Source organism: Intrasporangium sp., assembly GCF_040414665.1.
GTDB lineage: Bacteria > Actinomycetota > Actinomycetes > Actinomycetales > Dermatophilaceae > Intrasporangium.
Genome location: NZ_JBEDUL010000167.1, coordinates 1 through 54,784 on the forward strand (window position 1 = coordinate 1; position 54,784 = coordinate 54,784).

A 54,784-nucleotide genomic window follows, 5' to 3' on the forward strand; every position below is an offset into this window, starting at 1 on the left:
CGGCTCATGAGGTCGGGTGACCGCCCCGAGGCAGCGACGACGAGCGCGGCCATGACGATGGCGGCACCTGCCACGACGCCCGCGACCCCTGTCGCCCCCCTGTGAGCCATGGCGTCCATCGTAGTGATGGCCACCGACGATCCCCAGCGCGGGCGAGCCCCGAGTTGGCCGCGAGGCAGTCGCGAGTCAGCCGGAGTGTGACGGCTTCTTGTCGGCCGGGATCAGCTCCGCCTCGCGGACCTCGATGCCGTCGCCCTCACCGTAGGACAGGTCGCCGATCCGACCGGTCGCCCGCAGGTCACCATCGGCCGCGCGGACGTGTGCGAGCTGCTCGGCGGGCCCGACCAACGTCATGGTCCGGACCTCGGCGCGCATCCCCAGCTTGGCCTCCGACTTGACCTTGCGCACGCCGGCCAGGGCCTCGCTCACGGCAGCGAGCACCGCCGGGTCACCCCCGTGCGGCAGCTCCTGCCTCGTCGGCCAGGCCTGGCGGTGGACCGAGCCGCTCTCGAACCACGACCACACCTCCTCCGTGGCGTACGGGATGAAGGGGGCAAAGAGGCGGAGCAGGGTCTCGAGGGCGATCCGCAACGCAGCCCGGGCGCTTGCCCCATCAGCCTCGCCGCGCCCGCCGTAGGCCCGGTCCTTGACGAGCTCGAGGTAGTCGTCGCAGAAGGTCCAGAAGAAGGACTCGGTGACCTCGAGGGAGCGCGTGTAGTCCCATGACTCGAAGCCGTGCGTCGCCTTCTCGACGACGTCACCGAGTGCGGCGAGCATCGACAGGTCGAGGGGATTCGTCACCGCGGCAGGCAGGTCCCCGGACACGTCCCCGAAGCCGAGGGCGAACTTCGAGGCGTTGAGCACCTTGATGGCGAGGCGGCGGCCGACCTTCATCTGGCCGGTGTCGTAGGCGGCGTCCGTCCCGAGCCGGCCGGAGGCCGCCCAGTACCGGACTGCGTCGGCCCCGTGCGCCTTGACGACGTCCTCCGGCGTCTCGGCGTTGCCCTTGGACTTGCTCATCTTCTTCCGGTCCGGGTCGAGGATCCAGCCGCTGATGGCGGCATTGCGCCATGGCACGGTGCCGTGCTCGAAGTGGGCCCGCGTCACCGTCGAGAACAACCAGGTGCGGATGATGTCGTGGGCCTGCGGGCGCATGTCCATCGGGAAGATCGCCTCGAACAGCTTGGCGTCCGACCCCAGCCCGTCGCCCCCGCGCACGGGCCACCCGGCCGCGATCTGCGGCGACAGCGACGACGTCGCCCACGTGTCCATGATGTCGGGGTCCGCGACGAAGCCACCGGGCTTGCCCCGCTGCGTCTCGTCGTAGCCGTCCGGCACGTCGATCTGGGGGTCGACCGGGAGCGCTGACTCCGGCGCGAGGATCGGGTGGTCGTGGTCGGTCTCGCCGTCGGCGGTCACCGGGTACCAGACCGGGAAGGGCACCCCGAAGAAGCGCTGCCGGGAGATGAGCCAGTCGCCGTTGAGGCCCTCGACCCAGTTCCGGTACCGCGCGCGCATGAACGAGGGATGGAAGTCGATCTCCTCGCCACGGGCCACGAGGGCCGCGCGCAGGTCCGCCTCCCGCCCGCCGTTGCGGATGTACCACTGGCGCGACGTGACGATCTCGAGCGGCTTGTCGCCCTTCTCGTAGAAGTTCGCCTTGCGCTGGGTCTTGACCGGCTCCCCGTCGAGGTCACCGGACTCGCGGAGCGCCTTGACCACGGCCTCACGCGCACTGAACGTGGTCTTGGTAGCCAGCTCAGCGGCATACAGCTGCTCTCCGGGGCCACCCGCGATCCACTCGGGCGTCTCCGCCTGGAGGCGGCCGTTGCGGGTGATGAGCGAGCGGATCGGCAGCCGGAGCTCACGCCACCACATGACGTCGGTGAGGTCACCGAACGTGCAGCACATGGCGATGCCGGCGCCCTTGTCCATCTCGGCGGCGTGGTGGGCGAGCACGGGCACCTCGACGCCGAAGAGGGGTGAGGCGACCGTCGTGCCGAAGAGCGGCTGGTACCGCTCGTCGTCAGGGTGGGCGATGAGCGCCACGACCGACGGGATGAGCTCCGGCCGCGTCGTCTCGATGTACACCGGGTCGGCACCATCGCGGTGGAAGGCGACCCGGTGGTACGCACCCGGGTAGTCCCGTGCCTCGAGCTCGGCCTGCGCGACCGCCGTCTGGAACGTCACGTCCCACAGACCGGGCGCCTCGCTCTGGTACGCCTCGCCACGCTCGAGGTTGCGCAGGAACGCCTGTTGCGCCACGGCTCGCGAGCGCTCGTCGATGGTGCGGTAGGAGATGTTCCAGTCGAGGGAGAAGCCGAGGCGCCGGAAGAGCGACTCGAAGGTCACCTCGTCCTTGACGGTGAGGATGTCGCACAGCTCGATGAAGTTCTTGCGGCTGATCGGCTGCTGGTCGGCCGGCTTGATCGCCTTGCCCTTGGCGTCGACGCCCTCGCTGAAGGGCGGCTCGTAGTCCTCGACGTAGGGAAGGGTCGCGTCACCGCGCACGCCGTAGTAGTTCTGCACCCTGCGCTCGGTCGGCAGGCCGTTGTCGTCCCACCCGATCGGGTAGAACACCTCGAGTCCCTGCATCCGCTTGTAGCGCGCCATGCAGTCGGTGTGCGTGTAGGAGAAGACGTGCCCGACGTGGAGTGACCCGGACGCCGTCGGTGGGGGAGTGTCGATCGCGAAGACCTGCTCACGGGGCAGCTCGAGTGCACGGGCCCGGTCGAACGCGTAGGTCTGCTCGTCCCTCCATACCTGCATCCACTTCTCCTCGAGGCCGTCGAGCGTGGGGCGCTCGGGGATCTGCGAGGTCGTGGGTGCAGGTGCGTCAGTCATGCGGCAATCCTTCCAGACCTGGCGGAGTGCCTCGAAACGCATTCCGTATGCCGCTGGGCTCCGTCCCGGTCGAGTGTGCAGTTCGCGCCGCTCAGCCGGGAGATCAGCTCGTCTCGGTGACCCCTTCGTAGAGGCCCATCTGGTTGCCCTCGCTGTCCTCGAAGGCGGCATACCAGCTCGTGTCGGAGATGGGCGTCTTGGCCATCACGACCCGGCCGCCGTTCTCCTCGACCTTCGACAGGGTGTCATCGATCGAGTCGACCTCGATGTAGCTGCGCGGATGCGTCAGGCCGTCCTCGCGGGCGGTCAGTCCGCCGCCGCTGACCTGGTTGGGGGCCCGCCACATCGGATAGCCCTCGTAGCCGGGTACCTCGTCGATGGTCCACCCGATGACGGTCTGGTAGAACCGCCTGGCCCGCTCCACGTCGTCGGCCGGGATGTCGATGTGCGTGATGTCTCCGTGTGCCATGGTTCACACTAGCGCCGCCGATCGAGGGCCTCCTGACGTCTTGCGGCCGCCGACACGGCAGAGTGTGCTCCATGGAACCGGTCTACTCGCCCGTCATCGCGTTTGCCCGGGGCGTCTTCGCCTTGCAGGGACTTCGGTTCACGATCGTGGGCGACGAGAACGTACCGACGTCCGGCGGCGCCGTCATGGTGATCAACCACATCGGCTACATGGACTTCACCTACGCCGGGCTCGCCGCACTGAAGTCAGGGCGGCTGGTCCGGTTCATGGCCAAGGACAGCGTCTTCAGGCACCCGGTCAGCGGTCCGCTCATGAGGGGAATGCACCACATCCCGGTCGACCGGACGGCCGGGGCCACCTCATACCGGGCCGCAGTCGACGCCCTGCGGGCCGGCGAGATCGTCGGAGTCTTCCCCGAGGCGACGATCAGCCGGTCCTTCGAGCTGAAGGCCTTCAAGTCTGGGGCCGCCCGCATGGCGAGGGACGCCCGAGTGCCGATCATCCCTGTCGTCATCTGGGGCTCGCAGCGGGTGTGGACCAAGGGTCACCCGAAGCGGCTGGGCCGCACCAACATCCCGATCTCGATCGCGGTCGGGGAGCCGATCGCGGTGCCGCTCGGCTCGGATCCCGAGCAGGTCACGGTCGAGTACAAGGCCGTGATGCAGCACCTGCTCGACGTGCTGCGGTCCACCTACGAACCACTGACGGGTGCGGACCTCAAGTTCCTCCCCGCCGCGATGGGCGGAACGGCGCCGACCCTGGCCGAGGCCACTCGCCTCGACGACGCCGAGTTCGCGGAGCGCCAACGCAAGGCCGACGCGCGGCGGGCCGACGAACGCACTGACCGCGACGACTGACTCACCGGCGAGCAAGCGCCGCCATGGCAGCGGACCCCGCGAGACCGACGGCGAAGGCTGTCGTCGCCCATCGTTCGCGGTGGCCGGGCCAGAGTGGTGATCCCCGCTCGATCAGGTAGCCGCCGACCATGGCCACGCCCAGTGCCCGCAGGGTCTTGCGGGCGGTTTCGTCCGGACCTCTGAGGAGTCGCCACGTCGCCCAGACCTGCGCGGCGACCATGACGATCGGTGCCGACTGGCCCGTCCCGAGGAGGGCGGAGCTGCGCACCAGGTGGGTGCGGGGGACGTGCAGGTGGACGCCCACCGGATCTGCCGGCAGCCGGCGTCGGTCGGCGATGACGAACCCAGCCACGTCGCTCGTCAGCTGCACGGCCGAGGTGACCGCGAGCCATCGTGAACGCTTCATGAGTCCCATGGTCCGCTCGATGCCGATTGCACGGGTCTGAATGCCCCACTTCGACGGCGTCGCGAGCTTCCACATGCAAACCCGCGGTTGGCCCCGGGATAGCCTGCGCGCATGGGCCGACCTCGTCAGCGCGTCCCCGAGGGCCCCGCTCCCGATCCGGCTGTCCAGAAGCTGCGCGTCCGGTACGCCAAGCGCGGCCGGCTGCGGTTCACGTCGAGTCGTGACTTCCAGCGGGCGCTCGAGCGGGCGTTGCGCCGGGCCGATGTGCCGATGGCCTTCTCGGCCGGCTTCCACCCGCACCCCAAGATCAGCTACGCCAACGCCGCGTCGACCGGCACGGCGAGCGAGGCGGAGTACTTCGAGCTGCAGGTGACCGAACGGGTCGACCCCGAGTCCGTCCGAACCGCCCTCGACGAGGCGCTGCCGGGAGGGATCGACATCATCCAGGTGGTCGAGGCGGGGCCGGGAGCGCTCGCCGACCGCTTGGAGGCGAGCGACTGGCTGGTGGAGGTGAGCGGGATCTCGGTCGAGGTGCTGCGTGCCGCCGTCGAGCGGCTGCTCGAGCGGGAGACGGTCGAGGTGACACGCGTCACGAAGTCGGGTCCGCGGACCTTCGACGTGCGCCGTGCACTCGTCTCGGCGGGGGTCCAGGGGGCCGACGAGGCGGCTCGCACGGCCGCGGCGAATCACGAGATCCGGCCCGACTGTGCGATACTGCGGATGGTCGTACGGCACACCACACCTGCCGTCCGCCCCGACGACATTCTGACCGCGCTGCGTGAGATTGCCGACTTGGCGCCGCCGCGTCCACCCTTGGTGACACGGCTGGCCCAGGGACCGCTCGACACCGCAACCGCGAGGGTGACCGACCCGTTGGACCCAGGCCCTGCCTGACCGGCGAAGCGGCTGCCGACAAGAGCGCCGACGGCATCAGAACATGGGGCCGCGCCCCCGCGCGAACCATTTTCCGGTGTAACAAGACGACTTCCGTCCGCCCCCGCGGCGTGACGACAAACGACAAACGAACCGTGCCCGTGCGGCGTGGCGGCTCCGGCCGAAGGTGTGGGTCACCCCGCACCCGACGGGAGGTTGCCTGATGGCACCCAACGAGACCACCCCCACCGAGTCAGCCGACGAAGCCACGCCGTATGCCGCTGAGCTCGCTCCCGACGCCGCTGCCCACCCAACGGGGCCGGCTCCGCGCAAGCGCGCCACGCGCCGCAGCACGAAGAAGGCGGGCCCGGTCGTCGATGCGCAGGTGAGCTCGGAGGTGCCGACCTCCGACTCGGCCGACCCGGCCAAAGCCGCCGACGCGGAGGACGAGACGGTTGCGCCGGTGCGCAAGCGCGCGCCGCGCAAGGCGGCAGCACCCCGCAAGCGGGCGACCAAGAAGGCCGCCGTGGAGCCGAGCGTCGAGGTCGTGACGGGGGACGAGGCCGCGACACGTGATGATGCCGCGACACGTGATGAGGTCGTGACGAGCGAGGCGCTCGAGTCGGTCGCCCGCACCGAGGCCAGCGCCGGTGACGAGGCGACCGCAACAATCGTGGCCGAGACCAGCGAGGACGAGGCCACCGAGGATGGGGTCACCGAGGCCGAGCGGCCGGTCGTTCCCAGCTTCAGCGTGCTGTTCCAGGCCCCGGACACCGAGGCCGCACTCTCCGCTCCCCGACGCCGTCGCCGTGCCGTGGCGCCAGCGGCCGCGGTGCCCCCACGGGCACCGGCGGCCCGGGATCTCGAGGAGCCCGAGGAGCCCGAGGACCAGGCAGACGAGGCCCGCTCCGAGGAGGAGGTGTCCGGCGAGGAGGATGCGACCCCACGCCGGTCGCGCCGTCGTCGCGGCGGCAAGGGTCGACGCGGCCGGGCAGCCTCTGAAGGCGACGATGCAGGGTCGGAGGACGAGGCCGAGGCCGCTGGGGAGGCGGGCCAGGCACCTTCCGACGACGAACGACCGGCCCGGAGTGCCGGCCAGGAGCCGGGCGGGGACGCCGAGGCGGAGGCCGAGGACGACGAGGACGGCGGTGACGAGGAGGGCGTCTCGACCCGCCGCCGCCGTCGTCGGCGCCGGGCTGGGGCCGCCACCGGTGACGCCGGTGAGGATGCCCCGAACGTCTCGACCCGGATCCGCCAGCCCCGTGGGCAGAGCGAGGAGCCGGTCGGGGTCAAGGGCTCCACGCGCCTCGAGGCCAAGAAGCAGCGCCGTCGCGAGGGCCGGGAGGCCGGGCGGCGCCGCACGATCATCACGGAGGCCGAGTTCCTCGCCCGACGCGAGGCGGTCGACCGCCTCATGGTCGTGCGGAACAAGGACGGCCGCACCCAGATGGGCGTCCTGGAGGACGGCGTCCTCGTCGAGCACTACATCGACCAGGCGACCACGGTCTCGATGGCCGGCAACATCTACCTGGGTCGGATCCAGAACGTCCTGCCCTCGATGGAGGCGGCCTTCGTCGACATCGGCAAGGGGCGCAACGCCGTGCTCTACGCAGGCGAGGTGAACTGGGATGCTGCCGGCCTCGACGCCAACGAGCCGAAGCGGATCGAGAACGCCCTGACCTCGGGCCAGACGGTGCTCGTCCAGGTGACGAAGGACCCCATCGGCCACAAGGGCGCACGCCTGACCTCGCAGATCTCGCTGCCGGGCCGCTACCTCGTCTACGTCCCCAACTCCTCGATGACCGGCATCAGCCGAAAGCTGCCCGACACCGAGCGTGCGCGGCTGAAGAAGATCCTGCGCGACGTCGTGCCCGACTCGGCAGGCGTCATCGTGCGCACTGCCGCTGAGGGCGCGAGCGAGGAGGAGCTGCGCGCCGACGTCGAGCGGCTGACCAAGACGTGGGAGGACATCCAGGCGCGTGCCGAGGCCGCGGCCGCTCCCAAGGGCAAGTCCAAGGGCCGGAAGAAGAACGGCGGAAGTGGGTCGAGCACCTCGGGCTCGGCGCCGCTGCTCCTGCACGGCGAGCCGGATCTGACCATCAGGGTGATCCGTGACGTCTTCAACGAGGACTTCAAGCAGCTCGTGGTCTCCGGTGAGCAGGCGTGGAACGAGATCCAGCCGTACATCACGTCCGTGGCACCGGACCTCGCCGACCGGGTCACGAAGTGGACGTCCGAGCAGGACCTCTTCACTCACCACCGGGTGGACGAGCAGCTCGCGAAGGCCATGGATCGCAAGGTGTGGCTGCCGTCCGGCGGGTCGCTCGTCATCGACCGCACCGAGGCGATGACCGTCGTCGACGTCAACACGGGCAAGTTCGTCGGCTCGGGGGGCAACCTCGAGGAGACGGTGACGAAGAACAACCTCGAGGCCGCGGAGGAGATCGTTCGCCAGCTGCGGCTGCGCGACATCGGCGGCATCATCGTCATCGACTTCATCGACATGGTCCTCGAGAGCAACCGCGAGCTCGTCGTGCGGCGACTCCTCGAGTGCCTCGGTCGTGACCGCACCAAGCACCAGGTCGCCGAGGTGACCTCACTCGGCCTCGTCCAGATGACGCGCAAGCGGGTCGGGTCCGGCCTCATCGAGGTTTTCTCGGAGACGTGCGAGCACTGCAACGGCCGCGGCTTCATCATCCACTCCGACCCGGTGGACAAGGGTGCAGCGAGCACCGAGCCCGATCAGGGCGGAGCCCGGTCGGGCCGGCGCGGCCGCCGTGGCACGTCCGCGGGCGGGAACGGCGGCAATGGCCAACCCCAGCCGGAGCAGACCCGGCCGATGGGGCCGACGGCCGCGCAGATCGCCGCCGCGGCCCACGCCGCTGCGCTGAAGAGTGCGGCAGGTGTCACGACCACGGCCGTCATGACGGCTGCCGACACCGAGCCAACCGACACCGAGCCAACCGGCACCGAGCCAACCGGCACCGAGCCAACCGACACCGAGTCAGTGGAATCACGCTCCCCGAGCGGCGCTTCCGAGCCGGCCCACCTGGACGGTGAGGTTGCGCCTCAGCCCCTGCCCGAGGACCCGGACGCCGAGGCCGGTCCGGGCGAGCCCATCGCCGAGGATCACTCGGACACGGACGCTGATGGCGCCGAGCCGGAGTCGGACGTCCCCGTGTCCACCCCCGACGCCGCCTCCGCCGCATCCGCAGTCGATTCGTCGGCATCGCGCCCGCGCCGTCGCCGCGGGCGGGTCGTCGCGCCGGCCGGCCCGCCCCGGATCAGCTCGACGGACGAGTGACGTCGGTTTGGTTCGGAGAGCTCGGAGCCGGTAGCCTAGATCCTCGGTGCGCCCACCGGGCTCGTGTTGACGGGCCGGTGTCGAAAGCGGCGCCCCAATCCTGATTCAGAGAGTGAGTTTCACTGTGTACGCGATTGTTCGCGCTGGCGGTCGCCAGGAGAAGGTCTCGGTGGGCGACGTCCTGCTCATCGACAAGGTGACGGGTCAGCCCGGCGACGCCGTCGAGCTCACGCCGCTGCTCCTCGTCGACGGCACCACGGTGACCTCGGACGCCGACAAGCTGTCGAAGGCGTCGGTCAAGGCCGAGGTCGTCAAGGCGGCCAAGGGTCCCAAGATCGTCATCATGAAGTACAAGAACAAGACCGGCTACCGCAAGCGTCAGGGTCACCGCCAGCCGCTGACCCAGGTCAAGATCACCTCGATCGACTCCTGATCGCACTGGTACACGGACTCACAAGGAGCAACTGACATGGCACACAAGAAGGGTGCGTCCTCGACCCGCAACGGTCGCGACTCGAACGCACAGCGACTCGGCGTCAAGCGATTCGGCGGCCAGCAGGTCAACGCCGGCGAGATCCTGGTCCGCCAGCGCGGGACCCACTTCCACCCGGGTGACGGTGTCGGCCGTGGCGGCGACGACACGCTCTTCGCCCTCGTTGCCGGCGCCGTCCGCTTCGGCAGCAAGCGCGGCCGCAAGACGGTGAACGTCGACAGTGTCGAAGCCGTCGCTGCCGAGTGATCAACTGATCACCAGCTGAACCTCGTGGAAGGGCGGGCCCGCGCGGCCCGCCCTTCCATCTATGTGAACTGGAAGAGTGAACTCCCATGGCCGTGAACTTCGTCGACCGCGTCGTGCTGCACCTCAGCGCGGGCGCTGGCGGGCACGGCGTCGCCTCCGTCCACCGCGAGAAGTTCAAGCCTCTCGGCGGCCCCGACGGCGGCAACGGCGGGCACGGAGGTTCGGTCATCCTGCGGGTCGACCCGCAGTCGACGACCCTGCTCGACTACCACCGCCACCCGCACCGCAAGGCCGAGAACGGCAAACCCGGAGCCGGTGACGAGCGCAATGGCGCCGACGGCGCCGACCTCGTGCTGCCGGTGCCCGAGGGGACCGTGGTCAAGGACGCGGACGGGAGCATCGTCGTCGACCTCGTCGGGATGGGCACCGAGCACGTCATCGCACGCGGGGGCCGTGGCGGCCTGGGCAACAAGGCGCTCGCGTCCGCGCGACGCAAGGCACCAGGTTTCGCGCTGCTCGGTGAGCCGGGGGAAGATCTCGACGTCGTCCTCGAGCTGAAGACGCTCGCCGACGTCGCCCTCATCGGCTTCCCCAGCGCGGGCAAGTCGTCGCTCGTGTCGGTTCTCTCGGCGGCGCGGCCGAAGATCGCCGACTACCCCTTCACGACGCTCGTCCCTAACCTCGGCGTGGTCACCGCCGGGTCGAGCCGGTTCACCGTGGCAGACGTGCCCGGGCTCATCCCCGGCGCCCACGAGGGCAAGGGCCTCGGGCTCGAGTTCCTCCGGCACGTCGAGCGGTGCTCCGTGCTCGTCCACGTCATCGACTGCGCCACCCTCGAGCCGGGTCGTGACCCGCTGACCGACCTCGACGTCATCGAGCGCGAGCTGTCGCTCTACGTTCCCGATGCGGACCTCGGCGGGCGGCCGCTCTCCGAGCGCACGCGTCTCGTCGTGCTCAACAAGGCCGACGTCCCGGAGGCCCGGGAGCTGGCCGAGCTGGTCAAGCCAGATCTGGAGGCACGCGGCCACGAGGTCTTCATCGTGTCGGCCGTGGCGCACCTGGGCCTCAAGGAGCTGACCTACGCGATGGCCCGGCACGTCGAGGCCGCACGCGCCGAGGTCGCGGCAGTCGTGCCCAAGCGCGTCGTCCTCCGGCCCAGGTCGGTCGACGACCGGGGCTTCGCGGTGACCCGGGAACACGGCTCCGACGGGGACTTCTTCCGCGTCACCGGGGAGCGGCCGATCCGGTGGGTTCGCCAGACCGACTTCAGCAACGACGAGGCGGTCGGCTACCTCGCCGACCGGCTCGCCCGGCTCGGTGTCGAGGAGGAGCTCTTCAAGGTCGGCGCCGTGGCCGGGGACACCGTCGTCATCGGTTCCACCGACGACGCGGTCGTCTTCGACTGGGAGCCGACGCTCCAGTCCGGAGCCGAGCTGCTCGGGTCCCGGGGCACCGACCTGCGCCTCGACGAGTCATCACGGCCCACGCGTGACCAGAAGCGTGAGGCGATGCGGGACCGCTACGCCGCCCGGGCGGCGACGCAGGAGGAGCTCGACGCCGAGCGCCGCGCCGGCCTGTGGCACCTGCCCGAAGACGACGCCTGACCGATCGAGTGAACGGCTTCTGTGCCCGACGTTGTTCACTCGATCAGGGGAGGTCGTGCGTGTCCTAGGGTGACTGCATGAGCTCGTGGGGCGCGCTGTTGCGTCGTGGTCACCTCGGCACCGAGGCCGACCGTGCGACCTTCCGCACCCTGCACACCGCGGCTCAGGCGTCGCCCCCGCTCCGTGCCGGGCTCAACGCCACCTCCGCGGAGCGGTCCCTGAAGTACCTGCGGGCGTTGCTCGGGACCCCGGCCGTGGCGATGACCGACACGAGCGGGCTGCTCGCCTGGGAGGGCAGCCACAACCACCACTCGAGGCAGCCGCCGGTCATTGCTGCCGGCACGCTCGACAACGGTCGCACGGTTGTCCTCGACGGGGCCGACATCGCCTGTGCCGAGCCGTCCTGCCTCGTCCGGCAGGCCATCGTCGCCCCGCTCGAGGTCGAGGAGAAGGTTGTCGGGACCCTCCAGGTCTTCACCGGCCTCGCCTCGGCGGGCCTGGTCCGGGCGACGGGCGAGGTGGCTCGCTGGGTCTCGGGCCAGCTCGAGCTCGCCGAGCTCGACGCGTCGCGGACCCGCCTCATGGAGGCCGAGGTCCGGGCCCTGCGTGCCCAGATCAGTCCGCACTTCATCTACAACTCGCTCACGGCCATCGCCTCGTTCACCCGGACCGACCCCGACCGCGCCCGCGAGCTGCTGCTCGACCTGGCCGAGTTCACGAGGTACTCGTTCCGCCGGCACGGCGAGTTCACCACCCTCGCCGAGGAGCTGCGGTCCATCGAGGCCTATCTCGTCATCGAGAAGGCCCGCTTCGGGGACCGCATGCGCGTCACGCTCCGCGTCGCGCCCGAGGTGCTGCCCGTCGTCGTGCCGTTCCTCTGCCTCCAGCCTCTCGTCGAGAATGCCGTGCAGCACGGACTCGAGGGCAAGGTCGGGGACGGGGAGATCACCATCCTGGCGCAGGACGCCGACCACGAGTGCCTCGTGACGATCGAGGACAACGGCGTGGGCGAGGACCCGGAGCGGGTGCGCCGGGCGCTCGCCGGGGAAGGGAGCACCGACTCCGTGGGGCTGGCCAACGTCGACGAGCGGCTCCGCGCTGCCTTCGGCGACGACTACGGACTCCTCGTGGAGACGGCCGAGGGAGCCGGCACCAAGGTCACCGTCCGCCTGCCGAAGTTCCGCCCCGGGGTGCACGTATGAGCAGGACGCCCTCGTGAGCAGCCCCACGCCGGCCGCCGCACCCGGCACCGCACCTGAGCGGCTGCGGGTGCTCGCCCTCGACGACGAGGAGCCGGCCCTGGACGAGCTGGTCTGGCTGCTGCGCCAGGAGGAGCGGATCGGCGAGGTCATCGCCTCGGACTCCGCCGCCGAGGCGCTGCGGATCCTCCATGAGCGGCCCGTCGACGCCATCTTCATGGACGTCCAGATGCCCGGGCTGACCGGTCTCGACCTCGCGCGCGTCCTGTCCCGCTTCACGACCAAGCCGCCTGTCGTCTTTGTCACCGCGCACGAGCAGCATGCGGTCGACGCCTTCGAGCTCAACGTCGTCGACTACGTCCTCAAGCCGGTTCGCGACGAGCGGCTCGCCGAGGCGGTGCGGCGCGTCGTCAGCCGGATCGAGGGACGGGAGTCGCTGCCGACGGCCGAGGACGAGAGCATCCTCGTCGAGCTCGGTGGGGTGAGTCGACTCGTCCCGCGGGCCGACGTCCTCTACGTCGAGGCGCAGGGAGACTATGCACGGCTGCACACCGCGAACGGGAGCCACCTCGTGCGCGTTCCCCTGACCACCCTCGCTGACCAGTGGGGGGATGCCGGTTTCGTCCGGATCCACCGCTCGCTGCTCGTCGCTCTGGGCCACATCTCCGAGTGGCGCACCGAGGGCGGCCGGACGACCGTCGTCGTCGGTGGGAACGAGCTCGGGGTCAGCCGGCGCCACACCCGCGCGCTACGAGACCTGCTCGTCAACCGCGCCCAGCCCGGCAGGGAGCGCCGATGAGCCGGGAGCCAGCCCAGCGGCATACGGCGCAGAAGGTGGCCCAGCCAGCCACGCGGGTCACGGTGACCTCGCCTCGCACCCGGGCGGCCCGAGCGCGGCGCGTGTCGATCGCCTCCGAGATCGATGCGCAGAGCCGGCTGGGCGAGGTCTACGTCGACTCCCTCATGCGCAGCCAGCTGCGCCTGTCACTCGCCGTGCTCGGGGCGCTCGCGTTCACGCTCGGCCTCGTGCCGCTCGTCCTTCACCTCGTGCCCGCAGTGGGGCGCGTCGTCGTCCTCGGCGTCCCCGTGCCCTGGGTCATCCTCACCGTGGTCGCCTTCATCGAGATCGTCCTGCTGGGCGTGTTCTACGTGCGACGGGCCGAGCGCAACGAGGCGGCCTTCAGCGACCTGCTGGACAACCGGTGAGCCCCGCAGCCAGCGTCGTCGCCGTCGTCGTCGTCGCTCTCGCGTCACTGCTCGTCGGCGCCTTCGGCCTGCGCGTCTCCCGGACGATGAGCGACTTCTACGTCGCGTCCCGCGTCATCGGGCCGGTCCTCAACGCGTCGGCGATCAGCGGGGAGTACCTGTCGGCCGCCTCCTTCCTCGGCGTCGCCGGGCTCATCCTCGCCCGTGGTGTCGACATGCTCTGGCTGCCGGTCGGGTGGACCGCCGGCTACCTCCTGCTGCTCGTCTTCGTCGCGGCTCCGCTCCGGCGCTCGGGTGCCTACACGCTGCCCGACTTCGCCCAGCTGCGCGTCGAGTCGACCCACGCGCGTCAGGTGGCCAGCCTGCTCGTCGTCGTCATCGGCATGCTCTACCTCATCCCGCAGTTCCAGGGGGCGGGCCTCACGCTACGCACCCTGACCGGCGCGCCGCTCTGGGTGGGCCAGGTCGTCGTCGCCGTCATCGTCGTGCTCAACGTCCTGCCCGGTGGGATGCGCAGCGTCACCCTGGTGCAGGCGTTCCACTACTGGCTCAAGCTGGCCGCCCTGCTCACCCCGATCTTCTTCCTCGTCGGGGTCACCATGACCGGCGGTGCACCAGCGGCGATCACTCGCCTGGACGCGGTCGACTGGGCCGAGCCGCTCAGCGGGGACTACGCCCTCTACCTCACCTACTCGCTCGTCCTCGCCACCTTCCTCGGCACGATGGGGCTGCCCCACGTCGTGGTCCGCTTCTACACCAACCCGGACGGGCGGGCGGCGCGGCGGACGACCCTCGTCGTGCTCGGCCTGCTCGGCGCCTTCTACCTGCTCCCGGTGACCTACGGCATCCTCGGCCGGATCCACGCGTCGGACCTCGTGACGTCGGGGCGGACTGACTCCGTGGTGCTCGAGCTCCCCGGACGGATCTTCTCGGGAATGCTCGGCGACCTGCTCACCGCCCTCATCGCGGCCGGCGCGTTCGCCGCCTTCCTCTCGACGTCGATGGGCCTGGTCGTCTCCGTCGCCGGCGTCCTCAGCCAGGACGTGCTGCGGCGCCGCACCGAGCTCGGCCAGGGCGTCAGCGCCTTCCGTCTCGCGACCCTCATTGCCGTGGGCCTGGCGCTCGTCCTCACCTTCGTGTCTGCACGTCTCCCGGTCGCCCACGCCGTCGAGCTCGCCTTCGCCGTCGCCGCCTCGACCTTCTGCCCCATGCTCGTGCTCGGGATCTGGTGGCGTCGCCTCACCGCCATCGGCGTCATGGCCGGGCTCGCGGTCGGGGGCTCGCTGTCGATGACCGCGGTGCTCGCGACGATGGTCGGGGTCCACGCCGACGGCATGCTAGGTGCCATCCTCACGCAGCCCGCTGCCGTGACCGTGCCGGCCGCCTTCGCCACGATGATCGGTGCGTCGATCGCGACCCGTCATCGGCAACCGGCGCACGTCGCTCAGACGATGGTGCGCCTCCACGCGCCCGAACACCTGACCCTCAACCGAGGGCCGTTCAACCCCGAGGGACACGCCGACCAGCGACCCGATCGGGTAACCGCTCATCGTTGATCACCGACCGTTCGTCGCAGCCGTTTCTCGCGCACGGCGACCCATGGACACCGTTCACCGACGTGCGCTCGTCTCCTGGTCCCGTTACCTGGGTCACACCTCCTAGCGTGTCCCCACCCCCACACCACCAACGGAGGTGGCTTCCAGTGAGCAACGAAGCTCAAGCACCGGTCACCGAGGACCGGAACATAGAGATGCAGAACTCGGCGGAGTTCGCAGAGCTCCGGAGCAAGTTCCGCAAGTTCGTCTTCCCCATGACCATCGCCTTCCTGGCGTGGTACTTCCTCTACGTCCTGCTGTCCGTCTTCGCCAAGGGCTTCATGGGCACGCGGGTCTTCGGGAACATCACGTGGGGCCTGATCCTCGGGCTCCTCCAGTTCGTCACGACCTTCGCCATCACGATGTACTACGCCCGCTGGGCCGACCGCGAGTTCGACCCGCGGGCCGAGGCCCTCGCCGAGAAGATGGGAGGTCACCACCGATGAGCGCCCTCGTCAACCTTGTCCCGACCGAGACCTCGGTCGGCAACCCGACCCTCAACATCGCCATCTTCATCGTCTTCGTCCTCATCACCCTCGCCATCGTCATCAAGGTCTCGCGGGGCAACAAGGGTGCTGCCGAGTACTACGCCGGCGGCCGCGCCTTCACCGGCCGCCAGAACGGCATCGCCATCGCAGGTGACTACCTCTCGGCAGCGTCGTTCCTCGGCATCGCCGGCGCCATCGCCCTGAACGGCTATGACGGCTTCCTCTACTCGATCGGCTTCCTCGTCGCCTGGCTTGTCGCGCTGCTTTTGGTGGCCGAGCTGCTGCGCAACGTCGGCAAGTACACGATGGCCGACGTCCTCAGCTTCCGGCTGCGCCAGCGACCGGTCCGGATCGCCGCGGCGATCTCGACCCTGGCCGTCTCGTTCTTCTACCTGCTCGCCCAGATGGCCGGTGCCGGTGGCCTCGTCGCGCTCCTGCTCGGCATCGACAGCTCCGTCGGCCAGCGGGTCGTCGTCGGCATCGTCGGCGTCATCATGATCTTCTACGTCATCTACGGCGGCATGAAGGGCACGACGTGGGTCCAGATCATCAAGGCCGTCCTCCTCATTGCGGGTGCCGCCCTGATGTTCATCTGGGTGCTCAGCATGTTCGGCTTCAACCTGTCCAGCCTCATCGGTGCTGCCAACGAGACGACCGCCTCCGACCTGGGCACCGCGCGGGACCTGACTCAGCCGGGCCTGCAGTACAAGAACCCGATCGACTTCATCTCGCTGTCGATGGCCCTGGTTCTCGGCACCGCCGGCCTGCCGCACGTGCTCATGCGCTTCTACACGGTGCCGACCTCGCGCGAGGCGCGTCGCTCGGTCGTCTGGGCCATCTGGCTCATCGGCCTGTTCTACCTGTTCACGCTCGTCCTCGGCTTCGGCGCCGCCCAGATGCTCGGCCCGAGCGAGATCAAGAACGCCCCCGGTGGCGCCAACTCGGCCGCTCCGCTGCTCGCCTTCGAGCTCGGCGGCGAGATCTTCCTCGGCATCATCTCCGGTATCGCCTTCGCGACGATCCTCGCGGTCGTCGCTGGCCTGACGATCACTGCGTCGGCGAGCCTGTCGCACGACGTCTACAACACCGTCGTCAAGGACGGGAAGGCCACGCCCGAGGAGGAGGTGAGGGTCGCTCGGATCGCCGCCCTCATCCTCGGCGCGATCGCGATCATCGGCGGCATCTTCGCCATGGGACAGAACATCGCGTTCCTCGTCGCCCTCGCCTTCGCCATCGCGGCGAGTGCGAACCTGCCGACGATCCTGTACTCGCTGTTCTGGAAGCGGTTCAACACCCGCGGCGCGCTGTGGAGCATCTACGGCGGCCTGATCAGCGCGATCACGCTGATCATCTTCAGCCCGGTCGTGTCCGGCAAGCCGATCGACCCTGTCACGGGCAAGAGCCCGTCGATGCTCCAGGGCGTCGACTTCCACATCTTCCCGCTCGACAACCCCGGCATCGTGTCGATCCCGCTCGGCTTCATCCTCGGGTACATCGGCACGGTGACGAGCAAGGAGTACAACGCGGCGAAGTACGCCGAGATGGAGGTCCGCTCGCTCACCGGCGTCGGTGCGGAGAGGGCCGTCCAGCACTGACCGCCACCTACCAGCGCACGCGAGCCCAGCGGCATACGGCATGGTCCGTATGCCGCTGGGCTCGTTTCGCGGGCCCCCTCAGACCCGCTGGGGCTGGGCCCTGGAGCCGAGCGGTTGACTCGCGATGTGCGTCTGGTCGCCGCTCGTTCGAGGATGGGTCAGAGGATGACGAGGTCGTCGCGGTGGATGACCTCGCGCTCGTAGGCGGGGCCGAGCACCTTGGCCAGCTCCTTCGTGGAGTGCCCCAGCAGTGCGGGTAGCTCGTTCGAGGCGTAGTTGACCAGGCCCCGCGCGATCACGGTGCCATCGGGCGCGCACACGTCCACCGGATCGCCGTCGTGGAACATGCCCTCGACGCCGGTGATGCCTGCCGGCAGGAGCGACGTCTTGCGGTGCACGAGCGCGTGGACGGCGCCGTCGTCCACGAGGAGCCGACCGCGGGCCGAGGTGGCGTGCTCGAGCCAGAGCCGTCGCCTGCGCCCCCTCCGGCCGACGGGCAGGAAGACGGTCCCGACGTCGTCGCCCCTCAGCACCTCGATGACGCGGTCCGCCGCGGTGATCGACGTCGTCACGCCGGCGGCCGTGGCGATCCTCGCGGCCTCGATCTTCGTCACCATGCCGCCGGTGCCGACCTTGGAGCCGGTCCGTCCGATCTCGACGGCCGCGAGGTCCTCGGGGCCCCTGACGACGGGAATTCGGTGCGCGCCAGCGCGATGCGGTGGCGCGTCATAGAGCGCGTCGACATCGGACAGCAGGATGAGCGCATCCGCGTCGATGAGGTGGGCGACGAGGGCCGCAAGCCGGTCGTTGTCACCGAAGCGGATCTCGGACGTCGCGACCGTGTCGTTCTCGTTGACGATCGGTAGGACGCGCAGGTCGAGCAGGCGCTCGAGGGTACGGCGAGCATTGGCGTAGTGCGTGCGCCGAGTGACGTCGTCGGCAGTGAGGAGCACCTGGCCCACGGTGACGTCGTGGATCGCGAACGACTGGGTGTACGCGGCGAGCAGCGCGCCCTGGCCCACGCTGGCCGCGGCCTGCTGTGTCGCGAGATCGCGGGGACGTGACGCGAGACCGAGGGGGTGGATCCCGGCAGCGATGGCGCCGGAGCTGACGAGGACGATCTGGGTGCCGCGCCCGTGCTGGTGGGACAGGGCGTTGACCAGGGCGACGAGGCGCGCGTGGTCGATCCCACCGTCCGTGCCGGTCAGCGAGCTCGATCCGACCTTGACGACCAGGCGGCGAGCGCTGCTGATGACGGACCGGGGCGACACGACGTCAGCCTAGTGAGCCTGCCCTGAGCCGCGCGGCGCCGCTCACCATCCGATCGAGTGGACACACCATCTGTGCCAGAAGCTGTTCACTCGATCGTGGGAGGATCCCGTTGGGGGCCGGCTTGGGCGCACGACCTACCCTTGGAGCATGTCCCAGACGATCGACTCCACCGTCGTCGAGCAGGTCAACGAGCTCGCCGACCGCGCCCGCGTGGCCTCCCGCCGACTGGCGCTGCTGTCCCGGGCAGAGAAGGACGCCGCGCTGCACCAGCTCGCCGAGGCCATCGTCGCGGCGACGCCGCGAATCCTCGAGGCCAATGCGCGCGACCTCGAGCGCGGTCGGGCGAAGGGCATGCCGGAGGGCCTCCAGGACCGGCTGCGCCTCGACGCCGACCGCGTCGCCGGCGTGGCCCAGGCCTTGCGCGATGTCGCGGCACTCCCTGACCCGGTCGGAGAGATCGTCCGCGGGTCCACCTTGGCCAATGGTCTGCAGATCCGCCAGGTCCGCGTCCCCATGGGGGTCGTCGGAATGATCTACGAGGCGCGCCCCAACGTCACTGTCGACGCCGCGGGCCTCGGCCTGAAGTCGGGCAACGCCGTCATCCTGCGCGGGGGGTCCGCGGCGGGCGAGACCAACCAGGCGATCGTGGAGGCGATGCGCGACTCCCTTGCGGCACAAGGACTCCCCGCCGACGCAGTGACCAACCTCGTCGAGGGCGGGCACGACGCTGCCCGCGCCCTCATGACGGCGCGCGGCCGGGTCGACCTCGTCATCCCGCGCGGCGGCGCCGACCTCATCCAGACCGTGGTCCGCGAGTCGACCGTCCCCGTCATCGAGACCGGCGTGGGGGTGTGCCACGTCTATGTCGACAAGTCCGCCGACCTCGACAAGGCCGTGGCCATCGCCTTCAACGCCAAGACCCACCGCCCGAGCGTCTGCAACGCGGCAGAGTCCCTGCTCGTCCACCGCGCTGTCGCCGCCGACTTCCTCCCCAAGGCACTCACCGACCTCACCAACGCGGGGGTGAAACTGCACATCACGCCCGACGTGACGCCATATGCGGAAGCGAGCTCAGCGGCATACGACATCGCGTCCGAGAAGGACTTCGACACGGAGTGGCTCGCCCTCGAGCTCAACGTCGCCGTCGTCGACGACCTCGACGCGGCGATGGACCACATCCGCCGACACGGGTCCGGACACACCGAGGCGATCGTCACCGAGGACCGCGCGGCGGCCCGTCGCTTCACCCAGGAGGTCGACGCAGCGGCCGTCATGGTCAACGCGAGCACACGCTTCACGGACGGCGGGGAGTTCGGCTTCGGGGCAGAGATCGGCATCTCGACGCAGAAGCTGCATGCCCGCGGTCCGATGGCGCTGCCCGAGCTGACGACAACCAAGTGGATCGTCGAGGGGGACGGCCAGACCCGGTGACCCGGGCCGGTCCGCACCGGCGATTCCGTCGGGCCATGCGCGGTGCACCCCTCGCGAACTGGCATGATGGCGCGCCATGGAGGGCACTGAAGTCCGCAAGCTCGCTGCGCTCGAGGCGCGGCATTGGTGGTACCAGGAGCGTCGGCACCTGCTTGCCCAGGCGATCCGGGGGCTCGAACCGGGCACGGCCATCGACATCGGTGCCGCTGGCGGTGGCAACACGATGGTGCTGCACCAGGCGGGCTGGCGGGCGACCGCCCTGGAGTACAGCACCGAAGGTGCCGAGGTGGCTCACGAGCGCGGACTGCCGGTGCTCCGATCCGATGCGACCAAGCTGCCGCTCGCGGATGACTCCATTGACCTGGTGGTTGCCTTCGACCTCCTCGAGCACCTCGAGGACGACGACGCGGCGGTCCGGGAGGTCCACCGCGTCCTGCGGCCGACCGGCACGTATCTCATCGCCGTGCCGGCGGACCCCCGACTGTGGTCGGCCCACGACGAAGCCGTCGATCACGTGCGGCGCTACACCCGCGCTGAGCTGCTCGCGCTGCTCGACCGCGGGGGTTTCGAGGCGGCGGACGTCCGGTCGTGGAACGTGCTGCTGCGGCCCGTCGTCGCCATGCGCCGGCGCGCTTCGACCGGGTCGGATCTGGACGACCTGCATCCGGCCGTCAACGCCGCGTTGCGAGGCATCATCGTGGCCGAGCGTTACCTGCCCGTCCGCCGGCTGCCCGGGGTGAGCCTGCTCGTCAGGGCGCGGCCGCGAGCGTGAGCTCAGGCGGTCCGGTCGACACCCTCGTGCAAGGACGGCTGCGTCACCGGGGCGCCATCGTTGGGCATCGGCACGACGTGCGTCTCGATGAGCTGCTCGCGCGGCGTCGCCGGCAGGGGAGTGTCAGTTGGACCGTGCTTGGGCGAGCTCTCCGTGAGCGAGTCGTAGGCGATGAAGTAGGTGGGGCGGCCCTGCAGCTGGGCATACATCCGGCCGATGTACTCACCGAGGATGCCGACGCAGACAAGCTGCACGGCGCCGACCCCCGCAACGATCGCGACGGTGGACGTCCAGCCGGCGACGGTGTGCCCCTGGGCACGAGCGACGAGCGTGTAGACGATGAGGAGCACCGCGAGGAGGGCACCGAAGAAGCCTGCGAACGACGCCAGGCGCAGCGGTGCGATCGAGATCCCGGTCAGGGAGTCGACGGACAGCCGGAGCATCTTGAGCAGCGGATATTTCGTCGACCCGGCCGCCCGCTCCTCGCGCTTGTACTGCACCGTGTCGGAAGGGAAGCCCAAGGCCGGCACGACGAACCGGAGCACCCGGTTGTGCTCGGGCAGGTTGTTGACCGCATCGACGGTCGCCCGCGACATGAGCCGGAAGTCACCGGCGTCCGCGTGTGCGGACGTGCCGGACATGAGGCGGATGAACGAGTAGAACGACCGCGCGGAGACGCGCTTGAACCACGAGTCAGTGGACCGGTCGTTGCGCACGCCGTAGACGACGTCGACGTTGTCGCGTCTGGCCGCCTCGAGCATTTCCACGATGACCTCCGGCGGGTCCTGGAGGTCGGCGTCGAGCGTCACCACGTAGTCGCCGCGTGCGCTTGAGAGCCCTGCTGAGATGGCGGCCTGGTGGCCGGCATTGGCCCGGAGGCGCAGCACGCGCAACGCCGGCCACTCGCGGTGGTACCGGTGGAGCAGCGCCGGTGTCAGGTCCCGACTGCCGTCGTCGACGGCGACCACCTCGTAGGTCACACCCATGCCGTCGAGGAGGGGCCGCAGCCGCTCCACGAGCAGTGGCAGCACGTCCTCCTCGTTGTACATGGGGATGACGACGGAAAGCTCGGGCACCATGGGCTCCACCTTACGGCGCTTTGCCTGTTGGCCGCTGTGCGGCACCTTTTGACCGGATGTGCCCTGGATGGCACCCATCTGCTGGCCTACCTTCATCATATGAACCCGGTACTCATCCCACCTCGCCGGCCACGTCACGAGCCGCTGCGCTTCCGTCCCTCGTCCACCATCGTGTCCCTGCTCGTTGCCACGGGCGCCGTCCTCGCGGGGTGCGCCGGTGAGGACGGCCGTCCGGGAGCCGGCGCAACGACGTCCCGCGCGACCGCATGCGCCACGAACGGGAACGGGGCATTCTCGGAGAGCACCTTTCTGTTGAGCATGGGCTCTGCGCTCGGCTACTTCCGCGCAGGCATCTGGGAGCCCTACCAGTCCGGGCAGCTCGAACCGACCCGACCGAGCCGCGCGGCCTTGGTCGGCGTGGGGCTCGCGGCGACGCAGTCGAGCCGGGATGTCGAGAACGCAGCGGACAACATTGCTCGAGACGCCGTGCTCTGTGACGCGCTGGCCGCACCGTTGGCCGAGCTGGGTGAGCTGCTCGCCAGTCTCGGCGCGGCCACCGACTCCGACAAGGTCTTCTCCGACGCGGTCGATCCGGAGGCGTTGACTGCCGTGGCCAAGGCACAGGCGCTGTTCAACACGGTGGTCGAGGTGAGTCGAGAGCACGGCATGACGATCACGCCGACCAAGCCCAACCTTTTCTGAGTGCTCACCCGCGCCGGGCCTCGCGGGCAGGACGTTCCCGTGGGCTCTGCCTGATCTGTGCCGTCGATGACTGACCGTCGTGCGTGAGTCGGCGGGCGCGGGCGCTAGGCTGGCCGCATGTCTGATCGTGTCCTGACTCTGGCGGCGCAGGGCGAGGAAGCCACGCGCGAGCTTCCCATGCCGTTCGTGATGTACTTCATCATCACCTTCGCCCTGTTCCTGGTGGCGCTCGCCGTCACGTGGTCCTTCCGCAACACCGCCCACAAGGTGCCCGCGTCGACTCACGTCGACCAGCACGGCCGGATCCAGATCGAGGGCCACCCGAGCCACGTGGACGGGGCGAAGCACTGACCGGGCGCCGCCGCATCGGGGTCATGGGTGGGACCTTCGACCCCATCCATCACGGCCACCTTGTGGCGGCCAGCGAGGTCCAGTCGCTCTTCGGCCTCGAGCAGGTCGTCTTCGTCCCGACGGGGCAGCCGTGGCAGAAGTCACAGACGGAGGTCTCGCCGGCCGAACACCGGTACCTCATGACCGTCATCGCCACCGCCTCCAACCCTCGCTTCACGGTGAGCCGGGTGGACATCGACCGACCCGGCCCGACGTACACCATCGACACGCTGCGGGACCTGCGCGCGGAGCGCCCGGATGACGAGCTGTTCTTCATCACCGGCGCCGACGCCCTCGCCGACATCCTGTCGTGGAAGGACGCCGATGCCCTCTGGGAGCTCGCACACTTCGTCGGCGTGACGCGGCCGGGCCACGTCCTGTCCGACAAGGGCCTCCCGGAGGATCGCGTCACCCTCCAGGAGGTGCCCGCGATGTCCATCAGCTCGACGGACTGCCGGGCGAGGGTGGCCGGCGGCGAGCCCGTCTGGTACCTCGTCCCCGACGGGGTCGTCCAGTACATCAACAAGTACTGCCTCTACACCGGTGGGCCGTGCGGGGCACCTCCGGTCGAGCCGCTCGTGCGCCGGGTCGCGATACCGGCACCGACTGCCTCCGCCCCACAAGGAGACAAGTGACAGCAACAGCCCACGCGCTCCAGCTCGCCAAGGCCGCCGCGAACGCCGCCGAGGAGAAGATCGCCGAGAAGGTCACGGCGATCGATGTCAGCGACCAGATGCCGCTGACCGACATCTTCGTCATCGCGTCCGCCGCCTCCGAGCGGCAGATCGGGTCCATCGTCGACGAGGTCGAGGACCGCCTGCGCGAGCTCGGCTCCAAGCCGATCCGGCGTGAGGGTCAGCGGGAGGGTCGCTGGGTCCTCATCGACTTCGGCGACATCATCGTCCACATCCAGCACGAGGACGAGCGGGAGTACTACGCGCTCGAGCGGCTGTGGAAGGACTGCCCCGAGATCGACCTTGGGACGGTCGAGGCCCCGACACCGCCCGTGGCGGGAAGCAGCGCTGATGCTGGAGCGGACCCGGCGTCGTGAGCGTCGGATCGACCAGATCGGTGGGTCCGCGACGGATCGTCATCATGCGCCATGCCGAGACCGTCGACAACGCCGCTCGAATCTGGCAGGGCCACAAGGACTCAGAGCTGTCGGCGAGCGGTCGCGCCCAGGTGCTCGACGCCGCGCCGCACCTGGCTGCGTACCAGCCTGCCCTGCTCGTCTCGAGCGACCTGCAACGCGCCGCCGCGACGGCCGATGCCATCGCGCAGCTGACCGGGCTGGAGGTCAGGCTCGACAGCCGACTGCGAGAGGTGCACGTCGGTGAGTGGCAGGGCCTGCACGCCGACGAGGTGCGGGCCCGGTACCCGGAGGCCATCGCCGCTCTGGATCGAGGCGAGGACGTCCCCCGGGGCGTCACCGGTGAGACCCGGGAGGACGTGGCCCGCCGGGTGGGCGAGTCCGTCCGCGAGATCGAGCGGGAGCTGCTCGATGGCGAGACGGCCATCATCGTGACCCATGGGGTCTCCGGCCGGGTCGGCGCGACCGATCTCGTCGGGCTCGACCAGGACGTGGCGGACGCGATCTTCCGGGGTCTGGACAACTGCCACTGGATCGAGCTCGTCGAGGGCCGGAAGAGCTTCAGCGAGCGGGTGAGATGGCGCATCTCCGGGTGGAACCTGGGCCCGTGGAAGGCTTGAGCCGGATTTGGGCTCGGGCCTGTTCTTTGGCTAGAGTGACGCAGTCGCTTCACGGAAGTGGCGTCCAACTGGGGCTGTGGCGCAGCTGGTAGCGCACCTCCATGGCATGGAGGGGGTCAGGGGTTCGAGTCCCCTCAGCTCCACCAGACGACGAAGGGCCGGACCGGAAAGTCCGGCCCTTCGTCGTGCTCGCAGGACGCGGGAGCGCTGGCCGACCAGGGGCTGGTTCAATGGGTGGCGGCCCGGAGCCTCGCTGCCGGGTGCTGTTCGAGGAGGTCCCATGACGCGGCTGATCCGGCCGGACGAGCACGACGACCCGGTGGCCGCGGTGCTCTCCGCGCACCGTTCGGGCGCCCGGATCGCCCTGGCAACCTCGGGCACGACGGGTCCCGGCCCCCGCCACGTGGTGCGCACGACCCGGTCTTGGTGGGACTCGTTCCCTGCCTACTCGGAGCTGACCGGTGTGGCCGACGGTGCCCGGGTCTGGGTGCCTGGGCCGCTTCGGTCGACGATGAACCTCTTTGCGGCGGTGCACGCTGCGTGGGCCGGTGCCGTGCTCGTCGACGACCCGGCCCAGGCAGATCACGCATGCCTCACGCCGGCCGTGCTGGAACGCCGGGGCGAGGAGCTGCCTCGCGGGGCCCGGGTGGTCGTGGCGGGCGCCCATCTGCCGGACCGGTCGTCGGCCGCGGCCCGGCAGCGCGGGCTGCGGATCTCGCACTACTACGGTGCTGCAGAACTGAGCTTCGTCGCGGCGGCGGCCAGCGGGGGTGACGGCGCGCTCCGGGCGTTCCCGCGCGTCGAGATCGAGATCCGTGACGAGCCCGCACCGGGGACGATCTGGGTTCGCTCGCCGTGGGTGTGCGATGGCCAGACCGGTCCGCCGGGGTCTTTGGTCCGCGCTGAGGAGGGCTGGGCGACGGTGGGGGACGTCGGGTCGTTCGAGTCCGGCGTCCTCGTCGTGCGCGGTCGACCCGACGCCATCGTCACGGCGGGCGCCACCGTGCTCGTCGCCGACGTCGAGTCCGTGCTCGCTCCCGCCGCGCGGGGCGCTGTTGCCGTTCATGCCGTGCCGCACCCGACGCTGGGACAGCTCGTCGCCGCCACGCTGACTCTGGACGCGGACCGCGAGACCCTCGAGCGGCTCGCCCGGGACCGCCTGCCCGTGACGCACCGGCCGCGGGTGTGGCACGTGGTGTCGCACCTCCCGCTGACCGATGGCGGCAAGGTGGACCGTGCCGCGCTGGCTCGGTGAGCCGATGACCGACGCCCTCATCGTCGCAGCGCGCCGAACCCCGATCGGCACCGCGGGACGTCGTCTCGCCGGCGTCACGGCCGCCGAGCTCGCGGCGACAGTGGTGCGCGCCGCGGCCGACGACGTCGGGCAGGCGCCGAGCGAGGTCATTCTCGGCAACTGCATGGGTCCGGGAGGCAACGTCGCACGCGTGGCCGCACTGGCCGCCGGGCTGCCCGTCGACGTGGCCGCCCTCACGGTCGACCGGCAGTGCGCGAGCGGCTTGGCGGCCATCGAGCTCGGTGCCCGGCTGGTCTCAGCCGGATCAGGACCGGTGGTCGCCGGGGGAGTCGAGAGCGCATCGACCGCACCGTGGCGATTCTGGCCCCCACGGGGCGACAGCCCACCGCTCCGCTACGAGCGGGCCCCCTTCGCGCCACGGGCGGACGACGTGGACATGGGCCTCTCCGCGGACCTCCTCGCGCAGGAGTGCGGAGTCACGCGTCAACGACAGGATGCGTATGCCGCTGAGTCCCACGCGCGGGCCGTGCTGGCCGCCGCACGTGGCGAGTTCGCCGAAGAGATCGTTCCCGTGGACGGCGTGGCCGCCGACGAGCGGCCGCGGGCCGGCCTGACGGCCGAACGGCTGGCACGGTTCCCGGCCGCGTTCAGGTCGGGCGGGTCGGTGACCGTCGGCAACTCCTGCGGGATCAACGACGGGGCAGCAGCGGTTGGCATCCTTCCCGGCTCCGCACCGGAGGCGATCGGTCGCCCTGCACTCCGCGTGATCGGAGCCGCCTCCGTGGGAGTGGCCCCGGGACGACCGGGCCTCGCCCTCGTGCCCGCCGTGCGCGCCGCGATGTCCGAGGCGGGCGTGAGTGTGGCGGACCTCGACGTCATCGAGTTCAACGAAGCCTTCGCCGGTCAGGTCCTCGCCTGCTACGACGCCTTGGCCATCGACCCGAGCCGGGCCTGCACTGCCGGGGGTGCACTGGCCCTGGGCCACCCCTGGGGCGCGAGTGGGGCCGTGCTCGTGGTGCGGCTCTTCACGCAGCTCGTCCGTCAGGGGCGAGGTCGCTATGGTCTGGCTGCGATCGCTGCCGGCGGGGGGCAGGGGACGGCCTTGGTGGTGGAAACGTGCCGCTGATCGAGTTCGACGCCGTGGGGCACACCTACACCACGTCCGGCGTCGAGCGGACCGTGCTGCACGACGTCTCCCTCCGGCTCACCGAGAGGCGGGTCGGCGTCATCGGGGCAAACGGGTCGGGCAAGTCGACCTTTGCGCGGATGCTCAACGCCCTCGTCGTCCCGACCGCTGGGGTGGTCCGGATCGACGGCCTCGACACGGCCCGGGACGCCCGTTCGATCCGGCGCCGGGTCGGCTTCTGCTTCACCGATCCCGATGCCCAGATCGTCATGCCGACCGTTGCAGAGGACGTCGCCTTCGGGCTGCGGCGACACCGTCTGTCCAAGCCCGAGGTTGCGGCGCGGGTCGACTCTGCCCTCACGGCCTACGGTCTCGACGGGCACCGGGACCATCCGGCTCACCTGCTGTCCGGGGGCCAGAAGCAGCTGCTCGCCCTCGCATCGGTCCTGGTCACGCGGCCGGACCTCGTCGTCATGGACGAGCCGACGACGCTGCTCGACCTCGTGAACACGCGCCGAGTCCGCGAGGTGGTCCGCCAGCTCGACCAGCAGGTCGTGGTCGTCACCCACGACCTCGACCTCCTCGACGACTTCGACCGGGTCCTCGTCTTCCACGATGCCCGGTTGGCCTTCGATGGCGCGCCGGAGGCGGCCGTCGACGCGTACCTGCGGCTCGTGTCGTGAGCGCGCTCGCCGTCTACGTGCCGCGCGACTCCATCGTGCATCGCCTGTCTGCCGGCGCCAAGCTGGTCATCCTCGTCCTCGCCGCGATCGGGGTCGTGGCTCTGCGGCAGCCGTGGCAGGTCGCGGTGGTCCTCGCGGTCATCGCCGTGCTCTACGCCGCGGCGCGGATCCCGTGGCGCACCACGTTCGATCAGGTCCGTCCACTGCTGTGGTTCCTCCTCGCGCTCGGGCTCTTCCAGCTCGTCGTCGCCGGATGGCAGCGGTCAGTGGTCGTCGTGGGGACGATGCTGGCGCTCGTCCTGCTGGCCACCCTCGTCAGCCTCACCACCCGCACGACCGCACTGGTCGAGGTCGTCGTGCGGTGGCTCCGACCGTTCCGGCGTCTCGGCGTCGACCCCGAGCGGGTGGGCCTGCTCGTCGCACTCGGTGTCCGGTCGGTCGCCGTCATCATCGAGCTGTCCCGCGAGGTGCGGCAGGCGCAGCTGGCCCGGGGCGCCTCGGCGAGCCCGCTCGCCTTCATCGTGCCGCTCGTGGTCCGGACCCTCCGGCATGCCGATCGGCTGGCCGACGCGCTCCTCGCCCGCGGCATCGAGGACTGACACTGACGACTCGCGTCAGCGCACCGCCGTCTCCGGGGCCCGCTGCCCGACAGGGCGGTGGGGGAGCAGGCCCGGGTAGCCGCGGTGCACGGCAGCGGCGACAAGTGTGGCGATGACGGCCTTGGCAAGATCGCCGACGAGGAAGAGCGAGCTGCCCACCATGGCGGCAGGAAGACTGATGCCTGCGCGCCACGCCGTGGCAGGGACGCCGATGGCGTAGAGGACGATGATGCCGCCCAGGACGATCGCGACGAGCCCGTAGCCGGTGCTGTACGGGGCACCGCGCCGGAAGATGAGCGCCCCGATGACGAAGGCCGCGATGGGGAAGCCGATGAGGTAGCCCACGCTCGGGCCCGCGAAGACCCCGAGCCCGCCTCGTCCACCGGACAGGAGGGGGAGGCCCAGGGCGACGAGGAAGAGGAAGAGAAGCACGGCCGACGCGCCCCGACGGGCGCCGAGCACGGCTCCGGCGAGCATGATCCCGAGCGACTGCAGAGTGATCGGCACGGGGAAGCCAAACGGCGAGACTGCCGGCACGAGACCCAACCCGGCGATGAGGCCGGCGAAGGTCGCGATCAGCGCGAGATCTCGGGTGCGGCCGTGGGTCGAGCTCATGGGTCTCCTCGGCGAGGGTCGGGCGTCGCAGGTCAGCGTGGCCCACCGTACGGCGCCTGCGCGCAGCATGGCGAACCCGATCGCTGGGTGGGCACCGGCCGAGCAGCGGGTTCGTCAGGGGGTTGGCGGGCGAGTCGTCACGACGTAGAGGTCGTCCGTGCGCCAGTCGGCGATGGCCCTGGGCGTCTCGGACGGGGGCGCCTCTCGCGTCGTGAGCCGCGTGAGGAGCCGGTCGAGAGTGGAGTGCGCTGCTCGACCTCCTCGCAGGACGGGCGCCGAATCGACGAGGTCGACCTCCAGCTCGGGTTGCTCCAGCGACCGCGGGTCGAACTCGATGGTGCTGGTGACGATCTTCAGGTGGTCGGTCATGGCCACCGTTCCCGCTCGCCACAGCGCATCCGAGAGCTGGCCGGTGAGCGCCACGTCGATGCCGGCTCCGGCGTCGAGCAGGGTCGCGCCGGACGGGAAGGCGTCCGTGAAGATGCCGTACGTCTCGGTCAGGTCCAGCAGGGCACACCAGAGCGGCCGGGTCGTCGTGTTGGTCAGCGTCACGGTGAAGGTCGGGGCGTGGTCATCGACGTAGGCCAGCTCGAGCCGGCCATCGGGGCCCATCGCGCCGGAGGTCGACGTCACGTCGATGCCGATCGAGCCCGGAGGCAGCTGGGTTGCAGGATTGCCCAGCGACGAGAGTCGCAGCCAGCGCGCCACGCGCTCGAGGGCGAGGATCGTGCGCTCTTCGCGGTGGTGCCCGGCGACCACCGGGACGAGCGGACGGGTCACTCCCGGGCGGGTGATCTCGAAGCCGTCAGGTCGCGCTCGGACGATGAGGTCGGCGGCAGCCGGGTCCGCGGTCAGCCGGATCAGGGTCGTGTCGGCCGAGGCGGCCGCCTGCTGCAGCGCCGTGGTCACGTCATGCTCCCCGACGATGGCGACGTCGAGCGGCTTGAGCGGGATGGTCTTGACCACGGCGCGGTAGACGAACCCGGTGTCGAGCGCAGGTGTGAGGGCGACGATCGACCGGTCGGGCAGGACCGTGGTGACCTTGGCCTCGGCAAGCGGTGCACCGTCCGTGTCGTCATCCAGGGCATAGATCGCGAGCTCGGTCGTGTCATCCCCGATCGGCTCCGGGACGCCGTGGACCGCCCCCGCATCGATGCTCCAGCCGTCGGGCAACCGGCTCAGCCGCAGCTGCATCGGCCGCGCAGGCAGGGCCCCGCCGAGAAAGGCGCGGTCGAGGTCGGACGCATCCGCGGTCTCGAGCTGGGGGTGCTGGTCCTCGACCCGTGCGAGGACGCCCGCCGTGACGAACCGGTGGATGTCCCGGTAGCTGAGCAGCCCGCTGTTGTCCCGGAGGGCGCGCTCTAGTGCCGCCGAGAGGGCCCCTCGCCCGCGACCACCGATCGTCAGCTCCTTGGCCGTCTCGGAGGAGCGGCACGCGGCGATGAGGACGTGAGTCATCGTCGCCACCGGGCTCCACGCCGATCGCCTTCGGCGATCGTCTGCACGCTCGGGCGGCTGGGGTCCCATCGATGTCTCGGGGAGGAAGGAGCTGAAGGGCCGCGGCCTGCCGTCCTCAGGAGCGAGCCGCAGCCGCACCCACGCGGGAGCGTCGCGAGTGCCGTCACCGGAGTGGCAGCAGTCCAGGACGACGAGCAGGTGCCCGACCGAGCCACTCACGCCGGCCAGCAGTCCACTCAGCTCCTTGTCCGCCAGATCCCAGCCTCCGGTCGAGCGGCTGTCGACGAGCACGACGGTCTCGTTGCGTCGGTCCGGCTCCCGGGGCCACAGCTCCGGAGGGGCCTCCTGCTGCGAGCCGTGGCCGCTGAAGTAGAACAGCGCCGTGGAGTCGGGGCCACTCCCGCGCAGGTGGCATCGGATCGCCTCGGTCACGGCGTGGCGGGTCGCCTGCTCGTTCGTCAGCACGAGCAGGCTGAGGTCGGGCTCGGGGATCCGCAGGGCAAGGGTCTCTGCCATGGCCGTCACGTCGTTGACGCACCCCATGAGTGGCGGGACCGGCGGCGGGTAGGCATCGATGCCGACGAGCAGGGCGCGGAGCTCCGGCACCGGATCAGCCCTCGTCCCAGAGGAGGACCGTCTGCCAGCGACCAGGGTGGGGCTGGGCGCTGGCGACCCGGCCGGGGTTGGTGCTCAGCATCGTCCTGAGCTGTCCTGTCCGCTCGGCATCGCTGACGTTCAGGTTCATTCCGACGACGGTGCCGCGTGCCGGTGGGATCGTCAGCCCGAGGGCACTCCAGGGGACCCGGGCCTCCAGCTCGTATCCATCTGCCGTGGGGCGGCGGGCGACCTCGATGGAGGGGGCGAGGTCACCCGACACGAAGGTTCCCTTGCTCGCCGGGTTGATGGCGGCGACGCCACCCCGGTCGCCGTCCTCGACGACGCCGATCATCACGTGCAGGTCCTGACCCGTCCGGAGCTTGTCGTTGGGATCGAGGGCGCGGGGGTCCGGCCCGAACTCGAACGAGATGCCGTCACCGGTCCAGAAGGTCCCCGGGCTCGATGTTCGGACGGGGGTGATCTCGGAGTCGGTGACCGCGGCGTGGACGAAGAGCGCGTCCTTGTCCCACAGCAGTTGGACGGCGCCCGACAGACCGGCTCGGACACCACCGCGCTTGTCGACGACCGCGGTCACGGGGTGACTGGTCACGGACCGCCAGTCGTCGAACTCGCCGTCGACGACCGGGGCCACCGGGGCACATCCGACGACGAAGGTCGTCTTCGGGGGAGACGACTGCGACGGCGAACCACACGCGATGCCGACGATCGGCTCGGCCCGCTGCAGGAGGCTCGGCAGGAAACGCCAAGCGAGGAAAGCCACCGCGACCACCGCGACCAATGCGACCAGCTTGACCGTGCGCGTTGGCCGTCTGCGCGGTTTGCCGCCGGCCGCGCGATCATGCGGCTCCGGCCGATCGAGGTCACGCTGCGGTTCCGCCTCGACGTCGGGCTGGGCTCCTCCCTCGGGTTCGGCCTTGACCCGATCGAGCAGCTGCGTCACGTCCGCGTAGTCCGGGCGCTCTGTCGCGATCCGTTCCAGGATCGGCACCGCGGCCTGCGGCGTAGCTGACGCGAGCGACGACTTCGCCGCGGCGTAGAGCGACTCCCAACGTCCCTCCGGCGCAGGCTCGGCGAGACTGCTGAGCGCGGAGACGTCGAAGGGCTGGTCCGATCCGGACCGCACGAGCACGGGGGTTCCCCACTCGGAGACCTCGTCGGAGGTCGCCATCGCCTTGCGCACCTCGCAGATCGCGGCGTCGATCGGCAGGCCCCGCGTCAGGAAGTAGTAGAACTCGTGGCTGAAGACGAGCGCCGCCCGGTCAGAGATCTCGGTCTGCATGGCAACCACCGCGGGCAGCCCCTGGCGCACCAGCGCCTGCGCCACCCCTGAGAAGGCGTCCCGTCCGCTCGTCCGTGCTCCCTCGCACGCATTGAGCACCACCAGCTGCATGCCGCTGGCGTCGTGCAGGAGGGTACCGAGGCGCGAGGCGCCGACGCGGTGCGCCGTGCCGTCCGGTCGCTCGAGGACGAGGACGCCCTCACCGGCGGTCTCGTCGAAACCGCCGTGTCCAATGAAGTGGAAGACGTGGAACGTGTCGAGCAGCGCCCGTTGCAGAGCGCTCAGCGTCGCATCGGTGAGCACGACGAGCTCGAGCCGCCCGCTCGAGACGAGGTCGGCAGTCGTCGCCCGGAGGAGCTCCTCCTCGTGGGCGACCGCGAGCTCGGGAACGTCCGACGGGCTCGAGATGAGGACGAGCACGCGCAGCGGTGCCGTCACCCGGACGGGCGCCGGGACGTCCAGCGCGTCGAAGGACCGGACGATCGGTGTCTGGGTGGACAGCGTGAGGAACCGTCCCAGCTCGCTGTCGTAGAGGTACTCCCACGGAACCGGCTCCAGGTCCGGAGAGCCCGCGAGGGACAGCCGCAGCCGCAGCCCCGCGCCCTGCCCCTTCGCCGTCGACAGGCTCTCGCGGAACAGCCGGCCGACCTCGCCCGCGAGCAACGCGCCACCGAGACGGGCGCCGTAGTCCTTGACCTCCCGCACAGGTGCCTCCGCGGGGACCAGGCGCCGGGAGGAGACCCGGGGCGGCCCGACCGCGGTCATGAACTGGGCGAGCTCGACCGGCTTGAAGGGCAGGGAGAAGGCCGCATCGCCCGTGCCGACGGGGGAGCTCGTCACGCGGGCCATCTGTCCGGCCGCGGTGGTCTCGATCGAGACCTCGAAGTCGAGATAGTCGCGTTCCACGGAGACCCCCTCACACAGGGACCCATTCGGATCGGTGCGTCACCCTGACCCTGAGTAGAGGCTAGTCCCGAACGGGGTGATACTCACGGATTCGCCCGATCCGCGTCGGGGCCGTACCATCGCCCCGAGAGCGGCCGGAAGGCCCTCGCGGACGAGGGAGCCGTACCCGCCCAGCGACAAGACGGCCGCACTGGAGTCATCGTGCACTGGTTCGTGCTCATCCTCTCGGGGGTCCTCGAGGCCGTCTGGGCCACGGCTCTGGCAACCTCCGACCGTTTCCGTCGCCCTCTGCCGACCGTTGTCTTCGCGGTGGCCCTTGCCGCGAGCATGGGCGGACTCGCCTACGCGATGACGGGCCTGCCCACTGGGACCGCCTACGCCGTATGGGTCGGCATCGGCGCCGTCTGCACCGTGCTGCTCTCGGTGGCGCGCGGCCGCGAGCGCTTGGATGCGCGCCGCGCCGCGCTCCTCCTCCTGCTCGTCGGCAGCGTCATCGGCCTCAAGGCGGTGGCCTGATGCCCTGGGTGATCCTGCTGGCCAGCGCCGTGCTCGAGGCGGTCTGGGCCAGCGCGCTCGGAGCGTCTGACGGATTGTCCCGGCTCGTGCCCACCGTCGTCTTCTTTGTCGCCCTGGCGGCCAGCATGGTCGGCCTGGGCATGGCAGCGGAGTCCATCCCCATCGGCACGGCCTACGCCGTCTGGACGGGAGTCGGTGCCGCCCTCACGGTCACGTGGGCCATCGTGGTAGGCGGTGAGTCCTCCTCCGTCCCAAAGGTTCTGCTTCTCGGCGGGATCGTTCTGGCCGTCGTCGGACTGCGGTTCGTCGGCTCCACGGGAGGCGAGAGTGACGTGGGGTGACGCCGCCCACCTTCTGCCTTCGCGCCGCGGCGACCGGCCTACGCTGGACGTGGGAGCCGAGCGCGTGGCGCGAGGCGGCCCGCGAAGGAGTAGTGACGATCATGACCGCGAACCTGATCCCGGTCACCCCGTCCGCCGACCCACAACCCACCCCCCGCGTCGACCGCACCGGCGCTGACGCCGAGCTGCACGACCGTGCCGTCAAGCGGCTCAAGGCGAAGGCAGAGTTCCGCGTCCACCTGCTGATCTACGCGCTCTTCAACGGCATGTTCGTGCTCATCTGGGCGATGACCGGCGCGAACTTCTTCTGGCCTGTCTTCCCCATCGGCATCTGGGGCATCGGCCTCGTTGCGCACGCGATGGACGTGTACTGGCGGCACGAGCCCACCGAGTCCGAGATCGCCTCGGAGATGGATCGGTTGCGCAGCAGGTGACCCCACGGCGCCGTTGTCGCCACTAGGCTCCGGTGGATGGACGGTTGGTGGCTCGAAGCTGTCGGCTGGATCGGCTCCGCCGTACTCGTTTGGTCACTGCTGCAGACCGAGCTGCACCGGCTCCGGATCATCAACCTCATCGGCTGCCTCGTCCTGATCATCTACAACGGCGTGGTCGGCGTGTGGCCCATGGTCGGGCTCAACATCGTGCTCGCCGTCATCAACGTCGTGCACCTGTTGCGCATGTCGAGGGAACGCCACGACTCGGGCGTCTACGAGGTCATCGAGGTTGCCGGTGACGACGAGTTCCTGCGGCATGGCCTGCGGGTGCACGAGGCGGACATCCGCCGCCACAACCCCGGGTTCGTCCACGACCCGTTCACGGGCGACCCGTGCTACCTCATCGTCAAGGGCGACACGGCGGTCGGCGTCGTGCTCATGCGCGATCTCGGCGACGGGCGGGCGCAGCTGCTGCTCGACTACGTGACCCCGCCCTATCGCGACCTCTCACCAGGCGAGTTCGTCTTCGGGCCCGAGGGCCCCTTCCGCAGCCGCGGCTACCGCGAGATCCTCACCCCGGCAGGGATGGTGGACCCGTACTACGAGCGGCTGGGCTTCCGGAAGCACGGCGACGCCTACGTCCTGTGAGGGGCGCCGGCGGTACCCGCGTAGAGAAGCCAGCACAGCGGCATACGGCACACTCGTCTTCTTCCGTATGCCGCTGAGCTGGCTCGTGCCGGCGAAGTGGCCGTGCGCTCCGGCGGGCTCCCAGCCGGCTCAGATGAGCTTGCGGCACTTGGTCATGAACCGCTCCGGGTTGACGATGGCGCGGTGGAGCTCACCGCTCCCCAGATCGTCCCCGTCGGCATCCCTGACCCGGACGAAGCAGACCAGCCGCCGTCCGTCGTTGATCGGCTCGGCGCATTCGATCGTCACTTCCGTCCCGACCGGGCTGCCCTTGGTGTGCTCGAACTTCACCATCGTCCCGACCGTCGTGTGGTCCTCGTCGACGGACTTCTGGCAGACCTGGAAGGCAGCGACCTCACACCAGGTGATGAGGCGTGGCGTTGCGAGGACGTCGAGGTCCCCTGTACCCAGCTTCACCGCCGTGTCGTCTGGCGTCACGGTGTGCTGGAACTGGCGCATTGGCATTACTCGAGTCTCCCATGGATCGTTGGCGGCTCCGCTTCGGGTCCATGATGGTGACCTCGTCGTCGCCGCGTGTCCGCGCCGTTCTCGCGCACTGTGCTGCCAACCTTGGCGGTGTGGACACCCATGTCATGGTGCTCGCGGTGGCTCTCGCGTTCACGGCGGTGCTCAACTGGGTCGCCGTCGCACGCGGCGACCATGTGGTGGACCTCATCACGAGGCCGACCTTCCTGCTCCTGCTCGGCGGACTGGCGTGGTCGGTCGCGGCGGTGCCGGGGTCAGCCCAAGGGGCTGCTGAGCGGGTCCTTCCCCCGGTCATCGGTGCGCTCGGCCTCTCCCTGGCGACCGATCTGCTGCTCCTGACGGCGACCGAGGCGAGGTACCTGCTCGGCCTCTCGACCTCCCTGCTCGGGCACGTCGCGTGGGGCTGGGCGGTGGTGTCCGCGCCTCGCCAGGCCGGTCCGTGGTGGGTGTTGGCGGCGGTGCCGCTCGTCGTCGTCCTGCACGGCCGTTGGGGGCGCGACGTCATCCGCTTCGCCGGGCGGCAGCGAGGCATCGTGTTCCTCCACGTCATGTCGCTCGTCGGCCTGGTCCTCGTGGCGGCCTGGCAGGGCGACGTGGTCGTCCTCGGGGGTAGCACGCTCCTGCTCGTGTCGTGGCTCGTCCTGGGGCACGACCGGTTCTGTCTCGAACGGCGCTGGGCTCCCGCGCTGGTCATGGTCACCTACCACGCCGCCCTGGTGCTCCTCGTCGTCGGGCTGATCGGCGATGGGACGTTCCGGCCATAAGGGACGAACGCGCGAGGGAATCCGCCATTCGGCTGAAGTCCTGCTCGACCGGTCCTTCAATGATCTGAAGGCAGGTTTACCTGACCTGCTGCTCCCGGCAATCGAACCCGACGAGAAACGGGGCCCTCACCCATGAGTTCATCATCCACACCGCGGACCACGCAGCCGTTCACGAGAGTTGGGGGGAGGTCTCGCCTCGTCGGCACGGTCGTCGGCGCCCTTGCGGTGTTGGGACTGATCGCGTCCCCCGCTGTTGCGGCCAAGCCCGATCCCACGCCACCGCCCGTGGTGTCGGTCTCTGTGTCCACGCCCGGCCTCGGACTGGACGGCGCCGTCCCTCCGGTGCTCGCCAAGGCGGGCGATCCGATCGACTTGACCCTGACCTCTTCACAGGCGTTCAACCAGGACGTGACCTTCAACCTCGGCGTCACCGTTGAGGACGGTCACCCCGACGGTGTGCTCAGCCCCAACCAGGTCACGCTGCTGGCCACCCAGACCGAGGCTCATGCCACGGTGTCGTACTCCGCAGTGGAGAACGGCGTCGTCATCACGCCTGCGGTCGGAGGCAAGGGCAAGCCGATCAGCTTCACGCCAGTTTCTTCGTCGCCCTTCGACAGTCTGCGGACGCTGCAGCTCGCCAACCAGGGGACGACCGTCTTCGGGGCCGACACGTGCACGACGACGACCCCGGAGACCAACTGCGGCATCGCCATGCTGCCGCTGAGCTTCGCATCCCAGCGGGCCGCCCTGTCGACCGGTGCCACGGCGCAGCAGTGCGCCGGGGGACCCTGCAAGGCTGGCTCCACCGTCGTGCAGTTCATCGCCGCGCTGGAGGGATACACCGCACAGTCGCCCGCAACACTGATCTTCCGCTGCGACAAGACGCAGTGCGGCAACGGCGGCGTGAACAAGTTCAAGGTGTACTTCACGTACGCGTTCTCCGGGCCCCTCGACACCGTCGCCCCGGCGTGCCTGCTCAAGGGCCAGGCCAACGTCGACCCGGTGACGGGCGAAGCGGTGGCCTGCGTCGACTACGTCAACAGCTCGCGCGACAACGCCGGCGACACGCTGCTCTACTTCAACTTCACCCACGACGTGCGGGGTACCGGCTACTGATCGGGGGCACTCCCTCGACCTAGCCCCTGGCTGCCTGGCCGATCTGGCCGCTCAGGTCGGTCGCAGCCAGGTCCGTGGTGTCGAACGGCGGCGGCAGGCGCACCACTCCGAGCTGAGCGAGGCATTCCTGTGCCTCGGTGAGCTCGGCAGTGCGGTCGTGGCCGGTGCGTGGCGAGACCAGGGCCAGCCCCATGAGGTTGAGCGCACGCACGTGCCCTCCGTCATGCCGCGTCGTCACGTCTCGGCCCATCTCGAAGGCGGTCTCCGCTGCCTCCCAGTCCCCGGTGAAGGCCAACGCGGCGCCCCTGATCAGGTGCAGCCTCGCCTCGAGGTCGTCGACGGCTGCGGCCTGGGCCTTGGGCAGCAGTGCGGCGGCTTCGGCCAGGGCTCCGGTGAAGTCATGCTCGACGAGGCGGCAGTGCGCCAGCGAGACGGCGGCGTCGACGGCTTCGTGCTCGAGCCCGAGGCGCTCGAGCGCGGACCGCGCCTGCTCAAGCAGCTCCCTGGCATCGTCGATTCGGCCCTGGCCGAGGCGCACCTTGCCGAGCTCGCGGTCCACGAGGGCCACGAGCTCAGGGTCGTCGGTGACGAGGGCGCCGCGGCGAGCTGCGGCGAGGAGTGGTGCGGCTTCGTCGTAGCGGGCCTGGCGCTGGAGGACGTCGGACCGGTTGTAGAGAGAGTTGGCCTCGTTGGCTGCGTCGCCGACCCTGCGGAAGAGCTCGGTTGCCTCGTCGAACCTGGCGTCGGCGGTGTCCCAGTCGCCGTCGGCCAGCGAGCGGATCGCGAGGGTGGTGAGGGAGTGGCCTTGGCCGAGCAGGTCGCCCGCTGCGGTGTAGGCGGCCAGGGACAGCTCGCCGTACGGCTCGTCCGGCTGCTCGCCCGCGGCGGTGCTGATGAGCTCCCGGTAGTTGTACGCCAGGGCGAGGGCACTCGAGTCGTTCGACTCGCGGGCCTCCTCCACGGCGACTCGGCTCCAGCGGAGGGCGTCGTCGTGACGCGACCGCAGGTGGTGCACGACGGCGAGGCGGCTGGCCAGTCGTGAGCGCTCCGCTGCTGCCAGCGGTCCGTCGAGGCTCTGGAGCCGGGCCCGGGCGTTGCTGGCGATTCGGCTCGCGGTGCCGAACGCGCCGAGGCGCTGGTGGATTCTCGTCTCCTTCACCGTCAGGCTGGCAACAGCCAGGGGATCCTGCCGCAGGAGCGTCTTGGCCCTGCGGTAGGCATCGATGGCCTCCCGCGACAGGCCGGCAAGGTCTGCCACGTCGCCCTTCGCCTCGAGCACCTGGGCCTGCTCCTCGGTCGCAACGTCCCTCACGTTGCGGGAGGCGGCCAGCGCCTTGTCATAGAGCGCCATGGCCTCGGGATAGCTCAAGGAGTGGCGAGCGCGGTCACCGGCGATGCGGGAGTAGGACCAGGCTCGCGTGTAGTCGCCGGCCTCGAAGAAGTGGGTGGCGAGGCGCTCACTCACCGCCTCGCGGTCCTCCGTGCGCTCGAGGACCTCACCGACGCGGAGGTGCATGCTCCGCCGCAGCCGATAGGGCAGCCCGGCGTAGGCGACGTCCCGGATCAGGGGGTTGTGGAAGCGGAACCAGCTCTGGACCGGCCCGTCCGGTTCGATGAAGCCGCGAAGGTCCCGGATGTCCGCATCGTCGATCGACCATCCCTGCGAGGCAACCATCTCCTGGAGGTCCTCGACGTCGAACCGCTCACCAAGCACTGCAGCGAAGCGCAGCAGGGTCCGGCACCGAGGCGCGAGCCGGTCGATCTGGCCCCCGATGAGTGAGTCGATCGTGTCGGGCAGGTCCTCGTCGGAGGACGCCCCGACGGTGTCGATGAGAGCACGCAGGAACAATGGGTTGCCGGCCGCCTTGGCCGCGACGCGTCGGAGCAGGTGGGCGCTGACCGGGCGATCCGCCGTGATGGCCTCCAGGAACGACACGGACGCCGCCTCGTCGAGCGGTGCGAGCTCGATCCGCGTCGCGGCGTCCTCCTCGGTCGACTCCAGCCCGCCGGGATCGGGTCGGCGTCCCGTGAGGACGAGCCACGGCTGGTCCGGCACCTCCCGGAGCAGCTCCCGGATGACGTCCGCACTGGACTCGTCCATCCGGTCCGCGCCCTCGAAGAGGAACAGCGTGGGTCCCTTGTGTGCCGAGCGGATCAGGGACACCACCACCTGCGAGAGCCGCGCCGGACGGAACCGCTCGTCGAGATCGCGGAGCTCAGGCGTCTCGGGCAGCGTGAAGCCGAGGACGGCTGCGAGCAGGGGCGTCCACGCCTCGAGGTCCGGAGCGTGCAGGCGGATCGCCTTCATCAGGGCGGCCTCGTGCTCCTCCGGGCTTGCGGCGGGGCTGGCGCCGATGACGTCGCGGACCAGGCGCCGGGTCGCCTGGTGGGAGCTCGCCCCACCGAAGCGCCCACTTGTGCCGCGAAGGACGGTGAAGTCGGGCGCCGAGTCGCACAACCAGGCGATGAGCGACGACTTGCCCAGACCGGCATCGGCGACCAGCTCGACCCAGCCACCGTGGCCGTGCCGCGCGTCGCCGAGAGCGGCGGCCAGGACGCCGATCTCGTGGTTCCGACCGTGCAGCCCGACGGTGCCCGAGGCCAAGGTGCGCAGGTGGTCGCCGGTCGCTGTCACGAGCGCGGCCTGGATCGGATGTGACTTGCCCTTGACGAGGAAGGGCGGCACCTCCGTTGCGACGATGCCTCCACCCGCGCGGCTCACGACATCGCGGACGGCCAGGACCTGACCAGGGCTGGACTTGCCCATGACCCGGGCAGCCACATTGATGGCATCGCCCTTGATCGAATATGTCCGGCGGAACGACGGTCCGAAGTCAGAGGCGAAGACCCGCCCCCGGTTGACGCCGACGCGCAGCGGCAGGCGCCCCGCACAGTCGACGACCCGCCGCGTGGCAGCGAGCATGCGCCGCTCGAGGTCCTCACCGCCGCGCGGGGCGCCGGCAGCGAGCATGATCTTGCCTCCGTCCCGGTTGATGTCGCTCTCGAGGAACGTCACTCCCTCGGACTCGCACGCGGACTGGACGTTGCGCACGACCTCGTCGAGAGCCGTCGCGAGCGCCTCGGGGCCTTCGCGTTCGATGAGGTCGTCCGTGCCCGAGAACTGGATGAAGGCGACGGCGATCGTGCGGTGCTCTGCCTCGCCAGCGGCCGCCAAGAGGTGGGTGCGAACCGGTGGTGGAAGGAGGACGGCGATCCCGGGTGCCGTCCTCGCGGCCGGACGAGGGGACACCGGCGTGGCGTTGCGCGCGGAGCGGGCGGGGGCACGTCGGACGAGGAGCAGTCCGTCGTCGTTCTGCTCGACCGCGGACCTGGGCAGGCCGGCGGCCGTCTCCGGGCTGACGGCGATCTGGCCCGCGGTGGCGGCACCCTCGAGCTCGGCGGTACGGCTGGCTGCGGGGCCGCTGACGATGAGCTCCAGGTGCACGTTCGGGTCGCCGACGAGGAAGAAGTCGAAGTCGCCGCTGTGGATGCCCGTGGACATCCGGAGGGTCACCTTGCCTGCCGATGAGCCGGTCCGCCCGACGGAGTAGAGCGCCCGGCGCATCGCGGCGGTCGCGCGGACCGCCCGCGCTGCATGGTCTTGCCCACGGAAGAGCAACAGGACGGCGTCGCCACCCCACTTGACCAGGTCCGCGTCCTCCCGGCGGGCCTGCTCGAGCAGCGCCGTGAAGGTCGAGTCGAGGATGTCGCTCAGCTCCTCGGAGCCGACCTTGCCCATCCGCGTGAGGCGCTCCGTGAGCGAGGTGAAGCCCGAGATGTCGACGAACGCCATGCTCCCCGAGATCCGCCGATGCCGGGTGGTCCGGTCCTCCGCGAGCCATTCAGCCGCCAGTGCCGGGACATACGGGACGAGTGCCTCGTCGCCGGCCGGTTCAGGGGCAGGATCCATCTGGGGGTTGCGGGCGGGCATGGTTCTCAGTCCCGAGTTCCCACCGACAGCGTCATGCCCTCTCGGGCCACCGTCACCTTCATCGGGCCGCGGAGGCCGCGCTCCATCGACCTCAGCTGGCTGTCGGTGCGGTTCGGTGCGTGGTGGAAGAGCACGACGTGACGAGCACCCACCTCCATGCCCAGCTCGATGCTGTCGGACACCGTCGCATGGCCGAAGCGCGCCGCGACCTCGCGCTCCGCGCGGAAGAACTGAGAGTCGTGGATGAGCAGGTCGACGTCCCGAAGCGAGGCGGCCAGGCTCGCGGGGCGTGAGACTGCCGCGTGGTCGGGGACGTACGCGATCGACCCGGAGTCGTCCGTGATGCGGTAGCCGAACGTCCGGCCGCCCTTGTGCTCGACATCGAACGCCCTGACCTCGAAGCCGTCGACGGGCACGGCGCCGGCGCCGATCGCGTGGAAGCGCCACTGTCCCTGCAACCCCTCCGGGAGGATCGGAAAGCCGGGGGGCGAGAGGAACCGGGCGAGCAGGTCTCGGCCGCCGAGGCCGTCCTGCGCCGGAAGGAACAGGTCGACCTCGCTCGTGGGCTGGTCACCCTTGACGAAGAAGGGAAGTCCCTGGACGTGGTCCCAGTGCATGTGGGTGATGAGGATGACACCGGTGAAGTCGCGCCCCGGAAGGCGATCGCTCAGCAGGCGGATGCCCGTGCCGGCGTCGAGCACGATGGTCGGTGCGTCGGCGTGATCGTGCGCGACGGCCACACAGGATGTGTGACCGCCATAGTGGACGAACGCGGCGCCGGGAGCCGGCGTGGATCCCCGCACCCCGAGGAACAGCAACCTCATGGCCTCACCCCTCTGGCAATCTACCGGAGGCGTCCATCCCATGGGCAGAATGGCGGAGGAGGAGGCTGTCGGGGGACGCGTCGACAGGCCATGACTCGTTGCTCACACGTGCCGGTCGTCGGGCTCTCGCGCGCGTATCGTCCGAGCTATGAAGCACAGGGGGTGGACGTTCCTCACGAATCACGGACACGTGCTGGTCTGTGTGTCACGGGATCCGGACGCGACGATCCGCGAGATCGCCAGCTGCGTCGGGATCACGGAGCGTGCAGTGCAGGCGATCGTGTCCGACCTGGAGGCCAACGAGACCATCGCCCGCTTCCGCGTCGGTCGTCGCAACCGGTACGTCGTGCGCCGCGACGCCTCTTTCCGCCACCCCGTGGAGCGCGAACTTCTGGTAGGTCAGTTCGTCGAGCTCCTGGCGACGGAGGACCGGGAGCCTGCCACCGCAACCACGGCCTCCTGACGAGCCACCTGCGCAGGTTGGGCCGGGACGACTGTGCCGTGTCGTTGCAGGCAGCGACGCGAGTGCTCGAGTTGTCCTCGACGAAGCCAACCCGCCGCACGACCGCACCTTCACTCGGGAGCGGGCTCGGCGGCATACGACGGCCGTATGCCGCTGGGCTGGGTCCCCGGACGCGTCACGCGGTCCAGCCATGCTGGGATCTGCGCAAGAACCGCGGCGCCGAGCATGACGGTGGGGCCCGCCGGAGCGGACCCCACCGTCTGCATTTCAGTGCCGGCTAGGGCGCGGCCGCCACTGAGACGGGTGCGGACCACGTGGTTCCGCTGAGGTTGACCGAACCGATCCGGAAGTACCACGCCTGACGGGCGATGGAGCCGGTCGTGTAGGTCGTGGCCGCGCTGCCCACCGGGGCCGAGCCGGAGACCGTGGCGAACGTGCTGCTGGTGCTCCACTGGATGGTGTAGCCGGTCAGGCCCGGCACGCCATTCCACGTGAGCGTCACGCGTTCACCTCCGCCTTGCCGGACGGCCGTCCCGGCCACGCCGGTGGGAGCCGCTGGCAACGCCGGCACCGTGAGGTTGGTGCTGGGGCTCGAGTACGCCGAGGAGCCAGCCCCGTTGACCGCCTTGACACGGTAGGTGTACGTGGCGCCAGGGCGCACGGTCTTGTCCACATAGGTGACGCTGCCCGTGTTGCTCCGTGCAGGTGCCGTCGCGACCGGTGTGAACGTGCCGACGACACCCGAGACGACGAGGGCGCGCTCGACGACGAAGCCGGTCTCGTTGGTGGCGTTGTCTCGCCACGTCAGGCTCGCCTGCGGGCCGGCCTGCAACGTCGTGGCCAGGGTGGTCGGTGCCGCAGGGACCGGCACTCCGGTCGGCCCGACGAGCACCGGCGTCGAGACGGAGTCACCGGCGGCGTTCCAGGCCACCACGCGGTAGCTGTAGAGCGCCGTGCTTCCGGCAGCGGTGTCGTTGAAGCCGGTCACGTTGGCGAGCGTGGTGCCGATCGGCACGTAGGCGCCCACCTTGCCGTTGGCAGCCACCGGAGCCCGTTCGATGCGGTAGCCCACCTCGTTCGCTGCGCTACCCCACGTCGTCAGGTCTGTCAGGCTGGTTGGGGTGCCGTCGGTCCAGACGAGGTTGACTCCTCCGTTGCGGATGTAGGTGATGACCGGCGGATCCGGCAGCCTCCGGTCGGCGTGAACCGTGACCGGGCGCATCATGTCCATCTCCTCGTGGCTGAGGATGTGGCAGTGCCACACGTATTCCCAGCCGAAGTCGGTCATGACGTTCTCGATGGGTGCGATCGGGTTGCCGTTGGCGTCGGTGTTGTTGAACCCGGCCTCGGTGCCGTTCGGGCCGTTCACTGAACCCTTGGCGCCGATGGGCATCATCGGGTTGAGCGGCCGTTTGCTGTCCGGGACGCCGAAGGGCAGGACCGGCACGATGGGTCGCACCGCAACGATCGTGTCCTCGAGCGGGCTGACCCGGACGGTGTCCTTCCAGCCGAGCTCGTTCGGGTCTGGCGGGATGATGATGTTGTCCCAGGTGACCCTGTTGAGGACCTGGACGTCGTACAGGTGGAAGTGCAGCGGGTGGGTGTCCACACCGTTGTGCGTGATCTTCCAGATCTGTGTCCCGTCGGCTGCGGAGCTGATCGGCGTGACGTCGAGACTGCTCGGCAACCCCGTGGCGTCCAGCGTCTCCGTGGCCGGATTGACGAACGGGTACAGGATGATGTTCTGCAGCAGCGGGGTCGCCCCGGGCGCCTCCAGTCCCATGTTCGCGGTCATCCGACCCCACTCGTCGAAGCTGGCCGAGTTCATTTCGTCATGGATACCTTTGGGTTGCAAGGGAATCCCAAGTTGTGCGCCGGTTCCGTCCTTGTTCGGACCGAGGGTGTCGAACTTGAAGACGTCGCCACCCTGCTGGTTGATCCGGGCGTAGCCGTCACACCTGGCCGTCGGGGTCGTCGGGCTGTTGCAGTTGCCGCTGCCCACGAAGTTGCTCCCGTAGGCGGTGTCGTAGGCGTCCTGCCCGACGATGATCGGGTCCGAACCGGACTCGAACACGCCGGCTGCCTTGCCAGTCGCGGAATCGGTGTGGTGCGTGAACGCTGCCACGAGCGCGCCCATCCGGTCGGCCGTGGTGTTCGGCCGGTCGAACGCAAGTGCCGGATCGGCCGTTGACACCTTCACCTGCATGATGGTGCGGGTGTTCGGCCCGAAGCCGGGCAGCGTCGACGGTGCGCCAGCAGGGGTCAGGTCCGGGCCTCCGGTGTAGTAGTCGTAGCCGGGGACTCGGGCCGGGAACGCCGCTGGGGCGTCGTTGTAGAGGATCAGGGTCTTGCCGCGGTACTGGGAGAAGTCGACGACGACGTCGGCCCGCTCCGCGGGTGCGAGCAGCAGGGAGTGCTGGTCCACGTTGCCGACGTCGAACCGGGTCGGGTCGGTGATCCACGTGGTCTCGTGCGCTGGGACCACGACGGGGGACGGCAGGAACCCGCCCTCGGTGCCGATCTGGATCCAGTCCGGTCCCTTGGGGCTCTTGGTCGTGTCCGGTGTCGGGAAGACGACCGGGTCCGTCTGGGCGGCCGCGACCTCCGCTGGCTTCAGCGCGACCTCGGTGCCCGTCGAGTCGGCGACGTACCACGACAGGTTCCAGAAGCGGTCATTGGCCGCGTTGAGGACCCGGTAGCGGTAGGCCTTGGGATCGACCGTGGTCGTCGGGTAGGCGGTGCCGTTGACGATGGGTGTGTCGTTGAACGCCTCCATGCCCACCGAGACGTTCGGCGTCGACGGGATCTCCGGCGGCTCGCAGAACGCCTGCACGTCGGGGTCACAGTTCGGGTCGAAGTACGGGTTGGCGATGGGTGGGTACTTGGCGTTCTTGGCAGGCGGCCAGAACCAGGGGCCGTACATCCACCGGCCGAAGGCGCTCATGCCGGACGGGTCGCCGGGGTTCTGTGCCGGCATGTACACGTGCGGCGTCCACAGGTTGCCCTCGCCGCCCCACTTGGAGTAGTTCCACGTCGGGTCGACCTTCGCCATCGTGGCCGAGTCCGGCACGAACGTCTTGTCCTGGATGACCAGCGGGTCGCCGTGGCCGAGGCCCTCGAGGGCGCCGCCGGCGCCGATGAGCTTCGCCTCGGTGTCATCGGTGAGCAGGTACGGTGCGGCTTCGCCCGCGTACACGTTGAGGCGGGTGATGCCCCAGGCGTGGTCGTGGTAGAACATCAGCCGCGCGCTCTGCTGGTTGGTGTAGAAGAACGTCTCCGCGCCGGGCCCGGGGTCGGGCATGTCGGGCACGTTGCTCACACTGACGCCCTTCGGATACGCGGTGGCCTCACCGTCGGGGGTGACCCACTGGTGCGGCGTACCGTCGCTGATCCACGGCGTGATGCCTCCGTGCAGGTGGAGCGTGGCCCGGTTCTCCGTGAAGCAGGTCGCCGGCTTCGGGGTCTCGGCGCACGCGGGATTGCGCACTCCGTCGGTGACCAGACCCTCGTCGGTCGCCATGTCCATCGGCACCTTCGTCACCGGGTCGAGCGTGACGCCGTTGGGACCCATGCCGGATCCCATGAGGGAGGTGTCGACGGGGAGGAACAGGTCGCCGGACTCACCCTTGGGCAGCAGGTTCCGGAAGGTGATCCGGACGGGCTTGTTCTTCGTCGCGACGATCGTCGGGCCGAGATAGTGCGGCGTGTCCACTCCGGTGTAGCCCGTGATCGGGGTGGGCGCGACGGCGGGATCGAGATTCGCATTGCTCAGCGGTTCCTGCTTGCCCTTCACTACCGGGGTGGACAGCTGGACATACCCGCGGAGCAGGGTCGCAGGCAGCTGCGAGCTGAACTGCTGCCGGTACTGCACCAACCCGATCTCGTAGTAGTCCGTCCCGGGATAGGTCGTCGTGTCGGGGACGGCCGTGGGAATGTACTGGCCGAGGCTGTTGGCCTTTTCGGGACCCATGCCCGCCAAGGTGTCGACGAACTTCCTCAGGCCTGGCGTGAGGTAGCCCGCGCCGGGGTCGGTGACGGTGATCGCAGTGACCGAGCCCTTGACGGCCACGGTCGCGGTAGCGCTGGCACCCTTGTCCGCGACGCCGACGGTGTCGTTGATGGCGACGCTCGGCGCCGAGTCGTAGCCGCTGCCGCCATCCGTGACGTCGATCCGGCCGATCCCGATGGTGGCCTCCACGGTGGCCCCAGTCGCGTTGACCTGGTTGCCGTCGAGGATCTCGACCGTCGGGGCCTTCGTGTAGCCGGAGCCGGCCTCCACCACCTCAACGGTGGTGACGACGCCATTCGCGTCCATCGTGGCCTTGCCGGTCGCCTGGACGCCGTCTGGCAGGTCTGGCAGCGAAATCTTCACGATCGGCTGGACCGTGTAGCCAGTTCCGCCATCAGTCAGCTTCAGCTTGTCGACGCCACCACTGGCGACACCGGTGGCCGGCGTCGTGGGGTTGCCGCCCGTGAAGGTCACCTCCGGGGCCGAGAATCCGAAGCCTGCTTCGTTCACGGTGACACTGGAGATCACGCCGGTAGCGATCTGTGCGGTCGCCGCCGCAGGGGTCGTCGGAGTGATGCCGGGCGACTCGAACGTGACGTTCGGCGGGTTGAGGTAGCCGCTGCCCGGATTGGTGACATCGACGCTCAGGATGCCGCCCGTCTTCGGGTCGACGGTGGCGGTTGCCTCTGCACCGGTTCCCGGGTCGGTGACGGTCGGCGTGACGAGCGCACCGAACGAGTAGTTCCGGTCCTGCGTCGGGTAGAGCGGGAAGGCGGCCCCGCCGACGGTCACGGTGGCATCGACGGCGGGGGGCACGTTGGTCGCCGGCGTCGTGCTGCTGTCCACACCCGCCGGATAGCTGAACAGGTCGGTATTGGTGGCAACCCCGGTGTCGACCGGGATCCCCTGACCGTAGAAGCCGATGACGTCGCCCGCCTGGACCGCCACCCCGGTTCCGGCCGGGAACGTCGCGACCTCGCCCACGCCCGCCACGCCGGTGGCAGGAACGGTCAGCTGGCCGCTGTCGTACACGACGGTGTACTCGTTGGTCGTCGCTGTGGGGCGCAGCACGTAGGCGTGGAACAGGCCGCCCGCCGAAGGCGTGGGACTCCCGGCAGCATTCGCCTGGTTCCACGTCTGGAAGCTGTTGAGCGTGCCCGCCGGCAGCGTCGAGCCGGGAAGCACGACGAAGACCGGGCCGAGCTCGCCGGGTGGCGTCGCATAGTCGGTCGCGTTGGCGCGCTCGACCAGCGCGTTGCCGAAGGCCACCGGGGTCGGGGTGCCAAGGCTGAGCTTGACGACTGCGTCCGCGAGCACCTGCGGGCTGTTCGCCCAGTTCGGGTACGGCCCGAAGTAGTGCGGGACCTTCGACTCGTCCCGTGGGTCGGTCACGGCCGCCGGAGCGGTCGGGGTAGCCGCAGCGAGGGATGTGCCAGTCATATATCGGCCGCTCCCCAGCACGGAGGCCAAGGAGGCTCTGCCGGGCGCCACCACCGAAACCATCAAGGCGGCCAGGGCCGCTACCAGCACCAACAGTTTGCGTGAACGAGGCGCCATGATGAACCCCTTAGATTTGGACGGCGCTATCGCACCGCATTACCAAACTGAAGCACTCGCAGCGCCACGCGTTCACGAAATGAGGTGAATGGCAAGGCAATTGACCCGAATGTTATCTCCATCACATTCGAAACAGGCGGTTTTCAGCGGATCCGCTCTATTTGCGCTGCGCGCTCCCCAAGTTGTTGGGAAGAGAAAGTCACGAATTGCCTTTCGCCTTTCTTTGAACAATGACCGGATATGTCGGATCAGGATAGCCAAACCTTATTCTTGAAAGAAGTCGCCGGACCTGTGGAGACAGCCGGCCGCGGCGTCACGGGTACGACCCGCGCAACCCGGCTCAGCGGCATACGACGGCCGTATGCCGCTGGGCTGGGTCGCGGCACGCGTCTCCCGGCCCAGCCGTGCTGGGACCTGCGCTAACCTTGGGCACATGGCTGGTCTGCTGCTCCTTCCGCAGCCGCGTTGACCAAAGCCGGGAGCATCCCGGCATCAACGCGGCTCCCCCTCCTGTGCGAGGGGTTTTTTCTTGTCTGAAGCGCCCAGGGCGCACGGCCACCCACGACGTGATGAGAGAGAAGACATGAGCGAACAGACCAACGAGACGCCGTTCCGCTACACAGCGGCCATGGCTGGGGACATCGAAGTCGCCTGGCAGGACCGGTGGGAGGAGGAGGGCACGTTCAACGCGCCCAACCCCGCGGGGCCGTGGGCCGACCCCGAGACCGTCGGGCAACGCGGCAAGAAGCTCGTCGTCCTCGACATGTTCCCGTATCCGAGCGGCGCGGGCCTGCACGTCGGGCACCCGCTCGGCTACATCGCGACCGACGTCTACTCGCGCTTCCACCGCATGCTCGGGCGGAACGTCCTGCACGCGCTCGGCTACGACGCGTTCGGCCTGCCCGCCGAGCAGTACGCCGTGCAGACCGGGCAGCACCCTCGGAAGACCACCGAGGAGAACATGACCGTCATGAGGCGCCAGCTGCGGCGGCTCGGGCTGGGCTTCGACAACCGGCGCACCTTCGCGACGATCGACGAGGACTACTACCGCTGGACCCAGTGGATCTTCCTGCAGATCTGGGACGCCTGGTACGACGAGACCGCCGTGCGCGAGGACGGTGGCCGAGGGAAGGCCCGACCGATCAGCGAGCTCGTCGAGGAGTTCGAGGCGGGCCGTCGGGCCGTGCTCACCGAGGACGGTCGCCCCTGGGCGGAGCTGACCGTGACCGAGCAGGCGAAGGCGCTCGACGCCTTCCGCCTCGCCTACCAGTCGGAGGCCCCGGTCAACTGGTGCCCGGGTCTGGGGACGGTCCTGTCCAACGAGGAGGTCACCAACGAGGGACGGTCCGAGCGCGGCAACTTCCCGGTCTTCCGGCGCAACCTGTCCCAGTGGATGATGCGGATCACCGCCTACGCCGACCGGCTCGCCGACGACCTGGACCGCGTGGACTGGCCAGAGAACGTCAAGCTGATGCAGCGCAACTGGATCGGGCGCTCGCAGGGTGCCCGCGTGCGCTTCCCCGTGGCGACCGTGGCGGGGGAGCGGGCCGACATCGAGGTCTTCACGACTCGTCCCGACACGCTCTTCGGCGCGACCTTCATGGTGCTCGCCCCCGAGCACCCGCTCGTCGGCGCCCTTGTCCCTGAAGGCGACTGGCCCGAGGGGACGAAGGACGTCTGGACGGGCGACGACGCCACTGCGCAGTCCAGCCCCAGGGCTGCCGTCGCGGCCTACCAGCTCGCCGCGTCCCGCAAGGGCGACGTCGAGAGGCAGACCGAGGGCAAGGACAAGACCGGGGTCTTCACCGGCAGCTGGGCGACGAACCCCGTGACGGGAGAGTCGATTCCGGTGTTCGTCGCCGACTACGTGCTGATGGGCTACGGCACTGGCGCCATCATGGCCGTACCCGGCCAGGACACCCGTGACTGGGAGTACGCCGAGAAGTTCGAGCTGCCCATCATCCGCACCGTCCAGCCGATCGAAGGCCACCCGGACGACGAGCCGTTCACCGGTGAGGGGCCCGCGATCAACTCCGCCACCGCCGAGGTCTCGCTCAACGGCCTGGGCGTGGCTGAGGCGAAGTCACGCATCATCGCCCACCTGGAGAGCAGGGGCCTCGGGGAGGGTGCGATCACCTACCGGATCCGCGACTGGCTCTTCAGCCGGCAGCGCTACTGGGGCGAGCCGTTCCCCATCATGTTCGACGAGGACGGTGTCAGCTACCCGGTGCCGGACGACCAGCTGCCGCTGACCCTGCCGGACGTGCCGGACTACAGCCCCAAGACGTTCGACCCGAACGACGCCGAGAGCAGCCCGGAGCCGCCGCTGTCGCGCGTCCCCGAGTGGGTCAACGTCGAGCTCGACCTGGGGGACGGCCGCGGTCGGCGCAGCTTCCACCGCGAGACGAACACCATGCCCAACTGGGCCGGGTCCTGCTGGTACTACTTCCGCTACCTCGACCCGGCGAACCACGAGGCATTCGTCGACCCCGCCAACGAGGCGTACTGGATGGCCAAGCAGGCGACGCCCGTCGAGGGCGCGCCGAAGGGTACGCGCGACCCGGGCGGCGTCGACCTCTACGTCGGCGGCGTCGAGCACGCGGTGCTCCACCTGCTCTATGCGCGGTTCTGGCACAAGGTCCTCTTCGACCTCGGCCACGTGCAGAGCGAGGAGCCGTTCCGTACGTACTTCGCGCAGGGCTACATCCAGGCCTACGCGTACACCGACAGGCGCGGTCAGTACGTCCCCGCGGCGGACGTCGTCGAGGAGCCGGGCAAGGATGGCCAGCCGACGTACGTCTGGGACGGCCAGCTCGTCAACCGCGAGTACGGCAAGATCGGCAAGTCCCTGAAGAACATGGTCAGCCCGGACGACATGTACGACAGCTTCGGTGCGGACACGTTCCGCGTCTACGAGATGTCGATGGGGCCGCTCGAGGTGTCCAAGCCCTGGGAGACGCGTGCCGTCGTCGGGTCGCAGCGGTTCCTGCAGCGCGTGTGGCGCAACGTCGTCGACGAGGTGACCGGCGAGCTGCGCGTCGGTGACACGGCGGACGCCGAGCCGGACCAGGGGCTGACCACCCAGCTGCACAAGACGATTGCGGGGGTTCGCGAGGACTACGAGGGGCTGCGCTTCAACACCGCCATCGCCAAGCTCATCGAGCTGAACAACGCCGTCACCAAGCTCGAGGTGCCGCCCCGCGAGGTGATGGAGGCCCTCGTCCTCATGATCGCGCCGATCGCGCCGCACATCGCGGAGGAGCTGTGGGCGCGGCTGGGCCACGCCGGCGGCGTCTCGTACGTGCCGTTCCCGGTGAGCGACCCGTCGAAGATCGTCGAGGAGCAGGTGACCTGCGTCATCCAGATCAAGGGCAAGGTGCGCGATCGCATCGAGGTGGCTCCCGACATCTCGGAGGACGAGCTGCGCGGGCTCGTGCTCGCCCGGGACAAGGTCAAGGCGGCCACGGTGGACGGGGTCCGCACCGTCATCGTGCGGGCGCCCAAGCTCGTCAACGTCGTCCCGGCGTGAGGCACGACGACCATGCCGTATGCCGCTGACCTGGCCGGGTGCCCACGGTGACCGCCGCGGGCCCACCGTTGGGTGACAAGCTCAATGACCGGCTGGGTGACCGGCTGCGCCGCTGGCGAAGGACCCGCGCGACGGAGCTGGTCCAGCAGGAGGCCGCCGGCGCGCGCGTCGACGTGCGAGTGGTCACCGACTCGACGGCGTACCTGCCGGAGTCCTTCGTCGAGCGGCACGGCATCGAGGTGATCCCGCTCCATGTCGTCGTCGGCGGTCAGGAGCTCGTCGAGGGCCGCGACATCAGCGCAGCGGAGGTCGCGGCGGCCCTGCGTGAGTACACCATCGTCACGACCTCGCGCCCGAGCCCGGCCATGTTCGCCGAGGTCTATGCCCGGCTGGTGGACGAGGGCGCGACGCACATCGTGTCGGTGCACCTGTCGAGCCAGATGTCCGGGACCTACGAGGCGGCCGCCCTCGCAGCCACCGAGGCGTCCGTTCCGGTCGAGGTCATCGACAGCGAGACCATCGGGATGGCGATGGGCTTCTCGGTCGTCGCGGGGGCGGAGGTCGCCGCTGCCGGTGGCGAGCTCGACGCGGTCACGGAGGCGATCCACGCGCGGCTCCGGCCGTCCGGCGTCCTCTTCTACGTCGACACCCTGGAGCACCTGAGGCGCGGGGGGCGCATCGGTGCCGCCTCGGCCCTGCTCGGGTCCGCCCTCGCGATCAAACCGATCCTGGCGGTTCGCAGCGGGCGCATCATGCCGGTCGAGAAGGTCCGGACCTCGTCCCGCGCTGTCGCCCGCATCGAGGCCATGGTGCTCGAGTACGTCACGAAGGGCGGGGTGAACGTCGACCTGGCCGTCCATCACCTCGATGCGGCAGCGCGGGCCGAGCAGATCGCGGCGCACCTCGAGGGCCGCCTACCCGGGTCGCCCGAGGTGCTCGTCGTCGAGCTCGGGGCCGTCGTCGGGGCGCACGTCGGGCCGGGCACCGTTGCCATCGCGATCTCGCCGCGTCCGGGTGAGCCACTCCCTGCATCGGCCGCGTCCCCGAGACCATGAACGCCGGCACCGTCGCGGCCTGGGTCGGAGGAGTGCTGGGAGCCTTCCTCCTCGGGTCCGTGAACCCTGCGACGATCATCGCCCGGCTCCTCGGCAAGGACCTGTCCGCCTCGGGGTCGGGGAACCCGGGTGCGACCAACGCGGGGCGTGTCCTCGGCCGCAAGTGGGGGGTCCTCGTCGGGGTCCTCGACGTCCTCAAGGGGCTGGTCCCCACCTTCCTCGCAGGGCAGTGGTTCGGCGCGCACGCCGCCTACGCCGTCGGTCTGGCCGCGATCCTGGGCCACGTCTGGTCGCCCTTCCTCCGGGGGCGGGGCGGGAAGGGCGTGGCCACCACACTGGGGGCGATCCTCGGCGTCCACCCCTGGGTGGCGCTCGTCTCGGTCGCCGTCTTCGCGGTTGCCGTGATCACGACCCGATGGGTGGCCGCCGGCTCGATCTTCGGCGCCCTCGCGATGATCGTCATGGCCGTCCTCGTGCTGGCCGGCCGGGCGCCCGGGGACCTGTGGACCGGCCTCTGGCTCATCGGCATCGCCCTGGTCGTGCTCTGGCGGCACCGGAACAACGTCATCGGCTGGTGGCGCCAGCGCCGCCTCCGCTGACCTGCGTTCTCGTCGACTGTGCAGTTCGCGCCGGGCTGGCCCCGTCGAGTGTGCACTCCGCGCCACCTCGGGCTGGCCCCGTCGAGTGTGCACTTCCCGCCCGCCCCCCGTCTGGTCGAGTGTGCACTCCGGGCCATCTCGGGCTGCGCTCGTGTGACGGCGTAGTGGATGGGTCGAGGGGATGGCGCCCGCAGCTTCCCGAGCATGCGCGCCAAGACGCCGCGCCCCAGTCGTGCGCCCTGAACTCGGCCCGGCGCGTACTGCACAGTCGACGAGAACATAGCCCGGCGCGGAGTGCACAGTCGACGAAAACTCAGCCCGGCGCTTACTGCACAGTCGACGAGCACTCAGCTCGGCGCGGAGTGCACACTCGACGGGGCCAGCCCGGCGCGGAGTGCACAGTCGACGAAAACTCAGCCCGGCGGCATACGGCCCGGGCGCAGCCCTCAGAAGACGATCGTGCGGCGCCCCGACAGGAAGACCCGGCTCTCGGCGTGGTCGCGCACCGCTCGGGACAGCACGCGCCGCTCGACGTCGCGGCCGATGGCGACGAGCCGCTGCGGTGTCTCGGCGTGGGTGACGCGCACGACGTCCTGCTCGATGATCGGTCCCTCGTCGAGGTCCGCGGTGACGTAGTGAGCCGACGCCCCGATGAGCTTCACTCCGCGGTCGTGGGCCTGGTGATAGGGCTTGGCGCCCTTGAAACCCGGGAGGAACGAGTGGTGGATGTTGATCGCCCGGCCGGCGAGAGCCCGGCACAACGAGTCCGACAGGATCTGCATGTAGCGGGCGAGGACGACGAGTCCGACGTCCTCGGCCTCGACGATCTTGAGCAGCTGCGCCTCGGCGTCGGCCTTGGTGTCCTCCGTGACCGGGATGTGCAGGAACGGCAGGCCGTAGTACTCGACGAGTCCGCGGGTGTCCTCGTGGTTGGAGACGACGCCGACGATGTCGATGGGCAGGTCTCCGGACTTCCACCGGTAGAGCAGGTCGAGCAGGCAGTGGTCGAACTTGCTGACAAGGATGAGCGTGCGGCAGCGTTCCTCGGCGGGCCGGACGGCGAGGTGCTGGTGCTTGATGGCGGGGGAGGCGTCGATGGCGTCGAGCACCTTCTGCACGCCGGCCGTGTCGGCGTCGAAGACGGTCCGCATGAAGAACAGGTTGGTGTCCTCGTCGGAGTACTGCTGGTTCTCCAGGATGTTCGCGTTGACGTCGAGGAGTGCGGCTGAGACGGCGGCCACGATGCCGGGACGGTCGTCGCAGGTCAGGGTCATGATGTGCCGGGCCATCCGAGGATTGTTGCTCAGCCCGCGGGTCCGTTCCCAATCGGGGTGGCGCCGTCTCGGGGAGTGACCGTCCACATCCGCTCGGGTGGCGAGCCGTCGTCCACAGTTCCGCA

General features: G+C 69.8%; 47 protein-coding genes, 1 tRNA gene and 1 riboswitch. Of the genes, 34 read left to right on the top strand and 14 right to left on the bottom strand.

Features of this window, described 5'->3' with window-relative positions; all coding sequences use genetic code 11:
* Window positions 1-186 precede the first annotated feature (186 nt).
* Window positions 187-2,844 (bottom strand): valine--tRNA ligase, encoded by a 2,658-nt coding sequence (gene valS, locus ABF401_RS17850; RefSeq protein WP_353510933.1) that lies wholly within the window; start codon window positions 2,842-2,844, stop codon window positions 187-189.
* Between the two features lie 103 nt (window positions 2,845-2,947).
* Complete coding sequence (locus ABF401_RS17855; RefSeq protein ID WP_353510934.1) at window positions 2,948-3,313, bottom strand: VOC family protein; 366 nt, start codon at window positions 3,311-3,313, stop codon at window positions 2,948-2,950.
* Window positions 3,314-3,384: 71 nt separating this feature from the next.
* Here ABF401_RS17855 and ABF401_RS17860 point away from each other — a divergent pair, with 71 nt between their 5' ends.
* Window positions 3,385-4,170: a lysophospholipid acyltransferase family protein gene (locus tag ABF401_RS17860; protein WP_353510935.1), complete on the top strand. Its 786-nt coding sequence runs from the start codon at window positions 3,385-3,387 to the stop codon at window positions 4,168-4,170.
* 1 nt (window position 4,171) lies between these two features.
* Here the strand turns inward: ABF401_RS17860 and ABF401_RS17865 are convergent, their stop codons facing one another.
* A complete protein-coding gene (locus ABF401_RS17865; RefSeq protein WP_353510936.1) occupies window positions 4,172-4,576 on the bottom strand; it encodes a hypothetical protein in 405 nt (134 codons plus the stop codon).
* A gap of 111 nt (window positions 4,577-4,687) precedes the next feature.
* On the opposite strand from ABF401_RS17865, the gene ABF401_RS17870 reads away from it, so the two are divergent.
* From ABF401_RS17870 to ABF401_RS17920, 11 genes are all read left to right on the top strand, one after another.
* Window positions 4,688-5,470 carry a TIGR03936 family radical SAM-associated protein gene (locus ABF401_RS17870; protein WP_353510937.1) on the top strand — a complete coding sequence of 261 codons (783 nt, stop codon included), beginning with the start codon at window positions 4,688-4,690 and terminating at the stop codon, window positions 5,468-5,470.
* 202 nt (window positions 5,471-5,672) lie between these two features.
* Complete coding sequence (locus tag ABF401_RS17875) at window positions 5,673-8,753, top strand: Rne/Rng family ribonuclease (protein WP_353510938.1); 3,081 nt, start codon at window positions 5,673-5,675, stop codon at window positions 8,751-8,753.
* 124 nt (window positions 8,754-8,877) lie between these two features.
* Window positions 8,878-9,186 carry a 50S ribosomal protein L21 gene (gene rplU / locus ABF401_RS17880; RefSeq protein WP_353510978.1) on the top strand — a complete coding sequence of 103 codons (309 nt, stop codon included), beginning with the start codon at window positions 8,878-8,880 and terminating at the stop codon, window positions 9,184-9,186.
* Window positions 9,187-9,222: 36 nt separating this feature from the next.
* Window positions 9,223-9,492 (top strand): 50S ribosomal protein L27, encoded by a 270-nt coding sequence (gene rpmA, locus ABF401_RS17885; protein ID WP_353510939.1) that lies wholly within the window; start codon window positions 9,223-9,225, stop codon window positions 9,490-9,492.
* An 86-nt stretch (window positions 9,493-9,578) separates the two neighbouring features.
* Window positions 9,579-11,096, top strand: coding sequence for a GTPase ObgE (gene obgE / locus ABF401_RS17890; protein ID WP_353510940.1), 1,518 nt, complete (start codon window positions 9,579-9,581; stop codon window positions 11,094-11,096).
* Between the two features lie 77 nt (window positions 11,097-11,173).
* The gene (locus ABF401_RS17895) at window positions 11,174-12,298 is read left to right on the top strand and encodes a sensor histidine kinase (protein ID WP_353510941.1); all 1,125 of its coding nucleotides are present in this window, start codon (window positions 11,174-11,176) and stop codon (window positions 12,296-12,298) included.
* Window positions 12,299-12,311: 13 nt separating this feature from the next.
* Window positions 12,312-13,094 carry a LytR/AlgR family response regulator transcription factor gene (locus ABF401_RS17900; protein ID WP_353510942.1) on the top strand — a complete coding sequence of 261 codons (783 nt, stop codon included), beginning with the start codon at window positions 12,312-12,314 and terminating at the stop codon, window positions 13,092-13,094.
* Complete coding sequence (locus ABF401_RS17905; RefSeq protein ID WP_353510943.1) at window positions 13,091-13,501, top strand: hypothetical protein; 411 nt, start codon at window positions 13,091-13,093, stop codon at window positions 13,499-13,501. Before ABF401_RS17900 ends, ABF401_RS17905 begins: the two co-directional genes overlap by 4 nt.
* Window positions 13,498-15,057 (top strand): sodium/solute symporter, encoded by a 1,560-nt coding sequence (locus ABF401_RS17910; RefSeq protein ID WP_353510944.1) that lies wholly within the window; start codon window positions 13,498-13,500, stop codon window positions 15,055-15,057. The genes ABF401_RS17905 and ABF401_RS17910 overlap by 4 nt, the downstream gene beginning before the upstream one ends.
* A gap of 146 nt (window positions 15,058-15,203) precedes the next feature.
* Window positions 15,204-15,542 (top strand): DUF485 domain-containing protein, encoded by a 339-nt coding sequence (locus ABF401_RS17915; protein ID WP_353510945.1) that lies wholly within the window; start codon window positions 15,204-15,206, stop codon window positions 15,540-15,542.
* Window positions 15,539-17,179 carry a monocarboxylic acid transporter gene (locus ABF401_RS17920; protein ID WP_353510946.1) on the top strand — a complete coding sequence of 547 codons (1,641 nt, stop codon included), beginning with the start codon at window positions 15,539-15,541 and terminating at the stop codon, window positions 17,177-17,179. Before ABF401_RS17915 ends, ABF401_RS17920 begins: the two co-directional genes overlap by 4 nt.
* Window positions 17,180-17,337: 158 nt before the next feature.
* Here ABF401_RS17920 and proB read toward each other — a convergent pair whose 3' ends face one another.
* A complete protein-coding gene (gene proB, locus ABF401_RS17925) occupies window positions 17,338-18,450 on the bottom strand; it encodes a glutamate 5-kinase (protein WP_353510947.1) in 1,113 nt (370 codons plus the stop codon).
* Window positions 18,451-18,598: 148 nt separating this feature from the next.
* Between proB and ABF401_RS17930 the strand changes: the two genes are divergently transcribed.
* Window positions 18,599-19,882, top strand: coding sequence for a glutamate-5-semialdehyde dehydrogenase (locus ABF401_RS17930; protein WP_353510948.1), 1,284 nt, complete (start codon window positions 18,599-18,601; stop codon window positions 19,880-19,882).
* A 76-nt stretch (window positions 19,883-19,958) separates the two neighbouring features.
* The gene (locus ABF401_RS17935; RefSeq protein ID WP_353510949.1) at window positions 19,959-20,654 is read left to right on the top strand and encodes a class I SAM-dependent methyltransferase; all 696 of its coding nucleotides are present in this window, start codon (window positions 19,959-19,961) and stop codon (window positions 20,652-20,654) included.
* 2 nt (window positions 20,655-20,656) lie between these two features.
* Here ABF401_RS17935 and ABF401_RS17940 read toward each other — a convergent pair whose 3' ends face one another.
* Window positions 20,657-21,733, bottom strand: a complete 1,077-nt coding sequence (locus ABF401_RS17940; RefSeq protein ID WP_353510950.1) for a glycosyltransferase family 2 protein — start codon at window positions 21,731-21,733, stop codon at window positions 20,657-20,659.
* Between the two features lie 99 nt (window positions 21,734-21,832).
* On the opposite strand from ABF401_RS17940, the gene ABF401_RS17945 reads away from it, so the two are divergent.
* The 10 genes from ABF401_RS17945 (at window position 21,833) to ABF401_RS17990 (ending at window position 28,198) form a co-directional block, all read left to right on the top strand.
* Entirely contained in the window at window positions 21,833-22,435 is a 603-nt protein-coding gene (locus ABF401_RS17945; RefSeq protein WP_353510951.1) for a hypothetical protein, read from the top strand.
* A gap of 117 nt (window positions 22,436-22,552) precedes the next feature.
* Window positions 22,553-22,786, top strand: a complete 234-nt coding sequence (locus tag ABF401_RS17950) for a hypothetical protein (RefSeq protein ID WP_353510952.1) — start codon at window positions 22,553-22,555, stop codon at window positions 22,784-22,786.
* 23 nt (window positions 22,787-22,809) lie between these two features.
* Window positions 22,810-23,460, top strand: a complete 651-nt coding sequence (gene nadD / locus ABF401_RS17955; protein ID WP_502908281.1) for a nicotinate-nucleotide adenylyltransferase — start codon at window positions 22,810-22,812, stop codon at window positions 23,458-23,460.
* Window positions 23,457-23,876: a ribosome silencing factor gene (rsfS, locus tag ABF401_RS17960; protein WP_353510953.1), complete on the top strand. Its 420-nt coding sequence runs from the start codon at window positions 23,457-23,459 to the stop codon at window positions 23,874-23,876. The genes nadD and rsfS overlap by 4 nt, the downstream gene beginning before the upstream one ends.
* Window positions 23,877-23,920: 44 nt before the next feature.
* Window positions 23,921-24,535 carry a histidine phosphatase family protein gene (locus ABF401_RS17965; protein ID WP_353510954.1) on the top strand — a complete coding sequence of 205 codons (615 nt, stop codon included), beginning with the start codon at window positions 23,921-23,923 and terminating at the stop codon, window positions 24,533-24,535.
* A gap of 70 nt (window positions 24,536-24,605) precedes the next feature.
* Window positions 24,606-24,681: transfer RNA gene (locus ABF401_RS17970), tRNA-Ala, on the top strand.
* Between the two features lie 134 nt (window positions 24,682-24,815).
* A complete protein-coding gene (locus ABF401_RS17975; RefSeq protein WP_353510955.1) occupies window positions 24,816-25,790 on the top strand; it encodes an AMP-binding enzyme in 975 nt (324 codons plus the stop codon).
* Complete coding sequence (locus tag ABF401_RS17980) at window positions 25,771-26,916, top strand: thiolase family protein (RefSeq protein WP_353510956.1); 1,146 nt, start codon at window positions 25,771-25,773, stop codon at window positions 26,914-26,916. Before ABF401_RS17975 ends, ABF401_RS17980 begins: the two co-directional genes overlap by 20 nt.
* Window positions 26,907-27,599, top strand: coding sequence for an energy-coupling factor ABC transporter ATP-binding protein (locus ABF401_RS17985; protein WP_353510957.1), 693 nt, complete (start codon window positions 26,907-26,909; stop codon window positions 27,597-27,599). The genes ABF401_RS17980 and ABF401_RS17985 overlap by 10 nt, the downstream gene beginning before the upstream one ends.
* The gene (locus ABF401_RS17990) at window positions 27,596-28,198 is read left to right on the top strand and encodes an energy-coupling factor transporter transmembrane component T family protein (protein WP_353510958.1); all 603 of its coding nucleotides are present in this window, start codon (window positions 27,596-27,598) and stop codon (window positions 28,196-28,198) included. Before ABF401_RS17985 ends, ABF401_RS17990 begins: the two co-directional genes overlap by 4 nt.
* Window positions 28,199-28,213: 15 nt before the next feature.
* Here the strand turns inward: ABF401_RS17990 and ABF401_RS17995 are convergent, their stop codons facing one another.
* The 3 genes from ABF401_RS17995 to ABF401_RS18005 all read right to left on the bottom strand — a co-directional run bounded on the left by ABF401_RS17995 (window position 28,214) and on the right by ABF401_RS18005 (window position 33,074).
* Window positions 28,214-28,813, bottom strand: coding sequence for a biotin transporter BioY (locus ABF401_RS17995; RefSeq protein ID WP_353510959.1), 600 nt, complete (start codon window positions 28,811-28,813; stop codon window positions 28,214-28,216).
* 114 nt (window positions 28,814-28,927) lie between these two features.
* Window positions 28,928-30,877, bottom strand: a complete 1,950-nt coding sequence (locus ABF401_RS18000; RefSeq protein WP_353510960.1) for a caspase family protein — start codon at window positions 30,875-30,877, stop codon at window positions 28,928-28,930.
* Between the two features lie 4 nt (window positions 30,878-30,881).
* Window positions 30,882-33,074: a CHAT domain-containing protein gene (locus ABF401_RS18005; RefSeq protein WP_353510961.1), complete on the bottom strand. Its 2,193-nt coding sequence runs from the start codon at window positions 33,072-33,074 to the stop codon at window positions 30,882-30,884.
* Window positions 33,075-33,201: 127 nt separating this feature from the next.
* Window positions 33,202-33,266: riboswitch (guanidine-III (ykkC-III) riboswitch) on the top strand.
* Window positions 33,267-33,275: 9 nt separating this feature from the next.
* On the opposite strand from ABF401_RS18005, the gene ABF401_RS18010 reads away from it, so the two are divergent.
* Genes ABF401_RS18010 through ABF401_RS18025 form a run of 4 tightly spaced genes read left to right on the top strand, consistent with a single transcriptional unit; the run spans window position 33,276 to window position 35,013 of the window.
* Complete coding sequence (locus ABF401_RS18010; protein WP_353510962.1) at window positions 33,276-33,590, top strand: DMT family transporter; 315 nt, start codon at window positions 33,276-33,278, stop codon at window positions 33,588-33,590.
* Window positions 33,590-33,931 carry a DMT family transporter gene (locus ABF401_RS18015; protein ID WP_353510963.1) on the top strand — a complete coding sequence of 114 codons (342 nt, stop codon included), beginning with the start codon at window positions 33,590-33,592 and terminating at the stop codon, window positions 33,929-33,931. The genes ABF401_RS18010 and ABF401_RS18015 overlap by 1 nt, the downstream gene beginning before the upstream one ends.
* A complete protein-coding gene (locus tag ABF401_RS18020; RefSeq protein WP_353510964.1) occupies window positions 33,928-34,365 on the top strand; it encodes a 2TM domain-containing protein in 438 nt (145 codons plus the stop codon). The genes ABF401_RS18015 and ABF401_RS18020 overlap by 4 nt, the downstream gene beginning before the upstream one ends.
* Window positions 34,366-34,401: 36 nt before the next feature.
* Window positions 34,402-35,013 (top strand): YgjV family protein, encoded by a 612-nt coding sequence (locus ABF401_RS18025; RefSeq protein WP_353510965.1) that lies wholly within the window; start codon window positions 34,402-34,404, stop codon window positions 35,011-35,013.
* A 129-nt stretch (window positions 35,014-35,142) separates the two neighbouring features.
* On the opposite strand, the gene ABF401_RS18030 is transcribed toward ABF401_RS18025, so the two are convergent.
* On the bottom strand, window positions 35,143-35,517 hold the full coding sequence (locus ABF401_RS18030; RefSeq protein ID WP_353510966.1) for a thioesterase family protein: 375 nt from the start codon (window positions 35,515-35,517) through the stop codon (window positions 35,143-35,145).
* A 113-nt stretch (window positions 35,518-35,630) separates the two neighbouring features.
* On the opposite strand from ABF401_RS18030, the gene ABF401_RS18035 reads away from it, so the two are divergent.
* Complete coding sequence (locus ABF401_RS18035) at window positions 35,631-36,302, top strand: lysoplasmalogenase family protein (RefSeq protein WP_353510967.1); 672 nt, start codon at window positions 35,631-35,633, stop codon at window positions 36,300-36,302.
* Window positions 36,303-36,434: 132 nt separating this feature from the next.
* The gene (locus tag ABF401_RS18040) at window positions 36,435-37,418 is read left to right on the top strand and encodes a hypothetical protein (protein WP_353510968.1); all 984 of its coding nucleotides are present in this window, start codon (window positions 36,435-36,437) and stop codon (window positions 37,416-37,418) included.
* A gap of 19 nt (window positions 37,419-37,437) precedes the next feature.
* Here the strand turns inward: ABF401_RS18040 and ABF401_RS18045 are convergent, their stop codons facing one another.
* Window positions 37,438-41,349, bottom strand: coding sequence for an adenylate/guanylate cyclase domain-containing protein (locus ABF401_RS18045; RefSeq protein WP_353510969.1), 3,912 nt, complete (start codon window positions 41,347-41,349; stop codon window positions 37,438-37,440).
* A 5-nt stretch (window positions 41,350-41,354) separates the two neighbouring features.
* Window positions 41,355-42,173, bottom strand: a complete 819-nt coding sequence (locus ABF401_RS18050; protein WP_353510970.1) for an MBL fold metallo-hydrolase — start codon at window positions 42,171-42,173, stop codon at window positions 41,355-41,357.
* 148 nt (window positions 42,174-42,321) lie between these two features.
* Between ABF401_RS18050 and ABF401_RS18055 the strand changes: the two genes are divergently transcribed.
* Window positions 42,322-42,636 carry a helix-turn-helix transcriptional regulator gene (locus tag ABF401_RS18055; protein ID WP_353510971.1) on the top strand — a complete coding sequence of 105 codons (315 nt, stop codon included), beginning with the start codon at window positions 42,322-42,324 and terminating at the stop codon, window positions 42,634-42,636.
* 110 nt (window positions 42,637-42,746) lie between these two features.
* Here the strand turns inward: ABF401_RS18055 and ABF401_RS18060 are convergent, their stop codons facing one another.
* The gene (locus ABF401_RS18060) at window positions 42,747-42,893 is read right to left on the bottom strand and encodes a hypothetical protein (protein WP_353510972.1); all 147 of its coding nucleotides are present in this window, start codon (window positions 42,891-42,893) and stop codon (window positions 42,747-42,749) included.
* A 20-nt stretch (window positions 42,894-42,913) separates the two neighbouring features.
* Window positions 42,914-48,085, bottom strand: coding sequence for a multicopper oxidase domain-containing protein (locus ABF401_RS18065; protein WP_353510973.1), 5,172 nt, complete (start codon window positions 48,083-48,085; stop codon window positions 42,914-42,916).
* Between the two features lie 700 nt (window positions 48,086-48,785).
* On the opposite strand from ABF401_RS18065, the gene leuS reads away from it, so the two are divergent.
* From leuS to plsY, 3 genes are read left to right on the top strand one after another with little or no spacing between them, the layout of a single operon-like run.
* Window positions 48,786-51,731, top strand: coding sequence for a leucine--tRNA ligase (gene leuS, locus ABF401_RS18070; RefSeq protein WP_353510974.1), 2,946 nt, complete (start codon window positions 48,786-48,788; stop codon window positions 51,729-51,731).
* A gap of 47 nt (window positions 51,732-51,778) precedes the next feature.
* Window positions 51,779-52,786, top strand: a complete 1,008-nt coding sequence (locus ABF401_RS18075) for a DegV family protein (protein WP_353510975.1) — start codon at window positions 51,779-51,781, stop codon at window positions 52,784-52,786.
* The gene (plsY, locus tag ABF401_RS18080) at window positions 52,783-53,385 is read left to right on the top strand and encodes a glycerol-3-phosphate 1-O-acyltransferase PlsY (protein ID WP_353510976.1); all 603 of its coding nucleotides are present in this window, start codon (window positions 52,783-52,785) and stop codon (window positions 53,383-53,385) included. Before ABF401_RS18075 ends, plsY begins: the two co-directional genes overlap by 4 nt.
* A 446-nt stretch (window positions 53,386-53,831) precedes the next feature.
* On the opposite strand, the gene purU is transcribed toward plsY, so the two are convergent.
* Window positions 53,832-54,674: a formyltetrahydrofolate deformylase gene (gene purU / locus ABF401_RS18085; RefSeq protein WP_353510977.1), complete on the bottom strand. Its 843-nt coding sequence runs from the start codon at window positions 54,672-54,674 to the stop codon at window positions 53,832-53,834.
* Window positions 54,675-54,784 lie beyond the last annotated feature (110 nt).

Bases quoted from the DNA above. Each gene is read 5' to 3' on its own strand.
- valS (WP_353510933.1), bottom strand. From the start codon at position 2,844: ATGACTGACGCACCTGCACCCACGACCTCGCAGATCCCCGAGCGCCCC.
- ABF401_RS17855 (WP_353510934.1), bottom strand. From the start codon at position 3,313: ATGGCACACGGAGACATCACGCACATCGACATCCCGGCCGACGACGTG.
- ABF401_RS17860 (WP_353510935.1), top strand. From the start codon at position 3,385: ATGGAACCGGTCTACTCGCCCGTCATCGCGTTTGCCCGGGGCGTCTTC.
- ABF401_RS17865 (WP_353510936.1), bottom strand. From the start codon at position 4,576: ATGAAGCGTTCACGATGGCTCGCGGTCACCTCGGCCGTGCAGCTGACG.
- ABF401_RS17870 (WP_353510937.1), top strand. From the start codon at position 4,688: ATGGGCCGACCTCGTCAGCGCGTCCCCGAGGGCCCCGCTCCCGATCCG.
- ABF401_RS17875 (WP_353510938.1), top strand. From the start codon at position 5,673: ATGGCACCCAACGAGACCACCCCCACCGAGTCAGCCGACGAAGCCACG.
- rpmA (WP_353510939.1), top strand. From the start codon at position 9,223: ATGGCACACAAGAAGGGTGCGTCCTCGACCCGCAACGGTCGCGACTCG.
- obgE (WP_353510940.1), top strand. From the start codon at position 9,579: ATGGCCGTGAACTTCGTCGACCGCGTCGTGCTGCACCTCAGCGCGGGC.
- ABF401_RS17895 (WP_353510941.1), top strand. From the start codon at position 11,174: ATGAGCTCGTGGGGCGCGCTGTTGCGTCGTGGTCACCTCGGCACCGAG.
- ABF401_RS17905 (WP_353510943.1), top strand. From the start codon at position 13,091: ATGAGCCGGGAGCCAGCCCAGCGGCATACGGCGCAGAAGGTGGCCCAG.
- ABF401_RS17920 (WP_353510946.1), top strand. From the start codon at position 15,539: ATGAGCGCCCTCGTCAACCTTGTCCCGACCGAGACCTCGGTCGGCAAC.
- ABF401_RS17930 (WP_353510948.1), top strand. From the start codon at position 18,599: ATGTCCCAGACGATCGACTCCACCGTCGTCGAGCAGGTCAACGAGCTC.
- ABF401_RS17935 (WP_353510949.1), top strand. From the start codon at position 19,959: ATGGAGGGCACTGAAGTCCGCAAGCTCGCTGCGCTCGAGGCGCGGCAT.
- ABF401_RS17940 (WP_353510950.1), bottom strand. From the start codon at position 21,733: ATGGTGCCCGAGCTTTCCGTCGTCATCCCCATGTACAACGAGGAGGAC.
- ABF401_RS17945 (WP_353510951.1), top strand. From the start codon at position 21,833: ATGAACCCGGTACTCATCCCACCTCGCCGGCCACGTCACGAGCCGCTG.
- ABF401_RS17950 (WP_353510952.1), top strand. From the start codon at position 22,553: ATGTCTGATCGTGTCCTGACTCTGGCGGCGCAGGGCGAGGAAGCCACG.
- nadD (WP_502908281.1), top strand. From the start codon at position 22,810: ATGGGTGGGACCTTCGACCCCATCCATCACGGCCACCTTGTGGCGGCC.
- ABF401_RS17965 (WP_353510954.1), top strand. From the start codon at position 23,921: ATGCGCCATGCCGAGACCGTCGACAACGCCGCTCGAATCTGGCAGGGC.
- ABF401_RS17975 (WP_353510955.1), top strand. From the start codon at position 24,816: ATGACGCGGCTGATCCGGCCGGACGAGCACGACGACCCGGTGGCCGCG.
- ABF401_RS17995 (WP_353510959.1), bottom strand. From the start codon at position 28,813: ATGAGCTCGACCCACGGCCGCACCCGAGATCTCGCGCTGATCGCGACC.
- ABF401_RS18015 (WP_353510963.1), top strand. From the start codon at position 33,590: ATGCCCTGGGTGATCCTGCTGGCCAGCGCCGTGCTCGAGGCGGTCTGG.
- ABF401_RS18025 (WP_353510965.1), top strand. From the start codon at position 34,402: ATGGACGGTTGGTGGCTCGAAGCTGTCGGCTGGATCGGCTCCGCCGTA.
- ABF401_RS18030 (WP_353510966.1), bottom strand. From the start codon at position 35,517: ATGCCAATGCGCCAGTTCCAGCACACCGTGACGCCAGACGACACGGCG.
- ABF401_RS18040 (WP_353510968.1), top strand. From the start codon at position 36,435: ATGAGTTCATCATCCACACCGCGGACCACGCAGCCGTTCACGAGAGTT.
- ABF401_RS18045 (WP_353510969.1), bottom strand. From the start codon at position 41,349: ATGCCCGCCCGCAACCCCCAGATGGATCCTGCCCCTGAACCGGCCGGC.
- ABF401_RS18050 (WP_353510970.1), bottom strand. From the start codon at position 42,173: ATGAGGTTGCTGTTCCTCGGGGTGCGGGGATCCACGCCGGCTCCCGGC.
- ABF401_RS18055 (WP_353510971.1), top strand. From the start codon at position 42,322: ATGAAGCACAGGGGGTGGACGTTCCTCACGAATCACGGACACGTGCTG.
- ABF401_RS18065 (WP_353510973.1), bottom strand. From the start codon at position 48,085: ATGACTGGCACATCCCTCGCTGCGGCTACCCCGACCGCTCCGGCGGCC.
- leuS (WP_353510974.1), top strand. From the start codon at position 48,786: ATGAGCGAACAGACCAACGAGACGCCGTTCCGCTACACAGCGGCCATG.
- plsY (WP_353510976.1), top strand. From the start codon at position 52,783: ATGAACGCCGGCACCGTCGCGGCCTGGGTCGGAGGAGTGCTGGGAGCC.
- purU (WP_353510977.1), bottom strand. From the start codon at position 54,674: ATGGCCCGGCACATCATGACCCTGACCTGCGACGACCGTCCCGGCATC.